General features: G+C 71.0%; 52 protein-coding genes and 2 pseudogenes (1 of these 54 cut by a window edge). 24 read left to right on the forward strand and 30 right to left on the reverse strand.

The annotated features are described in order from the left end of the window. A pseudogene (locus AB0368_RS27820) lies at nucleotides 1-199 on the forward strand (transposase); the annotation flags it as partial. Between the two features lie 36 nt (nucleotides 200-235). On the opposite strand, the gene AB0368_RS27825 reads toward AB0368_RS27820, so the two are convergent. Continuing rightward, nucleotides 236-697, reverse strand: coding sequence for a gamma-glutamylcyclotransferase (locus AB0368_RS27825; protein ID WP_366156935.1), 462 nt, complete (start codon nucleotides 695-697; stop codon nucleotides 236-238). Between the two features lie 105 nt (nucleotides 698-802). Between AB0368_RS27825 and AB0368_RS27830 the strand changes: the two genes are divergently transcribed. Continuing rightward, nucleotides 803-2,203: an NAD(P)H-quinone dehydrogenase gene (locus tag AB0368_RS27830; RefSeq protein WP_366156936.1), complete on the forward strand. Its 1,401-nt coding sequence runs from the start codon at nucleotides 803-805 to the stop codon at nucleotides 2,201-2,203. Here AB0368_RS27830 and AB0368_RS27835 read toward each other — a convergent pair. The 3 genes from AB0368_RS27835 to AB0368_RS27845 all read right to left on the reverse strand — a co-directional run bounded on the left by AB0368_RS27835 (nucleotide 2,197) and on the right by AB0368_RS27845 (nucleotide 6,025). After that, on the reverse strand, nucleotides 2,197-2,973 hold the full coding sequence (locus tag AB0368_RS27835) for a DedA family protein (RefSeq protein WP_366156937.1): 777 nt from the start codon (nucleotides 2,971-2,973) through the stop codon (nucleotides 2,197-2,199). The two genes, AB0368_RS27830 and AB0368_RS27835, sit on opposite strands and share 7 nt — an antisense overlap. A 407-nt stretch (nucleotides 2,974-3,380) precedes the next feature. Beyond that, nucleotides 3,381-4,202, reverse strand: coding sequence for a glycoside hydrolase family 16 protein (locus AB0368_RS27840; protein WP_366156938.1), 822 nt, complete (start codon nucleotides 4,200-4,202; stop codon nucleotides 3,381-3,383). A gap of 71 nt (nucleotides 4,203-4,273) precedes the next feature. Continuing rightward, nucleotides 4,274-6,025, reverse strand: a complete 1,752-nt coding sequence (locus AB0368_RS27845; protein WP_366156939.1) for a biotin carboxylase N-terminal domain-containing protein — start codon at nucleotides 6,023-6,025, stop codon at nucleotides 4,274-4,276. A gap of 65 nt (nucleotides 6,026-6,090) precedes the next feature. Between AB0368_RS27845 and AB0368_RS27850 the strand changes: the two genes are divergently transcribed. From AB0368_RS27850 to AB0368_RS27860, 3 genes are all read left to right on the forward strand, one after another. Continuing rightward, the gene (locus tag AB0368_RS27850) at nucleotides 6,091-6,660 is read left to right on the forward strand and encodes a PadR family transcriptional regulator (RefSeq protein WP_366156940.1); all 570 of its coding nucleotides are present in this window, start codon (nucleotides 6,091-6,093) and stop codon (nucleotides 6,658-6,660) included. A gap of 80 nt (nucleotides 6,661-6,740) precedes the next feature. Then, complete coding sequence (locus tag AB0368_RS27855) at nucleotides 6,741-7,691, forward strand: ATP-binding cassette domain-containing protein (protein ID WP_366156941.1); 951 nt, start codon at nucleotides 6,741-6,743, stop codon at nucleotides 7,689-7,691. A 3-nt stretch (nucleotides 7,692-7,694) separates the two neighbouring features. After that, on the forward strand, nucleotides 7,695-8,450 hold the full coding sequence (locus AB0368_RS27860; RefSeq protein WP_366156942.1) for an ABC transporter permease: 756 nt from the start codon (nucleotides 7,695-7,697) through the stop codon (nucleotides 8,448-8,450). 153 nt (nucleotides 8,451-8,603) lie between these two features. Here AB0368_RS27860 and AB0368_RS27865 read toward each other — a convergent pair whose 3' ends face one another. From AB0368_RS27865 to AB0368_RS27885, 5 genes are all read right to left on the reverse strand, one after another. Next, a complete protein-coding gene (locus tag AB0368_RS27865; RefSeq protein WP_366156943.1) occupies nucleotides 8,604-9,224 on the reverse strand; it encodes a Maf family protein in 621 nt (206 codons plus the stop codon). 57 nt (nucleotides 9,225-9,281) lie between these two features. After that, nucleotides 9,282-10,409 carry a type VII secretion-associated serine protease mycosin gene (gene mycP, locus AB0368_RS27870; RefSeq protein WP_366156944.1) on the reverse strand — a complete coding sequence of 376 codons (1,128 nt, stop codon included), beginning with the start codon at nucleotides 10,407-10,409 and terminating at the stop codon, nucleotides 9,282-9,284. Beyond that, nucleotides 10,406-11,815, reverse strand: a complete 1,410-nt coding sequence (locus AB0368_RS27875) for a hypothetical protein (RefSeq protein WP_366156945.1) — start codon at nucleotides 11,813-11,815, stop codon at nucleotides 10,406-10,408. The genes mycP and AB0368_RS27875 overlap by 4 nt, the downstream gene beginning before the upstream one ends. Continuing rightward, nucleotides 11,815-12,219 (reverse strand): hypothetical protein, encoded by a 405-nt coding sequence (locus tag AB0368_RS27880; protein ID WP_366156946.1) that lies wholly within the window; start codon nucleotides 12,217-12,219, stop codon nucleotides 11,815-11,817. The genes AB0368_RS27875 and AB0368_RS27880 overlap by 1 nt, the downstream gene beginning before the upstream one ends. A 129-nt stretch (nucleotides 12,220-12,348) precedes the next feature. Continuing rightward, nucleotides 12,349-12,546, reverse strand: a complete 198-nt coding sequence (locus AB0368_RS27885; protein WP_366156947.1) for an acyl-CoA carboxylase subunit epsilon — start codon at nucleotides 12,544-12,546, stop codon at nucleotides 12,349-12,351. 101 nt (nucleotides 12,547-12,647) lie between these two features. On the opposite strand from AB0368_RS27885, the pseudogene AB0368_RS27890 reads away from it, so the two are divergent. After that, nucleotides 12,648-13,916, forward strand: a pseudogene (locus tag AB0368_RS27890) (protein kinase); the annotation flags it as partial. Nucleotides 13,917-14,851: 935 nt separating this feature from the next. Here the strand turns inward: AB0368_RS27890 and AB0368_RS27895 are convergent. Continuing rightward, nucleotides 14,852-15,787: a pentapeptide repeat-containing protein gene (locus tag AB0368_RS27895; protein ID WP_366157149.1), complete on the reverse strand. Its 936-nt coding sequence runs from the start codon at nucleotides 15,785-15,787 to the stop codon at nucleotides 14,852-14,854. A 916-nt stretch (nucleotides 15,788-16,703) separates the two neighbouring features. On the opposite strand from AB0368_RS27895, the gene AB0368_RS27900 reads away from it, so the two are divergent. From AB0368_RS27900 to AB0368_RS27910, 3 genes are all read left to right on the forward strand, one after another. Beyond that, nucleotides 16,704-16,916 (forward strand): hypothetical protein, encoded by a 213-nt coding sequence (locus AB0368_RS27900; protein WP_366156948.1) that lies wholly within the window; start codon nucleotides 16,704-16,706, stop codon nucleotides 16,914-16,916. Between the two features lie 73 nt (nucleotides 16,917-16,989). Further along, on the forward strand, nucleotides 16,990-17,730 hold the full coding sequence (locus AB0368_RS27905; RefSeq protein ID WP_366156949.1) for a M50 family metallopeptidase: 741 nt from the start codon (nucleotides 16,990-16,992) through the stop codon (nucleotides 17,728-17,730). Between the two features lie 157 nt (nucleotides 17,731-17,887). Next, a complete protein-coding gene (locus AB0368_RS27910) occupies nucleotides 17,888-18,538 on the forward strand; it encodes a M50 family metallopeptidase (RefSeq protein ID WP_366156950.1) in 651 nt (216 codons plus the stop codon). Here the strand turns inward: AB0368_RS27910 and AB0368_RS27915 are convergent. Further along, nucleotides 18,535-20,118, reverse strand: coding sequence for an acyl-CoA carboxylase subunit beta (locus AB0368_RS27915; RefSeq protein WP_366156951.1), 1,584 nt, complete (start codon nucleotides 20,116-20,118; stop codon nucleotides 18,535-18,537). The two genes, AB0368_RS27910 and AB0368_RS27915, sit on opposite strands and share 4 nt — an antisense overlap. 762 nt (nucleotides 20,119-20,880) lie before the next feature. Here AB0368_RS27915 and AB0368_RS27920 point away from each other — a divergent pair. From AB0368_RS27920 to AB0368_RS27930, 3 genes are read left to right on the forward strand one after another with little or no spacing between them, the layout of a single operon-like run. After that, nucleotides 20,881-22,659, forward strand: coding sequence for a hypothetical protein (locus AB0368_RS27920; RefSeq protein ID WP_366156952.1), 1,779 nt, complete (start codon nucleotides 20,881-20,883; stop codon nucleotides 22,657-22,659). Nucleotides 22,660-22,706: 47 nt separating this feature from the next. Further along, nucleotides 22,707-23,630 carry a biotin--[acetyl-CoA-carboxylase] ligase gene (locus tag AB0368_RS27925; RefSeq protein WP_366156953.1) on the forward strand — a complete coding sequence of 308 codons (924 nt, stop codon included), beginning with the start codon at nucleotides 22,707-22,709 and terminating at the stop codon, nucleotides 23,628-23,630. Between the two features lie 4 nt (nucleotides 23,631-23,634). Beyond that, nucleotides 23,635-24,243: a PH domain-containing protein gene (locus AB0368_RS27930; RefSeq protein ID WP_366156954.1), complete on the forward strand. Its 609-nt coding sequence runs from the start codon at nucleotides 23,635-23,637 to the stop codon at nucleotides 24,241-24,243. Here AB0368_RS27930 and AB0368_RS27935 read toward each other — a convergent pair. The 3 genes from AB0368_RS27935 to AB0368_RS27945 form a co-directional block, all read right to left on the reverse strand. Beyond that, nucleotides 24,170-24,733 carry a GtrA family protein gene (locus AB0368_RS27935; RefSeq protein WP_366156955.1) on the reverse strand — a complete coding sequence of 188 codons (564 nt, stop codon included), beginning with the start codon at nucleotides 24,731-24,733 and terminating at the stop codon, nucleotides 24,170-24,172. The two genes, AB0368_RS27930 and AB0368_RS27935, sit on opposite strands and share 74 nt — an antisense overlap. Nucleotides 24,734-24,794: 61 nt before the next feature. Continuing rightward, nucleotides 24,795-25,388 (reverse strand): GtrA family protein, encoded by a 594-nt coding sequence (locus AB0368_RS27940; protein ID WP_366156956.1) that lies wholly within the window; start codon nucleotides 25,386-25,388, stop codon nucleotides 24,795-24,797. 25 nt (nucleotides 25,389-25,413) lie between these two features. Next, on the reverse strand, nucleotides 25,414-26,178 hold the full coding sequence (locus AB0368_RS27945) for a sigma-70 family RNA polymerase sigma factor (RefSeq protein ID WP_366156957.1): 765 nt from the start codon (nucleotides 26,176-26,178) through the stop codon (nucleotides 25,414-25,416). A gap of 301 nt (nucleotides 26,179-26,479) precedes the next feature. Between AB0368_RS27945 and AB0368_RS27950 the strand changes: the two genes are divergently transcribed. The 4 genes from AB0368_RS27950 to AB0368_RS27965 are packed head-to-tail and all read left to right on the forward strand — an operon-like array spanning nucleotide 26,480 to nucleotide 31,106. Beyond that, nucleotides 26,480-28,285, forward strand: a complete 1,806-nt coding sequence (locus AB0368_RS27950; RefSeq protein WP_366156958.1) for a phosphoenolpyruvate carboxykinase (GTP) — start codon at nucleotides 26,480-26,482, stop codon at nucleotides 28,283-28,285. A 55-nt stretch (nucleotides 28,286-28,340) separates the two neighbouring features. Continuing rightward, nucleotides 28,341-29,189: a hypothetical protein gene (locus AB0368_RS27955; protein ID WP_366156959.1), complete on the forward strand. Its 849-nt coding sequence runs from the start codon at nucleotides 28,341-28,343 to the stop codon at nucleotides 29,187-29,189. Beyond that, a complete protein-coding gene (locus AB0368_RS27960) occupies nucleotides 29,186-30,304 on the forward strand; it encodes a geranylgeranyl reductase family protein (protein WP_366156960.1) in 1,119 nt (372 codons plus the stop codon). Before AB0368_RS27955 ends, AB0368_RS27960 begins: the two co-directional genes overlap by 4 nt. Nucleotides 30,305-30,335: 31 nt before the next feature. After that, nucleotides 30,336-31,106, forward strand: a complete 771-nt coding sequence (locus AB0368_RS27965; protein ID WP_366156961.1) for an isoprenyl transferase — start codon at nucleotides 30,336-30,338, stop codon at nucleotides 31,104-31,106. A gap of 14 nt (nucleotides 31,107-31,120) precedes the next feature. On the opposite strand, the gene otsB is transcribed toward AB0368_RS27965, so the two are convergent. Beyond that, entirely contained in the window at nucleotides 31,121-31,975 is an 855-nt protein-coding gene (gene otsB / locus AB0368_RS27970; protein ID WP_366156962.1) for a trehalose-phosphatase, read from the reverse strand. Nucleotides 31,976-32,205: 230 nt separating this feature from the next. Here otsB and AB0368_RS27975 point away from each other — a divergent pair, with 230 nt between their 5' ends. The 4 genes from AB0368_RS27975 to AB0368_RS27990 all read left to right on the forward strand — a co-directional run bounded on the left by AB0368_RS27975 (nucleotide 32,206) and on the right by AB0368_RS27990 (nucleotide 36,312). Further along, nucleotides 32,206-33,615: a PhoH family protein gene (locus tag AB0368_RS27975; RefSeq protein WP_366156963.1), complete on the forward strand. Its 1,410-nt coding sequence runs from the start codon at nucleotides 32,206-32,208 to the stop codon at nucleotides 33,613-33,615. Between the two features lie 386 nt (nucleotides 33,616-34,001). Continuing rightward, on the forward strand, nucleotides 34,002-34,709 hold the full coding sequence (locus AB0368_RS27980; protein WP_366156964.1) for a lytic transglycosylase domain-containing protein: 708 nt from the start codon (nucleotides 34,002-34,004) through the stop codon (nucleotides 34,707-34,709). A gap of 74 nt (nucleotides 34,710-34,783) precedes the next feature. Further along, nucleotides 34,784-35,590 (forward strand): serine protease, encoded by an 807-nt coding sequence (locus tag AB0368_RS27985; protein WP_366156965.1) that lies wholly within the window; start codon nucleotides 34,784-34,786, stop codon nucleotides 35,588-35,590. A gap of 59 nt (nucleotides 35,591-35,649) precedes the next feature. Next, nucleotides 35,650-36,312: a rhomboid family intramembrane serine protease gene (locus tag AB0368_RS27990; protein WP_366156966.1), complete on the forward strand. Its 663-nt coding sequence runs from the start codon at nucleotides 35,650-35,652 to the stop codon at nucleotides 36,310-36,312. Nucleotides 36,313-36,316: 4 nt separating this feature from the next. On the opposite strand, the gene AB0368_RS27995 is transcribed toward AB0368_RS27990, so the two are convergent. Both AB0368_RS27995 and glpX read right to left on the reverse strand, forming a co-directional pair. After that, complete coding sequence (locus tag AB0368_RS27995; RefSeq protein ID WP_366156967.1) at nucleotides 36,317-37,282, reverse strand: DMT family transporter; 966 nt, start codon at nucleotides 37,280-37,282, stop codon at nucleotides 36,317-36,319. After that, nucleotides 37,279-38,304, reverse strand: coding sequence for a class II fructose-bisphosphatase (glpX, locus tag AB0368_RS28000; RefSeq protein ID WP_366156968.1), 1,026 nt, complete (start codon nucleotides 38,302-38,304; stop codon nucleotides 37,279-37,281). The genes AB0368_RS27995 and glpX overlap by 4 nt, the downstream gene beginning before the upstream one ends. Nucleotides 38,305-38,405: 101 nt before the next feature. Here glpX and AB0368_RS28005 point away from each other — a divergent pair, with 101 nt between their 5' ends. Further along, nucleotides 38,406-38,945 carry a DUF4245 domain-containing protein gene (locus tag AB0368_RS28005; RefSeq protein WP_366156969.1) on the forward strand — a complete coding sequence of 180 codons (540 nt, stop codon included), beginning with the start codon at nucleotides 38,406-38,408 and terminating at the stop codon, nucleotides 38,943-38,945. 26 nt (nucleotides 38,946-38,971) lie between these two features. On the opposite strand, the gene AB0368_RS28010 is transcribed toward AB0368_RS28005, so the two are convergent. Genes AB0368_RS28010 through AB0368_RS28025 form a run of 4 tightly spaced genes read right to left on the reverse strand, consistent with a single transcriptional unit; the run spans nucleotide 38,972 to nucleotide 41,450 of the window. Then, a complete protein-coding gene (locus AB0368_RS28010) occupies nucleotides 38,972-39,172 on the reverse strand; it encodes an exodeoxyribonuclease VII small subunit (RefSeq protein ID WP_366156970.1) in 201 nt (66 codons plus the stop codon). Beyond that, nucleotides 39,169-40,395 (reverse strand): exodeoxyribonuclease VII large subunit, encoded by a 1,227-nt coding sequence (gene xseA / locus AB0368_RS28015; protein WP_366156971.1) that lies wholly within the window; start codon nucleotides 40,393-40,395, stop codon nucleotides 39,169-39,171. Before xseA ends, AB0368_RS28010 begins: the two co-directional genes overlap by 4 nt. A gap of 10 nt (nucleotides 40,396-40,405) precedes the next feature. Then, nucleotides 40,406-40,921 carry a hypothetical protein gene (locus AB0368_RS28020; protein WP_366156972.1) on the reverse strand — a complete coding sequence of 172 codons (516 nt, stop codon included), beginning with the start codon at nucleotides 40,919-40,921 and terminating at the stop codon, nucleotides 40,406-40,408. 28 nt (nucleotides 40,922-40,949) lie between these two features. Next, nucleotides 40,950-41,450: a hypothetical protein gene (locus tag AB0368_RS28025; RefSeq protein ID WP_366156973.1), complete on the reverse strand. Its 501-nt coding sequence runs from the start codon at nucleotides 41,448-41,450 to the stop codon at nucleotides 40,950-40,952. 109 nt (nucleotides 41,451-41,559) lie between these two features. Here AB0368_RS28025 and AB0368_RS28030 point away from each other — a divergent pair, with 109 nt between their 5' ends. Continuing rightward, nucleotides 41,560-42,543, forward strand: a complete 984-nt coding sequence (locus tag AB0368_RS28030) for a 4-hydroxy-3-methylbut-2-enyl diphosphate reductase (RefSeq protein ID WP_366156974.1) — start codon at nucleotides 41,560-41,562, stop codon at nucleotides 42,541-42,543. Here AB0368_RS28030 and AB0368_RS28035 read toward each other — a convergent pair. Next, nucleotides 42,540-43,346 (reverse strand): hypothetical protein, encoded by an 807-nt coding sequence (locus tag AB0368_RS28035; RefSeq protein WP_366156975.1) that lies wholly within the window; start codon nucleotides 43,344-43,346, stop codon nucleotides 42,540-42,542. The genes AB0368_RS28030 and AB0368_RS28035 overlap by 4 nt on opposite strands. A gap of 54 nt (nucleotides 43,347-43,400) precedes the next feature. On the opposite strand from AB0368_RS28035, the gene AB0368_RS28040 reads away from it, so the two are divergent. Then, a complete protein-coding gene (locus AB0368_RS28040) occupies nucleotides 43,401-44,561 on the forward strand; it encodes a DNA recombination protein RmuC (RefSeq protein ID WP_366156976.1) in 1,161 nt (386 codons plus the stop codon). Here the strand turns inward: AB0368_RS28040 and AB0368_RS28045 are convergent. The 8 genes from AB0368_RS28045 to AB0368_RS28080 form a co-directional block, all read right to left on the reverse strand. Further along, the gene (locus AB0368_RS28045) at nucleotides 44,558-45,097 is read right to left on the reverse strand and encodes a hypothetical protein (RefSeq protein WP_366156977.1); all 540 of its coding nucleotides are present in this window, start codon (nucleotides 45,095-45,097) and stop codon (nucleotides 44,558-44,560) included. The genes AB0368_RS28040 and AB0368_RS28045 overlap by 4 nt on opposite strands. A 10-nt stretch (nucleotides 45,098-45,107) precedes the next feature. Continuing rightward, nucleotides 45,108-46,265, reverse strand: a complete 1,158-nt coding sequence (locus AB0368_RS28050) for an FIST N-terminal domain-containing protein (RefSeq protein WP_366156978.1) — start codon at nucleotides 46,263-46,265, stop codon at nucleotides 45,108-45,110. A gap of 16 nt (nucleotides 46,266-46,281) precedes the next feature. Then, nucleotides 46,282-46,476, reverse strand: coding sequence for a hypothetical protein (locus AB0368_RS28055; RefSeq protein WP_366156979.1), 195 nt, complete (start codon nucleotides 46,474-46,476; stop codon nucleotides 46,282-46,284). Nucleotides 46,477-46,603: 127 nt separating this feature from the next. Next, entirely contained in the window at nucleotides 46,604-49,135 is a 2,532-nt protein-coding gene (gene valS, locus AB0368_RS28060) for a valine--tRNA ligase (RefSeq protein WP_366156980.1), read from the reverse strand. A 9-nt stretch (nucleotides 49,136-49,144) separates the two neighbouring features. After that, nucleotides 49,145-52,036 carry a caspase family protein gene (locus AB0368_RS28065; protein WP_366156981.1) on the reverse strand — a complete coding sequence of 964 codons (2,892 nt, stop codon included), beginning with the start codon at nucleotides 52,034-52,036 and terminating at the stop codon, nucleotides 49,145-49,147. A gap of 15 nt (nucleotides 52,037-52,051) precedes the next feature. After that, a complete protein-coding gene (locus AB0368_RS28070) occupies nucleotides 52,052-53,677 on the reverse strand; it encodes an ABC transporter substrate-binding protein (protein WP_366156982.1) in 1,626 nt (541 codons plus the stop codon). A gap of 100 nt (nucleotides 53,678-53,777) precedes the next feature. Further along, complete coding sequence (locus AB0368_RS28075) at nucleotides 53,778-54,269, reverse strand: methylated-DNA--[protein]-cysteine S-methyltransferase (protein WP_366156983.1); 492 nt, start codon at nucleotides 54,267-54,269, stop codon at nucleotides 53,778-53,780. Next, entirely contained in the window at nucleotides 54,266-55,687 is a 1,422-nt protein-coding gene (locus AB0368_RS28080) for an AlkA N-terminal domain-containing protein (RefSeq protein ID WP_366156984.1), read from the reverse strand. The genes AB0368_RS28075 and AB0368_RS28080 overlap by 4 nt, the downstream gene beginning before the upstream one ends. A gap of 78 nt (nucleotides 55,688-55,765) precedes the next feature. Between AB0368_RS28080 and AB0368_RS28085 the strand changes: the two genes are divergently transcribed. Next, nucleotides 55,766-56,170 carry the 5' portion of a hypothetical protein gene (locus AB0368_RS28085; protein ID WP_366156985.1) on the forward strand. The gene runs 234 nt beyond the window's last position, so the window shows 405 of its 639 coding nt (coding positions 1-405); its start codon is at nucleotides 55,766-55,768; its stop codon lies off the right edge, out of view.

A 56,170-nucleotide genomic window follows, 5' to 3' on the forward strand; every position in this document is an offset into this window, starting at 1 on the left:
CCTGGCCGACACCATCATCGATCTGGTCGGTGTCATCGGCGCCGACGTCCTGACCCACCTGCTACCCGAACGCCGCCTACGCACCAAAACCCGCATGATCAAACGCTCGAACAGCAAATACCAAGCCCGCGGCCCCAACATCGACCGGCGCAGCTACCAAGCCACCACCAGCATCGACATCGTCATCCCCGACCCTTGACGACCACACCAACCGCCTAACTGAACGGCGTTGGATCTAGATCTCCGGCGACGACGTGCGGGTGGGCCGCTTGCGCAGGTCGTTGACGTAGTCGTCGGGCGCGCCGGCCTTCTCAGCAGCGTTGGCGATCTCCGAGAGATACCACGCCGTCGGCATGCCGCCCTCGTAGCCGTCGAAGACGTAGACCCACGCGCTGATGTCGCCCTCGAGCGTCGAGACCCGCACCGTGAGCTTCTGGTACGCCCCAGCGGTCACGCCCTCGAGCTCGTCGAGCTGGGCGGCGTCCCAGGCGTGCACGTCGTAGAGGGAGACGAAGACGCGGTCGCCGGGGGACTCGACGATCGTGGTGACCGCGCCCTCCCAGCCCATGTCGCCCTCGCCGGCGAAGGTCAGGCGCCAGCCCTCGACCCACCCGACACCCACCATCGGGGAGTGCGGACAATAGGCCCGCATCCGGGCCGGATCGAGGTTGGAGCCGTACGCGGCGTAATGACCCACGGCGATGACGATAGCCCGGCAGGCCGTTGGGGGAGAATACGAGACGTGCGTGTCGGCACATCTCAGTCACGTAAGTGACGAAACGTAACAATGGAGGTTGAGCGCGTGAGTCGGATCGTGATCATCGGCGGTGGGCCCGGCGGGTACGAGGCGGCGTTGGTCGCCGCTCAGCTCGACGCGGACGTCACCCTCGTCGAGGCCGACGGCGCCGGCGGCGCGTGCGTGCTCTCGGACTGCGTACCGTCCAAGACCTTCATCGCCAGCTCCGAGGTGGTGACGGGCTACCGCCACAACGAGCGGTTCGGGGTCCGGTCGGCGGGGCTCGAGGGCGTCACGGTCGACGCCAAGGCCGTCAACGAGCGGGTCAAGAAGCTGGCGCTGGCCCAGTCCGGCGACATCCAGGCCAAGCTGGTCAAGGCCGGCGTGGACGTGGTGCAGGGCCGGGCCCGGCTGGGCGAGGACACGCTCGGCCACACCCACCAGGTGATCGTCACCCCGCACGGCCGATCCCCGTACGCGGTGGACGCCGCGACCGTGCTGATCGCCACCGGCGCCACCCCGCGCGTGCTGCCCACCGCCCGGCCCGACGGCGAGCGCATCCTCGACTGGCGTCAGGTGTACGACCTCGCCGAGCTCCCCGAGCACCTGATCGTCATCGGCTCCGGCGTGACGGGTGCCGAGTTCGCCAGCGCGTACCTGGCGATGGGGATCCGCGTGACGCTGGTCTCCAGCCGCGAGCGGGTCATGCCGCACGAGGACGCCGACGCCGCGATGGCGATCGAGCGTGTCTTCCGGGAACGCGGCATGACCATCCTCAACCAGTCACGCGCCGACTCGGTGGTCAACAAGGGCGACGGCGTCGAGGTCACCCTGGCCGACGGGCGAGTGGTGAACGGCTCGCACGCCCTGATGGCCGTCGGCGCCGTGCCGAACACCGCCGATCTCGGCCTTCGCGAGTACGGCGTGGACGTCGCCCAGGGCGGCTACGTCACCGTGGACCGGGTCTCGCGGACGAACGTGCCCGGCATCTACGCCGCCGGCGACTGCACCGGGGTCCTGCCGCTTGCCAGCGTCGCCGCCATGCAGGGCCGCATCGCGATCTGGCACGCCATGGGCGAGGCCGTCGCGCCGCTGCGCCTGCGTACGGTCTCCGCCAACGTCTTCACCGACCCGGAGCTGGCCACCGTCGGCGTCTCGCAGAACGACGTGGACCTCGGCAAGGTCCCGGCCCGCCAGGTGATGCTGCCGCTGACCGGCAACGCCCGCGCCAAGATGGCGGGGCTGCGCGACGGCTTCGTGAAGCTCTTCTGCCGCCCGGCGACCGGCCAGATCGTCGGCGGGGTCGTGGTGGCGCCGAAGGCCAGCGAGCTGATCCTGCCGATCACCATGGCGATCGAGAACAACCTCACGGTCGACCAGTTGGCCCACACGATCACGATCTACCCGTCGCTGTCCGGCTCGATTGCCGAGGCCGCCCGTCAGCTGATGCTGCACGACCTTCAGTAGCGGGTCGCCCGCTCCGGGGCCTCGGCCGGCCCCTCTTCCTCGGCATTCACTGCGTCCTCGGCCTTGACGTCGTCCTCGGCGTTCACTTGGTCCTGGGCCCGGCTGTCGTCCTCGGCTTGCTCTTCGGCGTCCTTGCGGCCGCCGAAGAGGGCCAGGATCCAGCCGGCCGTGCCGAAGATCGCCGCGGCGGTCGCGGCGATCGCGAACAGCCGCCACGCCGACTGGGTCACCGCGGTGCCGCCGACGTGACCGACCAGGCCGCCGTAGGTGGCCCAGGCCAGCGCGGCGCCGCCGTCGTAGAGCACGAAGAGTTTGATGGGGTAACCGGCGCGGCCGGCGTGGTAGCCGGCCGCCATCCGCCCGCCCGGCACGAAGCGGCAGAGCAGCAGCACCAGCGGGCCAGGTTTGCGCAGACCTCGAGTAAAACGCTCGGCGGCCTTCTTGGTGCGCGACCCGGCCTTGTCGCCGTTCTCGGATCGGGGCGCGAAACGGCTGCGCAGGGCGGAGAGGTGCTCGCCGACCCAGTTGCCGCCGACGTGACCGGCCGTCCGCCCGAGGACGAAGGCGATGGAGTCGCCGGCGAACATCCCCAGGGCGCCGACGACGATGACGAGCGCAAGGTTGAGATTGCCGTAGACGGTGAGCGCGCCAGAGGTGATCATGATGGCCTGGGTGGGCACCACGGGGACCATCGCGTCGACGGCGAGGAAACCGAAGAGAGCGAGATAAGCCCACGCCGGTGTCGCCATGATGGTCAACAGGTCGGTCATCGGCTAGGCCACCTCACGGCTCCAGGATCCACGGCATTGTCCGTGGGCGCACCTGAGAATGGGCTGAGTTCAGCATGCGCCCTGATCAGGCCCGGCTAACGGTGATGCCCGACACGGTACGTCCTCCGCGGCGTACGCGTGGTCCATAACGCGGGCGGTTTCCGCCATTCTCACCGGATTCGCGCCGTGATCGTCCGCTTCTGGTGCGGCGCGGGCGCGCGTACGTTGGTAGCAGTTCGGAATGCCGGGTCCCCCGTTCTCGGCGCCCGGACGACCGGCGCCCGCCCGGCCACGCCGGGTGCGCTGCGCCCGGGCCGTCGGTAGGTCCCGTACCGGCGGCCCGACCTTCGTTGCCGCCCGCGCTGCTCACGACATTGTGGAACAGCGGGCGCTCCCGGGCCGGCTCCTCAGAGGCTGAAGACCCGGACGTAGTCGACGCGCAGCCGGGCGGGGAACACGGTGCCGGCGTCCGGGCTGCCCGGCCACGAGCCACCCACCGCCAGGTCGAGCACCAGGAAGAACGGCTTGTTGAACGCCCAGGGGTCGGCCTGGGCCGCGGTGATGCGGGCGTATGCGAAGCCGTCGAGGAAGAACGAGACGTCGCCGGTCGTCCAGACCGCCGTGTACGTGTGGAAGTCCCAGCAGAGCGGGCTGCCGATGCTGAAGCTGCCCATCCGGGAGCCCACCCCGGCGTATCCGGGTCCGTGGAGGGAACCGTGCACGGTGTACGGCTCGGAGCCCAGGTTCTCCATGATGTCGATCTCGCCGCTGGCCGGCCAGCCGACGGCCTGCAGATCGGTGCCCAGCGCCCAGAACGCCGGCCAGAGGCCCTGCCCGCACGGTATCCGCATGCGGGTCTCGAGGACGCCGGTCTGGACCGCGAGCCTGCCCCAGGTGGTCAGGCGTGCGGAGGTGTACTGACACGGGCCGTACCAGCAGGCGTTGCCGCCGCTGTCGGCCAGTGCGGTGAAGACCAGGTTGCCTTCACCGTCCATGGCGGCGTTGGCGGTGCTGTCGGTGTCGTACTCGAGCTGGCCGTTACCCCAGCCGCTGCCGCCGATGTCGTAGGCCCACCGGCTTCCGTCGATGCCGGAGCCGGCGGCGCCGTTGAACTCGTCGGCGAACAGCAACGTGCCGGCCGACGCGTGCGGGGTCGGGGATGCGACGAAGAAGGCACCGGCCGTCACCAGCAGGACGACGGCGCGGATCAGCTTCCGGTTCTGCCTCATGGAAATCCTCCCGCGGCGGCCTGGCCGCCCTGAGGGCGACCGTACGGCCGCGGCCGGCGGGAGGACAGGAACTAGTCGTCGATCGTGCAGATCGTCGTGCCGGCGGTGATGGTGTTGCCCACCTCGGCGCTCAGGCCGTTGACCGTGCCGGCCTTGTGCGCCTGCAGCGGCTGCTCCATCTTCATCGCCTCGACGACCACGATCACGTCGCCCTCGGCCACGGTGTCACCGTTGGCGGCGGCGACCTTGACGATGGTGCCCTGCATCGGGGCCGTCAACGCGGCCGCGCCGCCGGGGGCTGCCGACGCCGTACGGGTGCCCTGGCGGCGGGGGGCGGTGGTGCGGTTGGGGGCGGGTGCGCCCGTATTCATATCGGCCGGAAGGCGCACCTCCAGGCGCTTGCCGCCCACCTCGACCACGACGGTGCGGCGCTCTTCGGCGTCGGGCGCCGCGGTGGCCGCGGCGGTGAAGGGCGGCACCCCGCCGGCCCACTCGGTCTCGATCCACCGGGTGTGCACGGTGAACGGCTCGGTGGTGAACGCGGGGTCGCGCACGATGAGGCGGTGGAACGGCAGGACGGTCGCCATGCCCTCGATGACGGTCTCGTCCAGCGCCCGGCGGGCCCGGTCGAGCGCCTCGGCGCGGGTCGCGCCGGTCACGATGATCTTCGCCAGCATGGAGTCGAAGTTGCCGCCGATGACGCTGCCGGCCTCGACGCCCGCGTCGACTCGCACGCCCGGGCCGGACGGCCAGGTGAGCGTGGTGACCGTGCCCGGCGCGGGCAGGAAGTTGCGGCCGGCGTCCTCGCCGTTGATGCGGAACTCGATGGAGTGGCCGCGCGGCTCGGGGTCGGCGGTCAGGGCCAGCGGCTCGCCGCGGGCGATGCGGAACTGCTCGCGGACCAGGTCGATGCCGGCGGTCTCCTCGCTGACCGGGTGCTCGACCTGCAGGCGGGTGTTGACCTCGAGGAACGAGATGGTCCCGTCCTGGCCGACCAGGTATTCGACGGTGCCGGCGCCGTGATAGCCGGCCTCCCGGCAGATCGCCTTGGCGCTGGTGTGGATGCGCTCGCGCTGCTCGGCGGTGAGGAACGGCGCCGGGGCCTCCTCGACCAGCTTCTGGTGGCGGCGCTGCAGTGAGCAGTCGCGGGTGCCGACGACGATGACGGTGCCGTGCGTGTCGGCCAGGACCTGGGCCTCGACGTGCCGCGGCCGGTCGAGGTAGCGCTCGACGAAGCACTCACCGCGGCCGAACGCCGCCACCGCCTCGCGGGTCGCCGACTCGAAGAGGGCCGGGATCTCCTCCAGCGTGCGGGCCACCTTCAGGCCGCGCCCGCCGCCGCCGAAGGCCGCCTTGATGGCGACCGGCAGCCCGTGTTCGCTCGCGAACGCGACGATCTCGTCGGCGCCGGCCACCGGCTCGGCCGTGCCCGGCACGAGCGGCGCGCCGGCCCGCTGCGCGATGTGCCGCGCGGTGACCTTGTCGCCGAGGTCGCGGATCGCCGCCGGCGTGGGTCCGATCCAGGTCAATCCCGCATCGAGTACGGCCTGAGCGAACTCGGCGTTCTCACTGAGGAAGCCGTAGCCGGGATGCACCGCGTCGGCACCGCAGCGAGCCGCGACGTCCAGAAGCTTGTCGATGCGCAGATAGGTGTCGGCCGCCGTCTCGCCGTCGAGGGCCCATGCCTCGTCGGCGAGCCGCGCGGGTGGCGCGTCCCGGTCGCTGTCGGCGTAGACGGCGACGCTGATCAGGCCCGCGTCGCTGCAGGCGCGGATGACACGGACGGCGATCTCGCCGCGATTAGCGATCAATACCTTGCGCACGGGCCTGAGCCTATCGTCCGGCCTCGACCGCGCGCTCAGTCAAGTTTGGTTATTACGCTGAGCGCATGTCCGCCACGCGCATGATGATCCTCGGCGTCGTCCAATGGATGCAGCCGGTCCACGGCTACGACGTCCGCCGCGAGCTGCTGAGCTGGAGCGCCGACAAGTGGGCGAACGTGCAGCCCGGCTCGATCTACCACGGCCTTCGCAAGCTCGCCGAGGAGGGACTGCTGCGCGAGGTGGCGACCGAGCAGGTGGGTGCGCGTCCCGCCCGCACGACGTACGAGATCACCGACAAGGGCACGGACGAGTTCCATGCGCTGCTCCGCACCAACTGGTGGAACGTCGCCGGCACGCCGGACCCGTTCATGGCGGCGTTCTCGTTCCTGCCGGCCATGCCGCGCGAGGAGGCCGTGGCCGCGCTCCGCAACCGCGCGATGCAGCTCTCGGCGGGCAACAAGCAGCTCTCGGCGGCGATGGGCTCGGACTGGGCGAAGCAGAAGCCGGTGTACGTGAGCTGGATGTGGGAGCTCGCCATGGACCGGGCGGAGGCCGAGATCCGCTGGTGCGAGCGGGTGGCGCGGCTCGTCGAGGCGGACACGCCGTACTTCCCGGCGCAGCTTCCGGCGCAGTAATCAAGTTTGACTAGTCAGGCTTGACGGTCCTACGCTGCCTCGGGCGGCGGGCACCTGCCCGCCCACGAGTGGGGGCCGAGATGATCGAAACGCGGGGACTGCGCAAGTCGTTCACGTCCCGCCAGGGCAAGGAGAAGAAAACGGTCGAAGCCGTCCGCGGCGTCGACCTGACCGTCGACGAGGGCGAGATCTTCGGCTTCCTGGGGCCGAACGGCGCGGGCAAGACCACGACGCTGCGCATGCTGGCGACCCTCATCGAACCCGACGGCGGCACCGCCGTCATCGCGGGCGCCGACCTGCTCAAGAACCCGGCCGAGGTGCGCCGCCGCATCGGCTACGTGGCCCAGGGCGGAGCGACCTGGGACGACTCCACGGCCCGCGAGGAACTCGTCCTCCAGGCGCGCCTCTACGGCATCTCCAAGCAGGAGGCGCTGGCCCGATCCGAAGGCGTGCTCAAGGGCTTCCAGCTTTCCGAGTACGCGGACCGCAAGTGCAAGACGTACTCGGGAGGCCAGCGGCGCCGGGTCGACATCGCGCTCGGCATCATCCACGACCCCAAGGTGGTCTTCCTCGACGAACCCACCACCGGCCTCGACCCGCAGAGCCGGGCCCACATGTGGGACGAGATCCGCCGGCTGCGCGCCGACGGCATCACCATCTTCATCACCACGCACTACCTGGACGAGGCGGACGCGCTCTGCGACCGCATCTCCATCATGGACAACGGCGAGATCGTCGCCTCCGGCACGCCGGCGGCCCTGAAACGGGAGATCTCCGGAGATGTCGTACGGGTCGGAGTAGCCTCCCCGGCCCTGGCGGCCGAGGCACTGGGCTCGGCCGAGTTCGTCAACAAACTCGAGACCCACGACGACAGCGTCCGCCTCTACGTGGACGAAGGCGCCTCGGCCATCCCCCTGGTGCTGCGAGCCCTGGACGCCGCCGAGGTGCAACTGGGCACGATCGAGCTGCACCGCCCCAGCCTCGACGACGTCTTCCTGACCAAGACCGGCCGCTCCCTGAGGGAGGACTGAACGATGAAGCTGCTGCGCGACACCTGGCTGATCTTCCAGCGGCAGGCCTTGCTGCTGCTGAGAAACCCGGTCTGGATCCTGGTCGGCGTCTTCCAGCCGGTGATGTACCTGTTGCTGTTCGCCCCGCTGCTGAAGCCGGCCCTGGGGGTGCGGACGAACGCGGAGGCGTACGAGATCTTCGTGCCCGGCCTGCTGGTCCTGCTGGCCATCTTCGGCGGGCTCTTCCAAGGATTCGGGCTGATCGCCGAGCTGCGCGCGGGCGTGATCGAACGCTCCCGGGTCACCCCGGTGAGCCGCCTCGCCCTGCTGCTGGGCCGGTCCCTGCGCGACACGGTGTCCCTGCTGGCGCAGGCGGTCATCATCACGTTGTTGGCGCTGGTGTTCGACCTGCGAGTGTTCCTCGGGAACCTGCTCCTGGCGTACCTGATGCTGGCCCTGATCTCGCTGATGACGTCGGCGGTGTCGTACGGGGTGGCGTTGGCGGTCAAGAGCGAGGACGCGCTGGCGCCGTTGATGAACACGGTGGCTCAGCCGGTGCTGTTGCTGTCGGGGATTCTGCTGCCGTTGACGTTCGCGCCGGGGTGGCTGCAGGGGATCGCGGACTGGAACCCGTTCTCTTGGGCGGTGGACGGGACGCGGGCCCTGTTCCGGGGGGATCTGGGGGCTCCGGCGGTGTGGCAAGGGTTGCTGATCATGGCTGTGCTGGCGGTGGCTGCGGTTGCCTGGGCGGCGCGGTCGTTTGCTCGTAGCGTTCGGTAATTGGGGTGGCCGTCGCGCTCGCTTCTTGCGTGGCGCGGCGGCCGTTTCTTCCCAGGCTGGCGTCCTCCTAGGTCTTCTCTTCCCAGGCTGGCGCCGTCCCAGGTCGGGCCTTATCCCTGAGCTGGCGCCTTCTTCCTGGGCCTGGTCTTCTTCCTAGGCCGGGGTCTTCTTCCACAGCTCGGGGACGCTGACGCCGAAGGTCTGGAGCAGGCGCCGGAACAGTGGAAGCGAAAGCCCCACGACGTTGCCGTGGTCGCCCTCGATCCGCTCGACGAAAGCCCCACCGAGCCCGTCGATCGTGAAAGCCCCGGCGACGTGAAGAGGTTCGCCGGTGGCGACGTACGCCTCGACCTCGGCATCGCTCAGATCAGCGAAGTGCACGACGGTGGCGCCGACTTCTTCCGCCTGCTTGCCGCTGAGATCGGTCAGGTGGTGCCCGGTGTGCAGTACGCCGGACCGTCCCCGCATCGCCACCCACCGGCGGACGGCATCAGCGGCGTTGGCGGGCTTGCCGAGAATCTGACCGTCGAAGGCGAGGACGGAGTCGCATCCGAGGACGAGGACATCAGGATCCGGGGGCAGAGTGGAAGCGACGGCCCTCGCCTTCATCCTCGCCAGGGCCAGGCACAGCTCGGATGCATCGGTCGAGTCGACAACGGACTCGTCGACACCGCTGACCTGGACCGAGGGGTCGAATCCGGCAGTTCGTAGGAGAGCCAGCCGCGCAGGGCTGGCAGAGGCGAGCACTAACCGGTAACCGTCGTCATTCCGCACGGAGGCCTACGCTACAAGCTGCTTGGTCGGCGTTAACTGTCCGGCTCGCGGTGCGGGTCAGGTGGAGCGGGCAGACGACCGCCGCCGTACCCAGATGACGCCGGCGAGACCAGCAAGCAGGACGAGGACCACGGCGCCGATGATCAGGGGCGTTTTGTCGCTGGCGGGGTCGGTGTGGGGGGAGGCCTGGGCGGGCTGGGTGGGGGCCGCGGCGGGGGCGGAGGCGGTAGGGGCGGAACTGCTCTGCTGTCCGGACGCGGGAACATCCGTGCCGTTCAGGGCGGCGACGATGTTGACGATGCCGTGCCCGTACTCGTCATCGACCCCCGGCGCACCCTTGTCAGTCGCGGTGGTCTCGAGCCGCTGAACCGTCTCTTCGGCGCTCATGTCTGGGTACTTGCTACGCAGTAGAGCCGCAGCACCCGAAATCATCGCCGACGCGTCCGATGTGCCTTTCTGCTTGATCGCGTATTCGTTCTGGTTTGTGGTCGTGGTGATGTCCTCGCCGGGCGCGGCCAAGTCGATTGCCGGTCCCGCGACCGAGATGTCTGCTTTGCTTCCGGATCTATTGATCGCCGCCGCGGCCACCACGCTTTCCAGCACCGCAGGTGCCGTAACTCCGGCATCGCGTGGACTGTTGCCCGCCGCAGCGACGACAACGACGTCAGCGTCGGACGCGGCACGCACCGCAGCGATAGTCGCCGGGTCGAGTCCTCCGCTGACCGAGATATTAATTACGTCAGCTCCGTGGGCTATGGCGTACTTGATCGCAGGACCAATCTCAGCATTCCGTCCCCCCTTGCCCAAGACGCGGATAGGTAGGATCTTTGCGTCCGGGGCTATGCCCAGAACGCCGTTTCCATTCGAGCCGTGTGCTGCGATGATCCCTGCCATGCTGGTTCCGTGTCCGTTGACGTCGTTCTGCCCCGTACCGCCTCGCTTAACGAAGTCCATTCCATTGAGGACGCTTCCGGACAGATCTCGGTGCTTGCTGACGCCGGAGTCGATGACTGCGACAATGACGCCTTTGCCCGTGCTCAGGCGATGCGCCTCGGCAATCTTCAAATATTTGAGATGCCATTGACTATCGCGGATGTCGTCGGCATGTGCGGGCGAGCCAAGAAAACAAGTGCCGGTGAAAGCGAGCGCTGCTGCCACTGTGCCGGCCGCAAGTTTTCGGATCATCTGTGGTAACCGATAGCAGGCCCGGGGTCGATGGGAGATGCCTCGGGCGGTGGCATCAGTACTGGGTCGACGCCTTCATCGGTGACCCACGGGTTGTCGGGATCCCAATGCCTTTCCCCGCTGCCATCGTCACGTTGGTCGCGTGCGCGTGGAGGGGCCGCCAAGGCGTTCGTGCTCTGTGGGTGTAGTGCGGTTCGGGGCGGGGAGCCACGTCCTGTCCGAGAGCCGTTCGGTTCGATAACGCCCCCAACAGGATTCACTCTGGCTGGGCCACCTGGGCGAGATCTGGGCGCAGTCGAGGGCGTCTGCCCGATCAGATTGCCGGATGGACTCGAGCCGATCACGCCTCCCGGTGGATTCACCACTCGTCCGGTCGGTGCCGCCCCACTCGGCCGCATACTCGTCCCGTTAGGAAGGCGGCTGGTTCCTGGCGCGTAGGTAGCAGAAGGCAGCTTGCCGCCATTGTCAGGATTCAGGAGGCCGGGAATCAGTCCAGGCGGGCTCGGTGCAGGAGTTGGGCCCGGCGTGGGTGTTGACGGAAGAGCTGGTGGGCTCGCAGGTGGACTTATTGTGCCCGGTCCTGCACCACCGAGGATCGGGCCGCCGCCGATCTGCCCCGTCGGGTGTCCTCCGCCGGAGGTGGGGATGATCGGGGACGAGTGCAGTTGACTGCCTTGGGGTGTTGTGAAGTTGCTCGACGGAGTCGATGAACGTGTGGGGGCGACGCTCCCCCCTCCAGGCGGTGGAATTATGGGCGGAACGGCGAATCCGGATCCGTCGTCCCGATTTGTTCGCTCCTCCCCGCCGGAGCTGCCCAGGTCGTTGGGGTCGTACGGCTTGGGCTTCTGCAGGGCGCTCTGCCCGCTGATCACCGTGCTGCTCAGGTCGTACATGATGACCCGCGCCTGGTTGTTCAGCTGTTCCTGCTGCACCGAGGACACCGGCGGGAACGAGATCTTCGGTGGCTCGGTCGGGTCGACCGGTTGGGCGTCGATCTTTGCCTGCCACGCCAGGTTCGCCTTCTCGTTGGCCTCGTACTGGTCGACGATCGGCTTCAGCTTGTTGCGGGCCAGGCTCAGCGTCAGCGTCACCGTTGCGAAGGCCGTGTAGTTGGCCGAAGCCGCGTCGTGTGTCGCCTGGAGGCTGGTGATCAGGCTGTCGAGGCGCTCGATGTAGGCGGCTGCTGCTGGGCTCTTCGAGGGCGGCCACACCGATGCAAGGTTGTCGCGGTACATCCGGACCTGGCCTAGGTGGGTCAGGGTGAGGTCTGCGGTCTGCCTCCAGCCGGACACGACGTCGTAGTGCTTGTCGGTGTCCTGGTCGGCGATCGCCGACCACATGTAGCGGACGTCCTTCGAGTTCCAGTCGGTGCCGCCGTAGCCGCCGCCTCCGCCTGCGATGAGCATCAGTGGGTCTCCGTTTCGCCGCCGGGGCCCTGGGTCGTGGCGTCGGTGAAGGCCTTCTCGACGTCGGTCACCTTGGCGTGCGCGTACGCGTCGGTGCTGCGGTACTCCTCGCTGATCGACTGGGCCGCCGTCGCGAAGACGTGCGTACCGTCTCGGAAGTTGAAGGTGTTGGCGAAGGTCTGGTTCTGGACCTCGTTGTGCACCTTCAGGAAGCTCTGCAGCTCAGGCATGAGGGCGCTGGCCTTCGGCAGCTGGGTGAGCATCGCCGTCGTGACTCTCTGCAGGTTCGGGTCGTATCCGGCCTGGACCTCGTTGGCGAGGGTCTTGGCGAACTCCTCCATCGCCTGGATGTCGGTTTCGATCGAGGCGAAGCTCGTGATCGTGCTGTCCGGCAATTCGTGCACCGCTTGTGCCCTCCCCCGAGACTGCGAAATCTCCCCGCGAGACTAGTCGGTGACCGCCCGTGTTTCGACCCCGTACCCACAGCTGTGGACAGTGCCGTACACCCGACACGGGCTATCTCGGTGAACGGTTCAGCGGGGTAGTCCCGACTCCCGCCACGACCCTCTTCCCGGACTCGGGCGGGCGCTCCGGAGCCAGGCGTCCGTCGATGGTCTCGACTTGGCTGGATCCGTACCGATGGATGTGCTGATCAATGCTCCTACCAGGGCGGCCAGCTCTTCTGCGGTCGGTACGCCACGCACCACGCTGACCAGCGGTTCCTCATCCATTGATCAAGCGTACGGTCTACCCGCCGGTACTCGGTGACACGCGTCCCACACTCGGCTGATCGATTCGCTGCGGCTCGACATGACCGGGTATTTTCTGCGTGATGTCTACTTCCCCCCCGCTTGTTGTCGCTGACCGCTACCGGCTCGTCGCGCCGCTCGGTCAGGGCGGGATGGGTCGTGTCTGGCGGGCGACCGATGTCGTCCTGCATCGTGATGTCGCGATCAAGGAGCTCGTACCTCCTCCCGGGCTGACGCCGGACGAGCGTCAGGAGATGCGGGAACGGTCGCTGCGCGAGGCGCGGGCGATCGCCCGGCTCAACAACATCAATGTGGTGCGCGTCTTCGACGTGCTGCGGACCGACGCGGATCCGTGGATCGTCATGGAGTACGTGCCCTCGCGCTCCTTGCAGGACATTCTGGCCACCGACGGGCCTTTCAACCCGGTACGCGCCGCCGAGATCGGCCTCGGCGTCCTCGGTGCCCTGCGTGCCGCGCACCGTGCCGGGGTCGTGCACCGCGACGTCAAGCCCGGCAATGTGCTGATCGGCGAGGACGGCCGGGTCGTGCTCACCGACTTCGGCCTGGCCACTGTGCCCGGCGACCCGAACGTGACGCGCACCGGGCTGGTGCTGGGCTCACCCGCGTACATTGCTCCGGAGCGTGCTCGCGACGGCACTGCCGGTCCGGGCGCCGACCTGTGGTCGCTCGGAGCGACGCTCTATGCCGCGGTGGAGGGGGCGTCTCCGTTCGCGCGCCCGTCCGCCATCGCCACGCTGGCCGCGCTCGCGACCGAGAACCCGCCGCCGGCCCGCAACGCCGGTCCGCTCAAGCCGGTCCTCAACGGTCTGCTGCGCAAGGATCCCGCGCACCGCATCAACGCCGACGAGGCCGAGCGCCTGCTGCTGCGCGCCACCGGCCGGCGGTCGAAGCTGAGCTTCCCGATGAGCCCCACGATGCGCCGCCCCGGCGTCGGCCGCGAACGCCCGCCGGTCGTGCCTGGCGTGTCGGCCAGCGCGCCGGTCGTGCCGGGACCGCGCCCGCCCATCACGTCCGGTCGCCCGCCGATCACTCCGGGCCGCGCCGGCACCACACCGCCGGCGATCCCGGGCCGGGCCGCCGCCGCGACACCCCCGGTCACCCCTGGCCGCACGGGCGCCACATCGGGCCGGGCCAGCGCCACGCCGCCGATCACTCCAGGCCGCAGCGGCGCCACGCCGCCGGCTGCGACGGGCCGGAGCGGCGCCACGCCGCCGGTAGCTCCCGGGCACCCCGGTGTCACTCCGGCGGGCCGGTCGCCGGTGACGTCCGCCCGCGCGTCCGCCACGCCCCCGACGGCTCCGGCGCGGCCGCCGATCGATCCCGCAGCCCCGGAGCATCGTCCGCAGAGCGGCGCGCCGACCGGCCGGGCGCCCATCTTCACCCCGGGCAAGGCCACGGTGGGTCGCTCACCGCGCCCGGGGGACGCTCCGACGCGCATCGACCCGAAGAACCCCGCGATCGACCAGACCCAGGTGGGCCCGCCTGCGCCTTTTTCCCGTACGGGCACAGCAAAGCCGCCGCCCCCAGGACCGGAAGCAGGAGCGGAAGGGCCCCCTGCCCTGGACGCGACGATGCGCGGCGCGGGCTCCGCCCTGGGGTCGTTCACGGTCGAAGAGGTAGCCGCAGCCCGCCGGCACCGCGTCGTCCAGGCCCCCACCGCCATCACTCCACCGCAAGCCGCGCCGGCTCCAACAGCCCCACCGGCGCCCACAGTTGAGCGCGAGACGGAGAAGCCGGAGCCCACTCCGGCCGCAGCGGCGCGCACAGTTGAGCCCGAGACGGCGAAGTCGGAGCCCACCCCGGCCGCAGCGGCGCCCACAGTTGAGCCCGAGACGGCGAAGCCGGAGCCCACCCCCGCCGCAGCGGCGCCCACCGCTGAGCCCGAGACAGCGAAGCCGGAGCCCACCCCGGCCGCGCAGCCCTCAGCCGCCGCAAAGGCCGAGACGGCTCGGACCTCCGCCGAAGTCACCGAGATCGAGCCGGTCGCGCAGCCGAAGACCGGTTCGGCCGCCGCGGCGGAGTCGCCGGCCGCCAAGGCTGCGACCACCGTCGAGGAACCGGCCACCCAGGCCGGTGAGGCGCAAGCAGCTGCCGCTGACGGCGGAACCGCCGGTGACGAGGCGAAGCCCGGCGACGCAGAGGTCGCGGAGGCGAAGGCCGCGACGTCCTCGGAGCCCGGCAAGACCGGTCAAGTGGCCAAGCCCGCTGTGGGTGCTCGGGCCGGTGCCGGTTCGAGCAAGGCCGGCCGCAAGAAGGGTCGCGGTCGTCAAGCTGCCACCCCAGCTGCGAAAGCTGCAACCGCCGAAGCGGCGGCGACGTCTTCCGAGGCCAAGATTGAGGCGGCCGCGCCGGTTGCCAGTGTTGACAAGCGTGAGTCGGCCGCGAGGGTGCAGACGGACAACCAGGTCGACGTTGACAAACCGGTCGCCGACACGCCGGCCGGGAACGATCTGGCCTCGGACAAGTCGGCCTCGGACAAGTCGGCCTCGGACAAGTCGGCCGCCGATAAGGCGGCCTTTGGCGGGTCGGTCGTTGGCGGGTCGGCGGCTGATGAGCCGGCCGGGGACGAGCCGGTCGCGGAGGAATCGGTCACTGACACGTCGGCTGCGAGCGAGCCCGCCGCCGACTCGACCCCCGCAACCGCCGCAGCAGACGAACGGGCGCCGAGCAAGCAGGCAAAGAACGGCAGTGAAAGAGCCGCGCTGAGCAGCACCGATGCCGACGCGAAGCACGCCGACGCCGAAGGCACCGCCAAGACCAGCGATGTCGAGAGCAACGGCGCCAAGGACGGCGGTGCTAGGGACGGCAAGGTCAGCGGCAGCGAGGAGAGCTCAACCAAGGACAGCTCAACCCAGGACAGCTCGACCCAGGACAGCTCAACCAGGGACAGTCGCGCCGTGGGCAGTGCCAGCAAGGGCAGCGCGAGCAAGGACAGCGCGAGCAAGGGCAGCGCGAGCAAGGACAGTCGCACCGGGGAAAACGCCGGCAAGGACGGCGCGCCCAAGGACAGCCGCGGCGATAGCGGTGCGGTGAAGGGTGCTGCGAGCGGCGGCAGTACTGCCGGGGCGGCGGCGGGCGGCGACTCGGGTGCTGCGGCCAAGGATGACGCCACGGTTGTGGCGGAGCCGTACATGGCTCCTCGGCGGGCTCGCCGGCTTGCCGCTGCGCAGGCCGAGGATGCTCCGGTTCGTACCCGGGTCATCGGCGCGACCGGGTCGGGGGTGGGTGGTTCCTCCGGTCCCGTCACGCCTGTTTCCGGGGCGCCCGGGCTGGGGTCGGCTAATCGGCCTGCTTGGCAGCCGATGGACTTCCGGGCTCCGTCCGGTGGGCGGCGGGGGCTCACCGTTTTCGGGGTCACGCTCACCCGGCGGCAGACCGTTATCGGGTTTGCGTTGCTGGCCGCCGTACTGTTGCTTGTTGGGCTTTTGATTCCGCTTGCTTTCGCGGACGACGGGGATGGTCGGGCTGCTGACCGGGGCCGTCAGGCCGGGGTGGCGCCCACGGTGAGTGTCGCCCAGCCGCAGCAGTCGACGGCCGCCGCGCCGCCTCCCAAGCAGCAGCAGTCCAGTGCGGCTCCCAGTGCCCCGGCCAGTTCCGCTCCGGCCGATTCGGCGCTGCCGAAGGGCTGGCGCATGTACGGGAACCCGCGGACCGGTTTCTCCGTGCCGGTGCCCGACGCGGCTTCGGTCGATGCCTCGAATTCGGACGAGATTCAGTTCCGGTGGGGCAATCGGCTGCTGTTGCTCGCGCAGACCGACCAGCCCGCGGCCGATCCGATGGCCGACTGGAAGGACCAGGAGGCGTCGCGGTCCGGCGGCAAGTACCGGAATTATGAGCGCATCAGAATGGTGCCGGTCGACTATTTCCAGAAGGCCGTCGACTGGGAGTTTCTGTACACCACGTCGAGTGGGAATCGGCAGCATGCCGTGAAGCGGAACTTCCTTACCGGGCCGAAGCAGGCGTACAGCATCAACTGGTACACCTCGCCCGAGGACTGGGATGCGGCGAAGAAGGATTTGCAGGTCATTTACGACGGGTTCAAGCCGCTGTCGTGAGCTCCGTGCGTGAGGTGATCGATGAGTGGGTATCAACGTCGATCATCGAGCTGGAGGTGCACGATGTTCCGCCGACACGGCAGCAAGCCCACGATCGCGCTGTGGATGCTGGTCGCGGTCGCTGACGTCGCCATTCTCGCGGTGGCTGTCGGCCTCGTGACCATGCTCCTGGTGGCCGCCGGAGCGATGCTGGTGGCGGGCGGCGTCGCGAGTGCTCGGCGCCTGCAGCGGCGTACCGGCTCGCAGACCTCGGCCGTGCTGCGCCGCCGGGCCTGATCGCTGCCGACGGACGACACCTGCGGAGGAGCGCGGGGCGGGCAGGGGCGGTGATCGGCTACGCTGCCGGGCTGTGTCGATCGACTCGGTGACTGACCTCTGGGAGACGCTGTTCAGCGCTCAGCCGGACCCTCCTGGATTCCTCGTCCTGGTCACTGCGGTGATCGCCCTCCTCGTGGTGGCGTTCCGCCCGCTGTGGCGGATCGCCCGGAACGCGATCACCATCGCGCATGAGGGCGGACATGCCCTCGTCGCGCTGCTGACCGGCCGCAAGCTTCGTGGCATCCGGCTGGAGTTCGACACGTCCGGGCTGACGCTGTCGGCTGGGCGGCCTACCGGGCCCGGCATGATGTTCACGCTGCTCGCCGGGTATGTCGCGCCGTCGTTGATCGGGCTGGGCGGTGCCTGGCTGCTCGGTGGGAACCGGATCACGCTGCTGCTGTGGCTTGCGGTCCTGTTACTGCTGCTCATGCTGATCAACATCAGGAACGTCTTCGGCGCGGTCTCGGTGGTGGTTACCGGGGCGATCGTCTTCGCCGTTTCCTGGTACGCGTCACCGCAGGTCCAGGCGGCTTTCGCGTACGTGGGGGTGTGGTTCCTGCTCGTCGGGGGTGTGCGGCCGGTGTTCGAGCTGCAGAAGCTCCGCGGCCGGGGCCGGATGCCCGACTCCGACGCCGATCAGCTGGCCGGGCTCACCCACGTACCGGCGTTGTTCTGGGTCGGGGTCTTCCTCGCCGTCGACGTGGCCGCGCTGGTGATCGGCGGTTTCATGCTGGCGGGTCAGTGGCTGCCGGAGCTGAGCACCACGCCGTAGCCGCGGCGGCAGCCGGTTCGCGGGGGTCTCGGCCCCAGCCCTCCTGGCCGCGCGTGGCCGACTCGCGCGGGCTCGTCCCGGAGCCTTCCGCCCGCACATGTAGCCGATCGGTGACAGTGTGATGCGGGTCACGGCGGCGGTCGGTAGGTTCGGCGATATGGCTGCTGAGCTGGGCATGGCGTGGAGCACCGCGGTCGTGGCGTTCGTCGGTGCCGTGCCCCTGTGGCGCTACACGACCAACGCGATCACCATCGCTCACGAGGGCGGCCATGCGGTGTTCGGGTGGCTGTTCGGCTCGGCCGTCAAGCACGTCAAGATCTTCCACAACGGCGGCGGGGAGATGGTGGCCGGCACGGAGAACTGGCTGTCGAGATTCGTGTCGCTGGTCGCCGGCTATCTCGGCCCGTCGATTTTCGGCTTCGCCGGCGTCCAGCTGCTCGTGCACGACGCCGACCCGCGGTCCGTGCTGTTTCTCAGCCTGGTGTTCCTCGCCGGGGTGCTGATCATGGTGCGGAACCTCTTCGGCGTCTTCGTCATCCTCTTCGTCGGCGCGATCCTGTGGGTGGTCGCCATGCGCTCGGCGGGGGCGGTTCAGCTCGCTTTCGCGTACGTGTGGGTCTGGTTCCTGCTCATGGGCGGCGTGCGGCAGGTCCCAGAGCTCTTCTGGGCCATGCGGACGGACCCCGCCACCGATGCGGGCCTGCTGCAGAAGCACACCCTCATCGGTGACGTGGTCTGGCTCTTCGTCTTCTGGCTGGTGTCGCTCGGCGCCCTCGTCTACGGCGGGGCGCTTCTGATCCGCCACTAGAGCGGGATGTTGCCGTGCTTCTTCGGCGGGAGCGTCTCGCGCTTGGTGCGCAGCGTACGCAGGGCGCGCGTGACCTGGATCCGGGTCTGCGACGGGGCGATCACCGCGTCCACGTAGCCGCGTTCCGCCGCGATGTACGGGTTGGCCAGCGTGTCCTCGTACTCGGAGATCAGCTCGGCGCGCATCGCGGCGGGGTCTTCGGCGGCCGCCAGTTCGCCGCGGTAGAGGATGTTCACCGCGCCCTGGGCGCCCATCACCGCGATCTGCGCCGTGGGCCAGGCGAAGTTCATGTCGGCGCCGAGGTGCTTGGAGCCCATGACGTCGTACGCGCCGCCGTACGCCTTGCGGGTGATCACCGTGACCTTGGGGACGGTGGCTTCGGCGTACGCGTAGATGAGCTTGGCCCCCCGGCGGATGATGCCGTCCCACTCCTGGCCGGTGCCGGGCAGGAAGCCCGGCACGTCGACGAACGTGACCACCGGGATATTGAAGGCATCACAGGTACGGACGAAGCGGGCGGCCTTCTCCGACGCGGCGATGTCCAGGGTGCCGGCGAAATGCATGGGCTGGTTGGCGACGACGCCGACCGGGCGCCCCTCCACCCGGCCGAAGCCGACCACGATGTTCTGCGCGTACAGGGGCTGGACCTCGAGGAAGTCCTCGACGACAGCCTCGACCACGTGGTGGATGTCGTAGGGCTGGTTCGCCGAGTCCGGGATCAGCGTGTCGAGGGCCAGGTCGGCGTCGCCCGGCGTCAGATCCGCGGGGGCGTCGAAGGCGGTCGGCTCGTCCAGGTTGTTGCTCGGCAGGTACGACAGCAGCGCGCGCACGTAGTCCATCGCGTCGTCCTCGTCGGCCGCCAGGTAGTGCGCGTTGCCGCTGCGGGAGTTGTGCGTACGGGCGCCGCCCAGCTCCTCCATGCCGACGTCCTCGCCGGTCACCGTACGGATGACGTCCGGACCGGTGATGAACATGTGCGACGTCTGGTCGACCATGACGGTGAAGTCGGTGATCGCGGGGGAGTACACCGCGCCGCCCGCGCACGGGCCCATGATCAGGGAGATCTGCGGGATGACGCCGCTCGCGCGTACGTTGCGGAAGAAGATGTCGGCGTAGAGGCCGAGCGCGACCACGCCCTCCTGGATCCGCGCGCCGCCCGAGTCGTTGATGCCGATGATCGGGCAGCCGATCTTCATCGCCAGGTCCAGCACCTTGACGATCTTCTCGCCGAAGACTTCGCCCAGCGAGCCGCCGAAGACGGTGAAGTCCTGCGAGAAGACGCAGACCTGGCGCCCGCCGACGGTGCCGTGGCCGGTGACGACGCCGTCGCCGTACGGCCGGTTCTTGTCCAGCCCGAAGTTGGTCGAGCGGTGCCGGGCGAGCTCGTCCAGCTCCACGAACGAACCCTCGTCGAGCAGCATCTCGATGCGCTCCCGAGCGGTCTTCTTGCCGCGGGAATGCTGCTTCTCCACGGCCCGCGCCGAGCCGGCGTGCACCGCCTCGTCGGTCCGGCGCGCCAGGTCGGCGAGCTTGCCGGCCGTGGTGCGGATGTCGGACTCCACGTCCTGCTGGGTCGTCACTGTGCCTCCACTTGCCGCGCCCGTACGGCTGTTCGCCGCGCCGGGCCGCGTTGTCCCGCGCTCGCACGCTGTTTGCGCCGCCTGCGCTGCGCGACCTCGTGTCCGTGGCCGGCGTTGCCGCTGCCTGTGTGTGGCGCGTACGCGAACGCGTCCGCACCGCTGGAGATCGTATCGAGGAGGGCGGAGCGGTGCGCCCCGGCAGCGTCGAGCCGGGATCGTTTCGTTCCTAATGCACCATTCGTTACAACCCCCGTGACGACATGGATGACCCCCGTCGGCGTGGTGTTGATCGTCGGTGGCATCGCGACGCTGATTGTGTTCCGCAAGGCGCTCTTCGGCGGCAGCCGCGGAAACAACGGGGCTGCGCGAAACCGGGGTGCCGGGGGTGCTGCGGGTGCCGCCGGCGCCGGCGGGGCCGGCAGGCGTGGCAGTGGCCGGCGTTCGGACGGCTCCGGGCGGCGGCGTGGGCGATCGGCTTCGGTGGATCAGGACGGTGCCGGCACTGGGCTTCATTCGGCTGCGGTCGAGCGTGAGGGTGCCGGGGCCGGGCGTCGTTCGGCTGGGGCTGAGCGTGAGGGTGCCGGGGCCGGGCGTCGGTCCGCCGAGCCTGAGCGTGCCGGTCAGTCCGCCCAGGCGGAGCGCAAGGGTCGGCCCGCCGAGGCGGAGCGGGACGCCGTGCCGGTGCCGGAACCCCGTACCTCTCGCCGGTTCTGGCCGATGTCACCCACCACCGAGTCCCCGGCGAGCCCGCTGGAACCCGCGGTGGCCGAACCGTCCGGGACGGCACCGGATGCACTCGAGCCGCCGGCCGTCGTCCGTCTTGCCGCCGGGACCGCGGAGGAGGGGGCGATTGGTGAAGACGCGAACCGCACTCGCACCCGCCGCCGCACGACGTTCGGCCTTCGGCGGTCTCGCCAGGCCGTCGCGGAGGCGGAGAGCCCGGCCGACGCTCCCACCGCGGGACCCACGGACGTGCGGTTGGTGAGTTTGGGCGCTACCCCGGACCTGGACGTCACGCCCGATCTCGATAGGCAGGGCGACGGCGAGGACGTTGATCGCGACCTGGACGGCGACTCCGACGGCCGGGAGCGTTACGGTCTCGTCGCCCTCGGACTGGTTGGCGAGGACGGCTTCGGGCCGGTGGGCAGCGACGGCTTCGGGCCGGTCGGCGATGGCGATGTCGGACCGGCAGGGGAGGACGCTCGCGATTTGGCGGCCGCGGACGATTTCGGACGGGCAGAGGACGATTTCGGCTTGGCGGGCGCGGACGATCTCGCGCTGGCCGGTGCGGACGGTCTCGGCTCGGCGGGCGCAGGTGGTCTCGGCTTGGTGGGCTCGGACGGTCTCGGCTTGGCAGGCGCAGACGGTCTCGGATCGGCCGGCGAGGACGAAGAGTGGCTCGCCGGCGATGACTTGCGGCTTGCGGACATTCCGTTCGCCGCTGTCCCGGCGGGCCGGGAGCAGGCCGATCTCGAGGACCCGGAGCTCTCCGGCGACTTCGAGGCCGTGCAGGACACCGACGCCTCCGGCAGCTTCCCGGCCGCGCTGGATCCCTTCGCCGTCGGCGGCTACGACGTCGACCCCTTCGAGGCGGAGCCACCGTTCCGCCGCCGCCGGTCCGAGCGCCGCTACGGCGACCGGGTCGAGGGCTGGGTTCGCCCCCAGTACCGCGACGAGCCGGCTTCCGGTGACTACTGGACGCCGGTTCCCGATGCCGGATACGGCTGGCCGGTGCCGGTGGAACGGATCCCGGCCGTCCCGCCTTACCCGCCGGCCTCGGGCTTCGATCCGGCCCCGGCGGCGGAATCCGAGCTGACCGCCGTGGTCCCGCAGTGGCCGCCGGCGCGCCCGGACGACCGCATCGGAGTCCCGCGCGCGTGGTCCCGCGACGAGGCGCGTGGCGAGTTCGCCCCGCGGCGCCGGCGTCTGGACGAGGACACCGTCGTGGACTGGGCGGCGGATGACGAGAACAGCGTGCCCGAGGAGCGGAACGCGCCGTACCGCAGCCGCCGGGACCGCGACGCCGGCATCGCGCCCGCCGTCCCGAACCTTGACGAGCCCGGACGGGAGAGCAGCCCCGGGCCGGAAGGCGGGCTCGGACGCGAGACCAGGCCCCGCCAGGGAAGCGACCATGGCCGGGAGGTCGGGTCAGCGCATGAGGCTGGCGCAGCACATGAGGCTGGCGCAGGGCAGGAGGCCAGGGCACGGCAGGAGAGCGGATCAGGGCGGGAGTCCGGCTATGCAGGACGGCCGGAGAGCGCCGAAGGCCCGATCTGGACCGTCCCGGACCTGCCCGACGCCCCGCTGCCGGATCTCGCCTGGTCGCGCAGCACCGCGGACGAAGACTCTCGGCGCTTCCGGCGCTCCTCCATCCCCGTGCGCCGCCGTCGCAGCGGGGGCGCAGACGCCACGCAGCACCTTCCGGCGGTCGAAGCGTCGCCGCCCCGTCCCCGTCCCCGGCCGCGCCCCCGCCCCAGCGCAGGCCAGCCGGAGGCGCGCAGCACCGTCTACGTGAGCAAGCACGCCGCCGAGCCGAGCTGAGCGGCACGTCCAGCAGTCGGGTGCGATCCCGCGGCTAGGCTGAACCGATGGCCGCCTCGCCGTACACGAACCTCGACCGCCCGCCACTGTCGGCGCGTGCCCTGCAGCGGGCCCTCGTCGTCCCCGGCGGGATGTGGCACCAGGTCGACGTGGTCGCCGAGACCGGCTCCACCAACGCGGACGTCGCGCAGGCCGCCCGGGACGGTGCCGCCGAGGGCCTGGTCCTCGTCGCCGAGCAGCAGGTCGCCGGCCGGGGTCGCCGGGACCGGCAGTGGCTGTCGCCGCCGCGGGCCGGGCTCACGCTGAGCGTGCTGCTGCGTCCCGGGCTTGCCGACGCCGACCGGGGCTGGAACCCCGCGCCGCAGCGGGCGTGGGGCTGGCTGCCGTTGCTCGCCGGGGTCGCCCTGCTCGAGGCGGTCCAGCGCGTCGCCGAGGTCGACGCGGCCCTGAAGTGGCCCAACGATCTGCTCGTCACAGACGCCCCGGGCGACCCCGGTAAGGGAGGGGAGTCCGGCACGGCGAGGGAGTTTGGCACGGCGGGAGAGCCCGGCAAAGCGGCCGGCATCCTCGCCGAGGTCGCCGGCGACGCCGTCGTGGTGGGAATCGGCCTCAACGTCAGCACCCGAGCAGAGGAACTACCCGAGACCACCGGCCTTCCGCCAACCTCGCTCCGGATCGCCGGCGCCGAATCCACCGATCGCGATCCGATGCTGCGAGCGCTCCTGCGGGGCATCGCGCGATGGTACGGCGGTTGGCGAGAAACCGACGGTGACGCCGAGCTGTGCGGGCTGCTGGGGGCGTACCGGCGGGGGTGCGCCACGCTCGGGCGTGAGGTGCGGGTGCTGCTGCCCGAGGGCGGTGCGCTCACCGGCGAGGCGACCACCGTGGACGGTGACGGGCAGTTGGTGATCCGTACGGCGGACGGCACCGAGCGTCGTGTCTCCGCGGGTGACGTGCTGCACGTACGCTGAGCGCGTGGCTTTTCCGGACGACGTCCTGACCGACGAGGAGGAGGTCGTCCTCCACCTGCATCCGCACGCGAAGGCGGCCGTACGCCCGATTCTGGTCCTGCTGGTCGCCCTGGCCGCGGTGATCCTGGTGTGGGTGATGCTCCCGCCGACCACCGGGGGGCTCATCGGCGTCTGTGTGGTCGGCGCCGTGGCGCTGTTCTTCGGTGTGACCCGCGGGGTGTGGCTGCTGCTGGTCTGGCGCAGCACCCACTACGTCTTCACCGATGAGCGGATCCTGCTGCAGGACGGGGTCGTCGCCCGGGAGCGGCGGGATCTGCCGCTGAACCGGGTCAACGATCACCTCACCCACCAGTCGCTGGTCGAGCGGGTGCTGGGGTGCGGCACGCTCACCGTCGACTCGATCGGGGAGCAGTCCGCGGTCATGGCTTCGGTGCCGCATGTGCAGCAGGTGCAGACGACGCTTTACCAGCTCATCGAGACCGACCGGGAGCTACGGCCGGACGAGGATGACGAGGAGGAGCCGGAGCCGCCGCCCGTGGCTAGACAGCGCGGCGCTGGGCGTCGATCTCCTGGGCGATCTCGGCGTCCAAGCGGCCCTCCGCCTCGGCGCTGAGCTCGGCGAGCCCGGCGGCGACGTCCAGCTCGGCGATCGCCGCTTCGTGGCCGTCGACGGGCGGCTTCAGGAACACGAAGGTCCGGTACGCCCAGAAGCGGAAGATCGTCGCGACCACGATGCCGAGCAGCGTGACGCCCATGAACAGGACGGCGTCCTTCTCCTCGGTGAGGCCGAAGCCGTACTTGCCGATGGTCAGCGCGCCCGACTGGATCACCATGCCGGCGAGGTTGAAGCCGAAGAACAGGGTGTATTCGCGGCGCAGCGCTGTGCGGGTGTGGTGCCGGTAGGTCCAGTAGCGGTTGGCGATGTAGGCCAGCGTGGTCGTGACCACGGTGGCGACGACACTCGCCTTGACGGCACCGATGGGCAGCAGGGCCCAGGTGATCGCCATGTAGAGCAGAGTGTTCGCTGCGCCGATAACACCGAACGCCATGGCCTCGGGAGCCAGGTGGCGCAGACGTTCCGTCAGCGGGCGGGCTGAAGGCATTCGACAACCTTAAGGGGGGAGGGCGAGAGACGACGGACACAGCCGGGGGCTGAATCCCTCGTCACATCCGCGGGACGGCCCGCGGGGCCGTCGGCTCGGTGGACTGCGGTGCGGTCGTATCCGCCGGGGGAGCAGGGGCCTGCGGGGCTGCCGGGGGCGCCGGGTCCGGGACCGCGGCTTCGCCGAAGACGAAGCGACGGTACGACCAGAAGCGGAAGAGCGTGCCCACGGCGGTGCCGACCAGCTGGCCGGAGACGTTGTCCGCGAGCGGGCTCTGGAACTCGGGCCAGACGGAGCCGAGCCCGTAGTGACTGATCGCCAGGCACGCCAGCCCGATGCACAGGCCTACCCCGTTGAGCAGGAAGAACATCGTGTACTGGTGAGCCATGTTGCGGTGCTCGCGGTGCCGCCACGTCCAGAACCGGTTGCCGGCGAAGGCCACCGTGGTGGCTACGACGGTGGAGATCGTTTTGGCGAGCAGGGACTCCGCGCCGCTCTGCAGCAGCACGTTGAAGATGACGAAGTCGATGGCGAAGGCGATCCCGCCGACGGTGCCGAATTTGCCCAACTCGCGGACCACTGCCCCGAAGCGAGCCCGCAGGGCGGGCAGGAGATCGGCGGCAGGCACGGTCCCGAGAGTACCGGCGGACGTCACGCCACGCTGTCTTCGTGAGCGACTCTTAACGTTGCGGGCCTGCATGGTCCCGCTGTCGGTACGGACGGTAGTGGCCCTGGTTGATCTCGGTCACCTCGGCCAGCCGGGCACGACAGTCGCCGCACCAGGACAGATGGGTTCTCAGTCTCACAGCGTCCCGCGGCGCCAGCCTCCCGCGGACGTGGCCGCCCAGCCGGTCCCCGGCCCACCGGCACTCGGGCGGGTCGGCGACGGCGACGTGCTGCTGAAGGTAGAGGCGGCGCAGCCCCTCGCGCGCGCGGTGGGCGAGGACGGCGACCGCGTTCGGGGTCAGCCCGAGCTGCGGGGCGACCTCGGCCGGGCTGGCTCCCTCCACCTCGGTACGCCAGAGCACGTCCCGCCACCGGTCGGGCAGGGCCTGGAACGCCTGGGCGGCGAAGGTGCGCTCCATGCGGTCCAAAGCCGGGTCCAGGAACGGTTCGCCCTCGTCGTAGCGGGTCAGGTCGTCGGTGAACTCCAGCCGGCGGTCCCGGCGTGCCCGGTGGTAGCAGACGTGCCGGAGCGTGGTGTAGAGGTACGCACGGAAGGCCACGAGGGGCCCGCGGCCCGCCCGCAGGGTGGCGAAGACCTTGGCGAAGGTCTCGGCGACGAGGTCGTCGGCGTCGGCGTGGTCGGTGACGAGCCCGTGCGCGAGTGCCCGGGCGCCGGAGCGGTGGCGCTCGTACAGCACGCCGTAGGCACCGGTGTCTCCGGCCCGTACGGCCGCCATCAACTCCGTGTCGGCGTCAGCCTCGCCTGCCGGGATCGCCATTCCTGCCTCCAGAAGCCGGGACTGGGAGGAAAGCCCGATTCTGGACAAGCTTATGACTTTTGTCCTTTTTGTGAAAGCGGAGGGTGTCGAGCGGGCGCGAGAAAGCGCTCTCTGCGCACTCGTGCACCTTCCAGCGAAGGATCAATCGTGATCGCGCACAAACACTGAGGATTGTGCGGTTGTCCACAGGTTTCCCCGATGAACTGAACGTTCACTCGGCTTAGGCTGACGTGACTCCCGTGATGAGGGCCGGACCGCCGGCCTGGCTCGTCACAGGTCAGTGCCGACCGAAGGGATTCACATGTCTGTACCCCCCACCTCCCACGCCCGCCTGCTGGGCTGGGTCGAGGAGGTCGCCGCCCTCACCACTCCCGATCGGGTGGTGTGGTGCGACGGCTCCGACGAGGAGTGGATCCGGCTCACCGACTCGCTCGTCGACGCCGGCTCCCTCGTCCGCCTCGATCCCGAGCGCCGGCCGAACTCGTTCTGGGCGCGTACCGATCCCGGGGATGTCGCCCGGGTCGAGGAACGCACCTTCATCTGCTCCGCCGATCCGGCCGACGCCGGGCCCACCAACAACTGGATGGCGCCCGCCGAGATGAAGTCGACGATGACGGAGCTCTACCGCGGCTGCATGCGCGGCCGCACCATGTACGTCGTCCCGTTCTGCATGGGCCCGCTCGACGCGCCGAACCCGATGTTCGGGGTCGAGCTGACCGACAGCGCGTACGTCGTGGCGTCCATGAAGATCATGACCCGGATGGGCACCAAGGTGCTCGAGGCCATGGGCGACGAGGCCGACTTCGTGCCGGCCCTGCACTCGGTCGGTGCGCCGCTGGAGCCGGGGCAGGAGGACGTCGCCTGGCCGTGCAACGAGACCAAGTACATCTCGCACTTCCCGGAGACGCGCGAAATCTGGTCCTTCGGCTCGGGCTACGGCGGCAACTCCCTGCTCGGCAAGAAGTGCTTCGCCCTGCGGATCGCCAGCGTCGCCGCCCGCGACGAGGGCTGGCTCGCCGAGCACATGCTGATCATGAAGCTGACCTCGCCCGAGGGCCGGGTCCGCTACATCGCCGGCGCGTTCCCGTCGGCCTGCGGCAAGACCAACCTCGCCATGCTGGAGCCCACGCTCCCGGGCTGGAAGGTCGAGACCGTCGGCGACGACATCGCGTGGATGCGCTTCGGCGAGGACGGCCGCCTCTGGGCCACCAACCCCGAGTACGGCCTGTTCGGCGTCGCGCCCGGCACCGACCAGCACACCAACCCGAACGCCATGCGTACGCTGGCGCGCGGAAACTCGGTCTTCACCAACGTCGCGCTCACCGACGACGGGGACATCTGGTGGGAGGGCATGGGCGAGCCGCCCGCGCACCTCATCGACTGGAAGGGCAACGACTGGACGCCGGACTCCGAGGCGCCCTCGAGCCACCCGAACAGCCGGTTCTGCACGCCCATCAACCAGTGCCCGATCCTCGCGCCCGAGTACGACGACCCGCGCGGCGTACCGATCGATGCCATCCTCTTCGGCGGCCGCCGCAAGACGACAGTGCCGCTGGTGACCGAGGCCCGCGACTGGGTGCACGGCGTGTACTTCGGCGCGACCCTGTCGTCGGAGACCACCGCCGCGGCGGTCGGGCAGGTCGGCGTCGTGCGCCGGGACCCGATGGCGATGCTGCCGTTCATCGGCTACCACGCCGGCGACTACTTCAACCACTGGATCGAGATGGGCAAGGCCGCGTCCGGCGACGCGGAGAAGCTGCCGAAGGTCTTCTACGTCAACTGGTTCCGACGCGGCGACGACGGCCGGTTCCTGTGGCCCGGATTCGGCGAGAACTCCCGCGTGCTCAAGTGGATCGTCGAGCGCCTGGACGGCAAGGGTGACGCCGTCGAGACGGCGATCGGGCACGTACCGACCGCGGACGCCCTGGACCTGACCGGTCTGAAGATCGACCAGGCCGACGTCGAGGCCGTCCTCGCGGTGGACAAGGACGAGTGGCTGGCCGAGATCCCGCAGGTCGAGGAGTGGTTCGCCAAGTTCGGCGACAAGCTGCCGGCCGTGCTCTGGTCGGAGCTGGACGCGCTCAAGTCCCGCCTCAACGCCGCGTGACGCCCCGCGCCCGCCTCGCGTTCGAGGCGGGCGCGGCCTGGGTACCTTCGCATTCGTGACCATCGACTACGGCCCGCCGCGTGTGGTCCACGCCCTGCGCTGGCTGCTGGTCGCGACGGCGGCGGCCACCGCCGGGGTCGAGCTCCTCAATTACTGGTACGCGCCTGAGCACGGTTTCGGGCTCGCGGTCCGCACCGGCTGGGCGCTCCTGCGTACCGTCGGATGGTTGATCTTGATCTGGCACGTGCGCCGCGGTCGCGCCGCGGCCCGGCCCATCGGTCTGATCCTGGCCGTCACCACCGTCTTCGCGGTCGGGCGTCTCGTGGTGCCCCGCTCCGGCACCCCGCCCACCGCCGGCGTCATCGGCTTCGCGGTGCTCACCGCTCTCTGCGTCACCGTCGTGGTACTGCTCTACCGGCACCCGGCCGTGCAGGACCACCTGGTCCGCCATCCCAAGAAGGTGGTGTTCACCCGGGAGGGCATCGAGGTCCGCGAGGCCGTCCCGAAGCGCCCCCCGCTGGCCGCCTGGGCCATCACCGCCCGGGTCGCCGCGTTCACCTACAGCCCGCTGATGCTCGTGCCGGCCCTGATCTCGGTGGCGGAACTGCGCAGCCGGCCGGAGTGGATCCTCGCCGTCGGCTTCTGGTTCGTGGCCGGTTTCGGCGCGAGCTACGCGGTCCTGCTGAGTACCTTCTTCCTGCTGCGCGGCAAGCGCTGGGCGCCGAAGCTGCTGCTCTGGGTCACGCTCGGTGTGCTCGTGGTCGACCTGCCCCTCTGCTACCTGCTGCTCGGCGTGGACGGGCTGATCCGCGACGGCGCCCCACTGGTGGCCGCGGCCGTGCTCGTCTGCTACTCGCTGTGGCGGGTGGCGCGCACGCCCGCCCCGGCGACGGCCCCCGCGTGAGCTACGACGTCGCGATCGTCGGCGCCGGGCCGGCCGGAGCCGCCGCGGCCCTCGCCGCCCGCCGCGCCGGCGCCTCGGTCGTCCTGCTCGACCGGGCGGAGTTCCCCCGCGACAAGCCGTGCGGCGACGGCATCGCCGCCGAGGCGCTCGACGTTCTCGCGGACCTCGGCGTGACCGGCGCGGCGGACGGCTACCCGCCCGTCGAAAGCCTGCGGCTGGTGGCGCCGGGCGGCACCGAGGTCGCCAGGCCCCTGCCCCGGCCCGCGCACACCGTGCCCCGCAAGGTCTTCGACGCCCGCCTGGTCGAGGCGGCGGTCAGCGCCGGCGTCGAGCTGCGCCGCCACACGGTCCGCTCGATCCGATACGCCGCCGGCGGCGTGGTCCTCGACGACCGGGTGACGGCACGGGTGCTGGTCGGCGCGGACGGCGCGGGGTCGGTGGTGCGGCGGTCCCTCGGGCACCCGGTCAACCCCGACGGTCACCTGGCCATCGCCATCCGCGGGTACGCCCCGGCCCACGGCACCGAGCAGCTCATCCGGACGACGAGCGCGCGCTGGCCCGCGTACGCCTGGTCCTTCCCGCTGGGCGACGGCACCGCCAACGTCGGGTACGGCGAGGTGCTGCGCGGGACGCCGCTCACGAAGGCATACCTGGTGAACCGCCTGGCCGATCTCCTGCCCGGCACCGCGGCGACCGGCCTGCGCGCCCACCACCTGCCGTTGTCGACCCACCGCCCGGCGCCGGCCCGCGGCCCGGTGCTGCTCGCCGGCGACGCGTTGTCGCTGATCAACCCGTTCACCGGCGAGGGCATCTTCTACGCCGTGCTCTCCGGCGCGCTGGCCGGCGCGGCGGCCGCCGAAGGACCGGAGCGGGCGGGGCCGCGTTACACCCGCGCGCTGCGGGCTCGGCTAGGACGGCACCTGCGCCACTCCGGCTTCGCCACGCTGCTCACCCGCCGCCCCCGGGTGGTCGACGCCGCGGTACGGGCGGCACGCCGCGATCGGGCGGTTTTTGACCGCATGGTGGACCTGGGCCTCGGTGACGGGGTTTTCGACCTTCGCACGATCGGACGCATCGGGGCCGAGTTGGTCCGTTTCGCCGCGCCACCCCCTTGAGCCGGGGCCCGCTGTCGATAGGCTGGCGGTGATGAGTCTCCGGTCCCTGGTCTACTCGGTGTACGAGCGACGGCTCGCCGGCAAGCTGGCCGGCAAGCCGGTGCCGCAGCACGTCGGGGTCATGTGCGACGGCAACCGCCGCTGGGCCCGCGAGATGGGCTACGTCGACCCCAACGACGGCCACCGGGTCGGCGCGGTCCGCATCAAGGAGCTGCTCGGCTGGTGCGACCAGGCCGGCATCAAGCACGTCACCCTCTACCTGCTGGCGACCGACAACCTCCAGCGCCCCGCCGCCGAGCTGGACCCGCTCGTCAAAATCATCGAGGACCTCGCGACCGAACTCGCCGAGGACGGCAACCCGTGGCGCCTGCGCATCGTCGGCGCGCTCGACCTGCTGCCCGCGCCCACAGCGACGACCCTCAAGGCGGCCCAGGAGAAGACCCGCGAACGCTCCGGCGGCGTCGAGGTCAACATGGCCGTCGGGTACGGCGGCCGCCGCGAGATCACCGACGCGGTCCGGTCCCTGCTGCACGAGCACGCCGCGGCCGGGCGCACCATCGAGGAGCTCGCCGAGATCCTCGACGTGGAGCACATCGCCGAGCACCTTTACACGAAGGGGCAGCCGGATCCCGACCTGGTCATCCGTACCAGCGGGGAGCAGCGGTTGTCGGGCTTCCTGCTGTGGCAGTCGGCGCACTCGGAGTTCTACTTCCACGACGCGAACTGGCCGGATTTTCGCCGGACGGACTTCCTCCGGGCGCTGCGCTCGTATGCGGGCCGCCAGCGCCGCTACGGCGCCTGAGGCGACCCGGCGGCTCAGCGGCCGAAGACGGGCAGTGCCTCGGCGAGGAACCCGGCGACCGCCTCCGGTGACTCCAGCGTCAGGTCCGCCGCGCTGGACACGTCGGCGCCGGTCTCCGGGTTGGCGACCGCGACGCACATGCCGAAGAACTCCGGGTCCACCGCCTCGCGGGCGCGTAGCGCGTCGAAGGCCTTGATGTCGGACATGTCGTCCCCGAAATACCAGGCGCAGCCGGCGTTGAGGACGCCCTCGCTGATCACCATGCCCTTGTCCTGGTCGACCGGGGGCTTCAGCTCGACCACCATGCGGCCGCCCTGGATCCGCAGGCCCAGGCGTTCGGCCTGTTCGTGGCCCCAGCGCTCGACCTCGGGCGCGAGCTGCGGCGCCGTCCGGTAGTGCAGGGCGACGGACAGCCGCTTGTACTCGACCAGGATGGCGTCGGGGAGCTCGACCTTGGCGCGCTCGGCCAGGTCGGCCATCGCGGGCACCCAGGGGAGTGCGGCCGGCTCCGTCACGACGTCGCCGTCGTGCCAGACCTCGAGGCCGTACAGCCCGTAGAGGTCGACGTGCTCGAGCGACTCGAAGCGGGAGCGCAGGAAGCTCACCGGCCGGGCCGACACGATCGCCACCCGGGCCACCTTGGCGGCGAGCTGCTCGAGGACGCCGAGCACGGACGGGACCGGCTGCGAGGCGTCAGGGTCGTCCGTGACGGGCGACAGCACGCCGTCGAAGTCGAAGAAGAAGGTGGTTTCCTTGGCGCGGGAGGCGGTGAATCGCCAGGCCTCCGCGACGCTGAGAGGGTGCGTGGGGCGCGCGTTGCTAAGCGGTGTCTCAGGCACAAGTTCCAGCGTACCCGCCGTTCGGCTCATTGCGGTCCGGCGGAACGGCGCCGAATTGGCGTATCTCGCGGGTACTACCGCAGGTGGCTCTTGGCAGCTAGCGTTCTACGTATGGCACGGGGTTCTCCCGAGCCAGCCGGCCGGCCCGGACCTGCGACGGAGTACGCCACGGGGCCAGCATCCCGACCCCGTGCTAGAGACGGGCGCCGGACGTGGCGGACCGCGGGCGGACCGGGTTGCACGCCCGCTGGAGCAGGCCTGTGACATCTCGCCGTAATGACGCCGGGGCCCACACCGACCCGGCCGCCAAAGTCTCCAGCAGCGCCTCCACGGGACGCCGGTCGTCCCGGGATCGGCACGCAGACGCGGAGCCCGCCCCAGCCGGTCGGGTCTTCGTGCTGGACACCTCGGTCCTGCTGTCCGATCCGGCAGCGTTCCGCCGGTTCACCGACCACGAGGTGGTCATCCCCCTCGTGGTGATCTCCGAGCTGGAGGGCAAGCGGCACCATCCCGAGCTCGGCTGGTTCGCCCGCCAGTCGCTGCGCATGCTCGACGAGCTGCGGATCAAGCACGGGCGGCTGGACCACCCGGTGCTCTGCAACGACGAGGGCGGCACGCTGCGCGTGGAGCTCAACCACGCCGATCAGAGCGTGCTGCCGCAGGGCTTCCGCAACGACTCCAACGACACCCGGATCCTGTCCGTGGCACTGGGGCTCGCCGCCGAGGGCCGGGAAGTCACGCTGGTCAGCAAGGACATGCCGTTGCGGGTCAAGGCGGCGTCGGTGGGCCTCACCGCGGACGAGTACCGGCACGGCCAGGCCAGCGACCCGACCTGGACCGGTATGTCCGACCTGAAGCTGGACGAAGATGTCGTCAACCGCCTGTACGCCGGTGACGAGCTCGAGCTGGAGGAGACCGAGAACCTGCCGTGCCACACCGGTCTGGTGGTCCACTCGCCCCGCGGGTCGGCGCTGGCCCGGGTCAACCCGGACAAGACCGTGAAGCTGGTCCGCGGGGACCGGGAGGCGTTCGGCCTCCGGGGCCGCTCCGCGGAGCAGCGGGTGGCGCTGGACATCCTGCTGGACGAGTCGATCGGCATCGTGTCGCTCGGCGGGCGGGCCGGCACCGGCAAGTCGGCGCTGGCGCTGTGCGCCGGCCTCGAGGCGACGATGGAACGCAACCGCCACAAGAAGGTCGTGGTCTTCCGCCCCCTGTACGCCGTCGGTGGCCAGGAGCTGGGCTATCTGCCGGGCAGCGAGTCGGAGAAGATGTCGCCCTGGGCGCAGGCGGTGTTCGACACGCTGGGCGCGGTCGTGCACGCCAACGTCATGGAGGAGGTCATGGCCCGCGGGATGCTCGAGGTGCTGCCGCTGACCCACATCCGTGGCCGGAGCCTGCACGACTCGTTCGTGATCGTCGACGAGGCGCAGTCACTGGAACGCAACGTGCTGCTGACGGTGTTGTCCCGGATCGGTCAGGGCTCGCGGGTGGTGCTCACCCACGACGTCGCCCAGCGCGACAACCTGCGGGTGGGGCGCCACGACGGCGTGACGGCGGTGATCGAGGCACTGAAGGGCCACCCGATCTTCGCGCATGTCACCCTGACGAGATCCGAGCGGTCCCCGATCGCAGAGGTCGTCACCGATCTCCTGGAGGAGATTCCGCTCTGACGCTGCGTCATCGTGAGGCGGGAATCCGGCCGGATTCCCGCCTCACGGCGTGTTCGGGGTCAATTACAAAAAGTGACGTGCGTTATACCGTACGGGTGAGCGAATAGGACCTGGTATAGGCCGATTAAATCCTAAACGTACTGTGATTCATTTCACTGATGGGCGTTGCCGTTTCACATCCACTTCACCGTGCGCCATGGTGGCTGGCGAGCATCATGCGGGTGGCCACCCCGGTCGGACATCGATCGCCGGCCACCGAGCCGGGCGACGAACGCCGGCGCGCGCGGCCCGGAGGGGTCGTCGATGCTCGCGGTGCGAGGCGCCGCCGGTGGGACCGAGCCGGTGGATACGTTCCGCGTCATTGCCCCCTACGAAGGGAAATCTTCGTGAATCGGCTCTGGAGCCGGGTCGGAATCCGTGTGGCCTCGGTGGGTCTGCTCGTCGCAGGCGTGATCGGCGGGGTCTACCTCGGGAAGGACCAGGAAGTCCAGGCGCAGAGCGCCCAGGCTCAGATGGTGGTGCAGGCGGACACGGACGAGATGCAGCTCCTCAAGGAGCGGCACAACCAGCACGCCGCCGTCCGTGCGTACCAGCGCGAGGCGGAGGGCGAAGCCGCCTCGAAGGCCGCGATCGAGGCCAAGGCCGCCGCCGGCAAGGCGCGCACGCTCGAGAAGAAGGCCATCGAGAAGAAGAAGGCCGCGGAGAAGGCCGCAGCGGCCAAGAAAGCCGCGAAATCCGGCGACGGTGGCACGGTGCCCTACACCGGAGACATCCCGTCGTCCTGTGACGAGTACAGCGGCAACCGGGCCACCGGCTGCGCGCTGATGCTGGACGCCGGTTTCGAGATCGACCAGTTCCCCTGCCTGGACAAGCTGTGGAAGCGGGAGAGCGGCTGGAACCACCACGCCGAGAACTCCGGCTCCGGCGCGTACGGCATCCCGCAGGCCCTGCCCGGCAGCAAGATGGGCTCGGAAGGCGACGACTGGGAGGACAACCCCGCGACGCAGATCAAGTGGGGTCTCAAATACATCGAGGGCCGGTACAACTCCCCGTGCGGTGCGTGGTCGCACTCGGAGAACACGGGCTGGTACTAGACGACCTGACAAAAGGGGTACGCGCTTCGGCGCGTACCCCTTTTGCGTGTCGCGGTGAGTGATCAAATGTCCACATGGTCCGGAAAGTCGCCTCGCTGGTCGTCCTCGGTGTTCTCGCCTCCGTGCTGACCGCGGGTCAGATAGCCGCCCAGGCGGGGGACACCTCGCACGCCACGGGCGGCACACCGCCGGTCCGCGGGGTCGTCGGTGGAGACCTGGCGCCCGCCGGCCGGTTCCCGTGGATGGTGCGGCTCTCCATGGGCTGCGGCGGGGCCCTGACCGCACCACGGGTGGTGCTCACCGCCGGTCACTGCGTCAACGGCAGCGGGCCGGACGACAGCATCGGCGTCGTGGCCGGCGTGACCAATCTGAAGTCCGCCGACGCCGTCGAGGCGCGCTCGGTGGCCGTCGTACGCGCCGAGGGCTTCCACGGTGAGACCCGCGGCGAAGACTGGGCGCTGATCAAACTGGACCGTGCGCTGAATTTGCCTACCCTCGAGCTCGGCCACGGCGGCGCGGACGAGGCGGGACCGCTCACCGTGCTCGGCTGGGGCCAGACCAGCGAGCAGTCGCTGCGCCAGGAGAAGCGCCTGCGGTACGCGTCCGTGCCGGTGGTCTCCGACGGCGCCTGCGCGAAGGCGTACCGGAAGGTCGGCGTCGAGCTGGTGCAGGACGAGTCCATCTGCGCCGGCAAGAAGGGCGTCGACACCTGCCAGGGCGACTCCGGCGGTCCCATGGTGCGCCCGGCGGGCGACAAGTGGGTCCAGGTCGGCATCGTGAGCTGGGGACTCGGCTGTGCGCGCAAGGGCTTTCCGGGCGTGTACACGCAGATCTCGGCGTTCCGCGCCACCATCCGGAAGGCCACCCGCGAGCTCAGCTGACCGTGCCCGATCCGACACGGCGGGTTGGCACAGTGGCGGCCATCGGTAACCATCGGGGAATGGGCTATCCGGGTGCACACGACGACGCGGCGGCGAAGGTCGGCACCGAAGCGTTCTTCGCCTCCATCGGCCGTGCCTTCGTGGCGATGTGCGCGGTCATCCCGCTGCTCTTCCTCATCGAGGCGATCGACCAGGGCGTCGGTGCCGGCTCCCTCGACGTGGCGGCCGGCATCATCCCCCGGCGGCTCGACGGCCTCGACGGCGTCCTCTTCAGCCCGTTCCTGCACGCCGGCTGGGACCACCTGTACGGCAACAGCGTGCCGCTCATCCTGGTCGGCACGTTCGCGCTGGCCGGAGGCACCCGCCGGTTCCTCTGGTCGACCCTGGTGATCGTCCTGGTCAGCGGCTTCGGTGTCTGGCTCATCGGCGACCCGAGCAGCGTCGTCGTGGGGGCGAGCGGGGTGGTCTTCGGCTACCTGGGACTGCTCTTCGCCCGCGGCTTCGTCGAGCGCAGCTGGTGGAACCTGGGCGTGGCGGCGTTCATCGGGCTGCTGTACTGGTACCAGATCTACAACATCCTCCCCACCGACCAGCCGGTCTCCTGGCAGGGGCACCTGCTCGGCCTGCTGGGTGGGGTAATCGCCGCGATCGCCTTCCGCCGTCGCCGGCCGAAGCCGGTGGCCGTCTCCTACGATCCCGGCGTGACGCTGACCGACATCTGAGGCGTCACGACCGCCGGGCCGGTACCACCGCCACGCCCACCGCCAGCAGCGTCAGGGCGGCACCCAGGACCGTGTTCCAGCCGGGTGTACCGGCGCCGGCCGGGAGCAGGGCGTCGATCAGTAGGGCGCCGGTGACCTGGCCCGCGATCATGCCGAGTCCCAGCAGGAGTACGCCGATGGTGCGCACCACCGCCGCGCCGACCGCAATGAAGACGATGCCCAGCGTGCCACCGACGTACAGCCACCAGGGGCCGGCGGGGAGGTGGGACGGGACGCCGCGCAGCAGGGCCGATGCGGCGAAGGCCAGGAGCAGGACGGCCGTACCCGTGACGAAGTTGACCAGGCCGGCCACCATGGCGCTGCCCGAGACCACCCGGACGTGGCCGTTGATCGCCTGCTGCCAGGCGATCCCGAGGCCCGCGAGCAGCGGGAGGACGGCCAGGGCGAGGGCGCTGGGGTGACCGATGCGGTCGCCCACGGCGATCAGCACCGCGCACACCGTGAGGATCGCCCCCGCCAGGCGGGGAACGGTCACCGGCTGCGGGCCGGCCGGGCCCGCGCCGGCCCGGTCCACCATCAGGCTGCTCGAGGACTGGCCCGCGACGACGGCCACGATGAACACGGCGACCCCGAGCGTGGGCACGGTCAGGCCTTGGGTGGCGACCAGGAAACCGCCGCACATGCCGCCGATGCACTGCCACGGGCGGATCCGGCGGTCGCGCAGGCCGTCGCGCAGGTGTCGCAGGCCGGCCCGGCCCGCCGGCAGCAACGGTACGAGCACCGTCAGCAGCAGCAGGCCGGAGCCGAAGGAGATCAGTGCGGCGCCGATCGGGTCGTCGAGGCGTACGGAAAGCTCGCCGTTGATCCTCGACTGGACAGCCAGCGCGACGCCCGACGTCACCGCGAGCACGACGCCGACCAGGCGCCGACCGGCGGTAACCGCCGGCGGCAACGGGGCCGTCCGGGTCACTCGCGCACCGTGGGTAGGTGACCGTCGAAGTCGACCGACGAGTAGAGCTTCAGCTTCTCCAGCCGGTGGTACGAGTCGATGACCCGGATCGTGCCGCTCTTGGAGCGCATCACGATCGACTGGGTGTGCGCCCCGCCGGCGCGGTAGCGCACGCCCTTGAGCAGGTCACCCGAGGTCACGCCGGTGGCCACGAAGAAGCAGTTGTCACCGGTCACGAGGTCGTCGGTGGTCAGTACCCGGTCGAGGTCGTGGCCGCCCGCGATTGCCTTCTCCCGCTCCGAGTCGTCCAGCGGCCACAGCTTGGCCTGGATCTCGCCGCCGAGGCACTTGAGCGCGCACGCCGCGGTGATGCCCTCCGGGGTGCCGCCGATGCCCATCAGCACGTCGACGTCGGACTCCGTACGCGCCGCGGAGATGGCGCCCGCGATGTCGCCGTCCGAGATGAACTTGATGTTGGCGCCGGCCGCGCGTACCTCCTCGACCAGCTTCTGGTGCCGCGGCCGGTCCAGGATGCAGACGGTGACGTCGGAGACGGACGAGTGTTTCGCCTTGGCGATGCGACGCAGGTTCTCGGTCGCGCCCGCATTGATGTCGATCACGTCGGCGCAGTCCGGGCCGACCGCGATCTTCTCCATGTAGAAGACGGCGCTCGGGTCGAACATCGCGCCGCGCTCGGCGACCGCGAGCACGGCGACCGCGCCCGGCATGCCCTTGCTCATCAGCGTGGTGCCGTCGACGGGGTCGACCGCGACGTCGACCTCGGGTCCGGTGCCGTCGCCGACCTGCTCTCCGTTGAAGAGCATGGGCGCCTCGTCCTTCTCGCCCTCGCCGATCACCACGACGCCGCGCATCTGGATCGAGTTGATGAGCTTGCGCATGGCGTCCACGGCCGCGCCGTCGCCACCGTTCTTGTCGCCGCGGCCGACCCAGCGGCCGGCCGCCATCGCGGCGGCTTCGGTGACACGGACGAGGTCGAGGGCGATGTTGCGGTCGAGATCCTGGGGATTGGCGGCAACTGGCATGACGGGGCCTCCTCGCGACGGTGCGGGGTGTGGTCGTCACCGATCCTCACATGCCGACCTGCGCCAAGTCGCGTCAGCGCGACATGGTTAACAATGGTGGGGTGTCCAGCCCCGAGACCCCCACCGTCGGCGAGCGTGCCCAGCGCCGGCCGCGGGACATGGCGTTGTCGCTCGCCGTCCTGCTCGTCCCGATCGCGTTGCTGCTGCTCTTCTACCGGCTTGTGCTCGACGGGGACAAACCGGTCGCCGTGGATCCGGAGCCGACGCTCCAGGAGGCCCGCTCGGCGGCGGCCTTCGAGGTCGCCGCGCCGCAGGGGCTCGGCGCGGACTGGCACGTGCAGAGCGCGACGTTCAAGCGCGAGTCCGGCGGCGCCACCCTGCGCCTGGGTTACGCCGATCCGGACGCCAAGCCGCTTCAGCTGATCGAGAGCAGCCTCGCGACCGCCACCCTGATCCCGGCCGAGCTCGGCAAGGACCCGGAGGCGGTGGGCACGTTCCGGGCCGGGGCCCGCACCTGGCAACGGTACGACGGGCGCCCGGGCGAGGACGCGCTGGTGCTCCTCGAAAAGGGCCGGACGATCATCGTGGTGGGCCCGGCGGAGGAACAGACCCTGGAGACGCTGGCCTCGTCGCTGCCGTGACGGGGCAGCGCGGCGGGTGAGACGCCCTATTCCGAGCGGGCCGCCCGGGACGCCTCGATGCGCTCCCGGGCGCCGTCCAGCCAGCGCTGGCAGACGTCGGCGAGCTTCTCCCCGCGCTCCCACAGCGCGAGTGACTCCTCCAGCGAGGCGCCGCCTTGCTCCAGCTTCTCGACGACCGTCGCCAGCTCGCCGCGGGCCTGCTCGTAGCTGAGGTTCTCGTCGGTCATGGGGTGCTCTCCTGTACCTCCGTGCGCAGCTCGCCGTCGGCCAGCCGTACGCGTAGAACATCTCCGGTCGCGACCTCGCCCGCCGCCTGGACCACGTGGCCGTCGGCGCGCTGCACGATCGCGTACCCGCGCTCCAGGGTGGCGGCGGGCGACAGGGCCCGCAGCCGGGCGAGGGTGTGGCGCAGCTCGTCGTCGGCGCGGCGGAGCCGGTGCTCCAGGCTGCGGGTGGCCCGGTCGCGCAGTCCGGCGATTTCGGCCGCCCGCTGCTCGACGAGGGTCTCGGGGCGGGCCAGCGACGGCCGCGACCGGAAGGCCTCCAGCCGGTGCGTCTCGCGGTCGATCAGGGTCAGTACGGCCCGGTCCAGGCGGCGCCGCGCCTGCTCGACGATCAGGCGTTCCTCGGCCAGGTCCGGCACGATCCGCTTGGCCGCGTCGGTGGGCGTGGAGGCTCGCAGGTCGGCGACGTAGTCCAGCAGCGGCGCGTCGGTCTCGTGGCCGATCGCGCTGACCACCGGCGTACGGCAGCCGAAGACGGCCCGGCACAGTGCCTCGTCGGAGAAGGGCAACAGGTCCTCGACGCTGCCGCCGCCGCGCGCGATGACGATCACGTCGATGGTGTCGTCGTTCTCCATCACCTTGAGCGCGTCGATGATCTGCGGCACCGCGGTCGGGCCCTGCACGGGCACGTTGATCACCCGGAAGTCGACCCCCGGCCAGCGCCGCCGGGTGTTCATCAGCACGTCCCGCTCGGCGGCCGACGCGCGCCCGGTGATCAGGCCGATGCGCTGCGGCAGGAACGGCAGCCGGCGCTTGCGCTCGCGGGCGAACAGCCCCTCGGCGGCGAGCAGCTTCTTGAGCCGTTCCAGCCGGGCCAGCAGCTCGCCGAGGCCGACCTGGCGGATCTCGTCGGCGCGCAGGCTCAGCGAGCCCCGGGCGGGATAGAACTCGGGCTTGGCGTGCAGGGTGACCCGGGCGCCCTCGGCCAGCTCGGGGGCGCCGGCGTCGAGCACGTCGCGGTGCGCGGTCACGGTGAGGCTGAGGTCGGCCGAGGGATCGCGCAGGGTCAGGAAGACCACCGCGGCGCCGGGGCGGCGGCTGATCTGGGCGACCTGCCCGTCGACCCAGACCCAGCCCAGCTTGGCCACCCACGCGCCGAGCTTCTGGCTGACGACGCGCACCGGCCAGGGCTCGTCCGCGCTCGACTTGGGTTCCGGCTGGGTCACCCGGCCTAGCCTACGGGCGGTCCGCGCCGCCGATCCCGCGTGGGCGCCCGCCGCGGCCCGCGAGCCGGCGGGCAAGCTCCACGACCAGCAGCGCGAGCAGGCCGGCGTACCCCCAGAACATCAGGTCGGCGACGAGGCGGCCGCCGTCGACCTGCCAGCCCTGCCCGGCGTCGCGGGCCAGGACGGCGAACGGATAGCCGTGCCGTTCCGCGAGGGAGCCCAGGCAGCAGGCCGTGTCGCTGGTGAGCAGCGTACTGATCGACATCCCCGCGACCAGCACGCCGGCCGCCGCCAGATAGCCGGCCGGTCCGGGCCGGCCGGGGACCGCCGCCAGCGAGATCAGCACCGCCCCACCCGCCACCAGCATGCCGTTGAACAGCAGGTACGCGGCTTCCGGCCGGTCGCCCATCTCGACGACGAGGTTCAGCAGGCCGATGACGATGGAGAACCAGCCGACGATCAGGCGCAGCCCCGTACCGACGGAGTCCCAGACGCCGGGGGTGCCGACGGTGCCGGCGGTGCTCATGGCTCGAGTATTCCGCCGGGTACGCCGGCTACGTGCGGAAACGCACCTTGTTGACGAGTGCGGCCACCACCAGGCCCAGCAGGCCCCAGAAGACGAGATTCGCCACCAGGTTCACCGCGTCGACCTGCCAGGTGGCCTGCTCCGCCATCGCCCGGGCGGTCTGCGGATCGTCCGCCACCGCGCCCCGCGCGAGCCACTCGTACGGCCAGCCGCGGGCCGCCACGTACCCGAACATCCCGCCGATCTGGCTCCGCTCGGTGAGCAACCCGGCCAGGGCGCCGACCGTGGCCGTGGCAGCAGCCGTGAGCACCGTGAGCCGGGCGGGGAGCGGAAGCCGGTGCGGCATGAGCAGCACCAGCCCGCCGGCCGCCAGCACCGTCCCGACCGCCATGTCGCGGAACGGTCCCGGCCCGTGCATGTTCAGCAGGATCCAGGTCAGCCCGAGGACCAGCGCGAGGGCGCCGGCGAGGCCCCTGAGCGCGGAAAAGATGGTCCGGCTGGTACCGGTGGCCACATCCGTGTCGTTCACGAGGCCGAGTATGCCTCGCCGGGCGCGATCCGGCCCTGGATCTTCCAGCGGGCCTGTGGTGCGCATCGCACGACGGGAGTTACCTGGCCGGGCCACGTACCATTGCCGGGTGACCTCCGAAGCTGGTGCCCCAGTCCGCAAGCGTGTGCTCCTCGCCAAGCCGCGGGGATACTGCGCCGGGGTCGACCGCGCGGTGCAGACCGTGGAGGAGGCGCTCAAGCTCTACGGCGCCCCGGTGTACGTCCGCAAGCAGATCGTGCACAACAAGCACGTCGTCACCACGCTCGAGGCCCGCGGCGCGATCTTCGTCGAGGAGAACGAGGAGGTCCCGGAGGGCTCGACCGTCGTCTTCTCGGCGCACGGCGTGGCCCCCGAGGTGCACGAGCAGGCCCGCGAGCGCAACCTCAAGGCGATCGACGCGACCTGCCCGCTGGTGACGAAGGTGCACCACGAGGCGAAGCGGTTCGCCGCCGAGGACTACGACATCCTGCTCATCGGCCACGAGGGCCACGAGGAGGTCATCGGCACCTCCGGCGAGGCGCCGGCGCACATCCAGCTGGTCGACGGCCCGGACGACGTCGAGAACGTGGTGGTCCGCGACCCGTCGAAGGTGGTCTGGCTGTCCCAGACGACGCTGTCGGTCGACGAGACCATGGAGACCGTGGCCCGGCTCAAGACCCGCTTGCCGCTGCTGCAGTCGCCGCCGAGCGACGACATCTGCTACGCGACCTCCAACCGCCAGCACGTGGTGAAGGAGATCGCGCCGGAGTGCGACGTGGTCATCGTGGTCGGGTCGGCGAATTCCTCTAATTCGGTACGCCTGGTCGAGGTGGCCCTCGGTGCCGGCGCGAAGGCCGGCCACCTGGTCGACTTCGCGTCGGAGATCCGCGACGAATGGCTGGAGGGCGCGGCCACGGTGGGCGTGAGCTCGGGGGCCAGCGTCCCGGAGGAGCTGGTCATGGAGGTGCTGACGCATCTGGCCCAGCGCGGGTTCGGCGAGGTGACCGAGTACACGACGGCCGAGGAACGGCTCACCTTCTCGCTGCCGCAGGAGCTGCGCCGCGACATGAAGGCCGCGGCCGCCCGCTCCTAGAAGTCGCCGCCGAAGTCGCCCCCGCCGAAATCTCCGCCGCCGAGGTCGCCGCCACCCCAGTCGCCGCCCCCGCCGAGGTCGCTGCCGGCCTGATCGCCGCCGAAGTCGCCCGCCTGATCCCCGCCGCCCTGGTCGCCGTCGCCGAAGTCCTGGGCGGCGTCCTGGAAACCGTCCTGGTAGCCGTCGCCGTAGCCCATGTCGCCGAAGCTGGGAGAGAACAGCGCGTCGAAGATGAGCATGCCGCCGAGCACCCCGGCGCCCGCACCGAGCGCGGTCTTCCACACCGGCGTCGAATACCACCCGGCCGGCACCGGACGTCCCTGGACCCGGCCGCCGGGGTAGTAGTACGGGGTCTCCGCACCCGGCTGCGGTCCGGCCCGGTACTGGTGACCCTGGACGGTGACCTCGCGCTCGCGGGTCAGCCGGCCGGCGCCCTGGGAACCGGTCAGCGGCGGAAGCTCCGGGCCCGGATCGATGCCCATGGCCGTACGGGCGGCGCGCACGTAGGCGAGCCCTTCCAGCGCGGACTCCCGGGCGAGCTCGAACTGCCGGACCGTCTTCGCCTGCTGCAGCTGGCCGCCCGAGGCGTTGTAGCGCTCGCTCGCGTCGGCCAGCGCCTGCCGGGCCGCCGGGTCGTCGGCGTGCAGGTTCATCACCTGGCCGCCGAGCCGCTCGTACCAGCGCTGCGCCTCGGCCCGGGCGTCGTCGAGCTGCCGCTGCTCGCGGGCCACGCTGCCGCGGCGCCAGGCCAGCACCACCGCCACGACGATCAGCACCAGGATCAGCAGCAGAAGCACCTTCATGTCACCGACGGTACCCGCGCCGACTACGTCGTACCCCTCTGGCAAGCTCGCAGGGTGAGCTTCTCGACGCTGGCCGTGGTGATCATCTGCCTGGCGACCGGGGCCGCGCTCGGCTGGCTGGCCGCGCGGCTGCGGGCCGCGGCCGACATCGCCCGGCTGGAGGCGACCGTGCAGGCCCGGCAGGACGGGGAGGAGCGCCTCGAGCAGTCGATGCGGTCGCTCAGCTACGAGTCCACCGCCCAGTCGCAGGAGGCGGTCGCCCGCGCGGTGGCGCCCCTGCACGAGACGCTGCGCCGCTACGAGCAGCGGGTCACCGAGCTCGAGCGCGACCGGGTCGACGCCTATGCGGAGCTGCGCGAGCAGGTGCGGGCCATGGGCCTGGTCTCCGGCGAGCTGCGTACCGAGACCAAACAGCTGGTCGCCGCGCTGCGCGCCCCGCAGGTCCGGGGCCGCTGGGGCGAGCATCAGCTGCGCCGCATCGTCGAGGCGGCCGGGCTGCTCGAGCACTGCGACTTCGCCGAGCAGGTCACGTCCAGCACGGACCACCAGGGTGTACGCCCCGACCTGGTGGTGCGGCTGCACGGCGGCCGATCTGTGGTGGTGGACGCGAAGGCGCCGTTCGACGCGTATCTGTCGGCGATGGAGGCGCGCGACGAGCGCACCCGCGACGGCCACCTCGACCAGCACGCCCGGGTGCTGCGCGGGCACGTGGACGCCCTGGCCGGCAAGGCGTACTGGACGGCTTTCGACCAGAGCCCGGACTTCGTCGTGCTGTTCGTGCCGGCCGACCCGTTCCTCGACGCCGCCCTGCAGCGCGACGCGACGCTGATGGAGCACGCCTTCACCCGCAACGTCGTGCTGGCCACCCCGGCGACGCTGGTGGCGCTGCTGCGTACGGTCGCCTACTCGTGGCGGCAGGAGGCGCTGGCCCGCAACGCCCTGGCGGTGCACGCCCTGGCCCGCGAGCTGTACGGCCGCCTCGCCACCCTCGGCGACCACGTCGGCAAGCTCGGCGCGTCGCTGGGCGGGGCGGTGACGGCGTACAACCGCGCGGTCGGCTCGCTGGAGTCGCGGGTGCTGGTCAGTGCCCGCAAGCTCGCCGAGATGGGCGTGTCCGACGAGGAGCTCGCAGTGCCGGCGCAGGTCGAGCTGACGCCGCGCCAGCCGCAGGCTCCGGAACTGGTCGACGATGCCGGCTCGACACTGTGGAGCTAGCGAAGGTGGCGGTCCAGTTCGCGGCGTAGCGCCCGCGGGCCGGGCCAGACCTGCGTCAGGTCGGCGGTGAAGGCGGGAAGCCCGTCCTCCTCGTCGTGCAGCGCCGGCCAGCCCTCGTCGCCCTCGGCGACCGGGTGCACCCGGTCCAGGTCGACCGGGGTCACATCCAGGACGGTCCGCAGGCCGCTGCGGCGCACCGCCACGTGCTCGATGTCCGGCCACGCCAGCAGCACCGGGTCGCTGCCCTCGGCGGCGAGCTCCAGGCCCGCGGAGGAGGCCCGGACCCAGGTCCGCAGCGCCGACCGCGACGACAGGGCGTAACCGCCGGCCACGAGCGTCGCGATCACCGCGCCCTGGGCCACGGTCGACCACCAGGGGTCGTCCGGCGCCCCCAGCAGGAGCGCGACCAGCGGCGACACGGCCACGTACGCGATGAGCAGCACCGCGAACAGGACCCCGAACGTCCGCCACGGCGAGGACCGGAACAGCACGGCGTCGGCGGCGGGCGCCTCGACCTCCTCGGGCGGGATCGACATGCCCCCGCCCTCAGGAGCTGGTCGACCGGCCGAACACCACGCCGGTGAGCGTGTAGTTCATGTTGCCCAGCCAGCTCTCGCCGTACGTGTGGAAGCCGGCGGCCGGTACGGTGCCGAGGCTGGTGATGAACTGCTCCTCCAGCTGCTGGGCGCCGATCTGGAGTTTGCGGTACACGCAGTTGAACAGCACGGCGCCGGAGGCCTGGCCGCCGACCTGGTCCACCGCTTCGCGCAGCGCCGCGGTCGTGTCGCGGACCAGGTCGGTGTGCTTCATGAGCTCCACGTCCATGCCCTCGAGGATCTCGCAGGCGAACTTGAGCCCGTTGTTCTCCACGACCTCCTGGGCGCACCGGATCCAGGGGCTGCCGTCGATCATCAGGCCGAGGGGGTTCGCCGCGAACCGGCCGAAGTCCAGCTCGTCGATGCCCGCGCCGATCGCCTCGGCGAAGACCTCGGCCGCCGGGCGCCCGTCCATCTCCCAGACGATGCGGCGCTCGTTGTCGGCCTTCGTGATGGCGAACGTCCGGCCCGCGGGTTCGAAGCTGGACGTCTTGACGATCGTGTACGGCACGGACAGCTCCAGGACCAGCAGAGCGACGCCGTTGGTCGACATGGTGGTGCCGCTGAACACCTGGGTCTCGACGAACTTCAGGTCGTCGGCCGCGGTGCCGCCGACGAACGACAGCAGCGGCGCCGCGTCGCCGAGCGCCTCGTTGACCCGTTCCTCGACGGCATGCGTACCGTCGATGAGCACGAGCCCGACGTACCGCTCCGGGTCGAGGTCGCGCAGGGAGGACCCCAGCTTCTCCTCGAGGACGCCGACGCCGGCCCGGATCCCCGCCTTGGGGTCGCCGTTCAGTTCCGCGACGGTCGCCGCAGCGCGGCGCACCACGGACGCGGGCAGCGCCACCGCGGACAGCCCGCCGTCGCTCAAGGCGTCCTGATGGAACTCTCCCGCGGTGGTGCATCCGATGGACGGCACCCCGGGGAACCGCTCGGCGAGCTGTGCGGCGATCGCCGCGCCGTCGTGGGTGGGTGCGGCGAAGAACGCCACGGCCGCCGCGTCGATGTCGCCCAGTTGGTCGATCACGTCCCGGACAGCCGTGGCGGTGTCGGTCGCGGCGGAGTGGCCGCTGCGTGCCTCGCTCGCCAATGCCATGTCGGTCATCGGATACCTTCCCGGCCTAGAAGCTGTAACCCATGTCGGCGAGCGCCGCCCGGACCTTCGTCACGGCACCGGCGTCCGAGTTCTGTGCCGGTTTCGGCTCCCGGAGGCTCACGCCGGTCCGCAGCAGGACCCGGGTCGACACGGCCATGAAGCTGGCCGTGTTGTTCAGCTGGCGCTCGAGACCGGCCGCCAGCGCACTGATCGTCGTCATCCGCGCTGCCCCGGCGAGCGCAGTGGAAATTGCAGCAGGCGCATGATGCCCAGCGTGCCACCACGGGGGAGGCCGCCAGGCCGGAACGGCGATAGTGACCGTCCCGGCCGGTCTCGAGCCGCGGCTGTCAGAACGCGCAGGCTATGACGAGCTCCGGCGTGCGGTCCGGGAGCTTGTCGAGCTTGCCGATCCGGCCCGCCGCCTTCAGGTCGCCCTCGACGAGCGCCAGCCGGTCGAGCAGCGCCGCCGGTCCGAGGGCTTCCGCGAGCGGCACCTCCGCCTTCATCGACAGCTTGCGGTCCGACTTCGCGCGCCGGACTTGCCGCAGGGCCTCGCCGGCGAGGTCGAGCAGGCCCGCATCACCGTCGGGCGCCACCCGCAGCAGCTCGTACTTCGTCGGCCAGGTCGCCCGGTGCACCGAGCCGTAGCGCCACCACGACCAGATCTCCTCCGTCGCGTACGGCAGGAACGGCGCGAACAACCGCAGCAGCACCGACAGCCCCGCCGCGAGCGCGGCCCGTGCCGAGTCGCCGTCCGGTCCCGCGGCGTACGCGCGGTCCTTGACGAGCTCGATGTAGTCGTCGCAGAACGTCCAGAAGTACGCCTCAGTGGTGCTGAGCGCGGTCGTGTGGTCGTACGCGTCGAAGGCCGCCGTCGCCTGCTCGACCACCGTGGCGAGCCGGGCGAGCGCGGCCCGGTCGAGGTCCGCGGTGACCGGCTGCCGCAGCGCGTCCGCGGCGCCGAGCCCCAGCGCGAACCGCGAGGCGTTGAGCAGCTTGGTCGCCAGCCGCCGCCCGACCTTGATCTGCGCCGGGTCGAAGGCCAGGTCCGCGCCGGGCCGCCCGTTCGCCGCCCAGTAGCGGACCGCGTCGGAGCCGTACTGCTCGAGCAGGCCCATGGGGGTGACGACGTTGCCCACGGATTTCGACATCTTCTTGCGGTCCGGGTCGAGGATCCAGCCGGAGAGCACGGCCGTGTGCCAGGGCAGCCCGCCGTGACCCAGGTGGGACCGCGCGATCGTGTAGAAGAGCCAGGTGCGGATGATGTCGTGGGCCTGGGGCCGGAGGTCCATCGGGAAGACCTTCGCGAACAACTCCTCGTCGGTGCCCCAGCCGCCGGCGATCTGCGGCGTCAGCGACGAGGTGGCCCACGTGTCCATGACGTCGGGATCGGCCGTGAATCCGCCCGGGACGTCGCGCCGGGACTCGTCGAAGCCCGGCGGACACTCCGAGGATGGGTCGACCGGCAACGCCGAAACGTCCGGTATGAGAAGCTGGCCGTGGTCCGGCTCGCCAGCGTCGTCGAGCCGGTACCACACCGGGATCGGCACGCCGAAGAACCGCTGGCGGCTGATCAGCCAGTCGCCGGTGAGCCCGGTGACCCAGTGCTCGTAGCGGTGCCGCATGTGCTCCGGCGTCCAGCGCAGCTCGCGGCCCCGCGCCAGGAGCGTCTCCCGCAGGTCGGTGTCGCGGCCGCCGTTGCGGATGAACCACTGCCGGCTGGTGACGATCTCCAGCGGCGAGTCGCCCCGCTCGTAGAACTTGACCGGGTGGGTGACCGGCCGGGGCTCGCCCAGCAGGTCCCCGGTCTCGCCCAGGATGCGGACGATCTCCCGCCGGGCGGCGTTGACCGTCAGACCGGCGAACTGAACGTACGCCGCCTCAGGGACACCGGCCGGCCGGTCCGGCAGAAACCGCCCGTCGCGGCCCAGCACGACGCGCGTCTCGAGCTTCAGGTCACGCCACCAGATGACGTCGGTCAGGTCGCCGAAGGTGCAGACCATCGCCACGCCGGTGCCCTTGTCCGGGTCGGCGAGATGGTGGCCGTGCACCGGAACCTCGACGTCGAAGAACGGCGTACGGACCGTCGTACCCGCCAGCGGGTGGTTCGGGGGACAGACCAGCGCGACGCACGCGGGAAGCAGTTCCGGCCGGGTCGTGTCGACCTCGACCGGCCCGTCCGGGCCGTGGAAGCGCAGCCGGTGGTATGCGCCGGGCCGCTCCCGGTCCTCGATCTCGGCCTGCGCGACGGCCGTGCGGAACCCGACGTCCCACAGCGTCGGCGCCTCCGACGTGTACGCCTCCCCGCGCGCGAGGTTGTCCAGGAACGCCCGTTGGGAGACGGCCCGCGACTTCGCCCCGATGGTCGTGTACGTCATCGACCAATCGACGGACAGCCCCAGCCGCCGCCACACCGCCTCGAACGCCTTCTCGTCCTCGGCCGTCAGCCGGTCGCACAGCTCGACGAAGGTACGCCGCGACACCGCGACAGCAGGCTTGGGCGGGGACGCGGGAGGTTGCCACTGCGGGTCGTACGGCAGCGACGGATCGCAGTAGACGCCGTGGACGTTCTGGACCCGCCGCTCGGTGGGCAGCCCGTTGTCGTCCCACCCGATCGGATAGAAGACGGTCTTGCCGCGCATCCGCTGGAACCGCGCGACGGTGTCAGTGTGGGTGAACGAGAAGACGTGCCCCATGTGCAGCTCGCCCGATACGGTCAGCGGAGGCGTGTCGATCGCGAATACGTCGGCGCGCTCCTTCGAGCGGTCGAACGCATACGTGCCCTCCTCCTGCCAGCGGCGCGCCCACTTGCCCTCGAGCCCGTCCAGCGACGGTCGCTCGGGCAGACCGGCGCGCGCGGTCCTTCCCGTATCAGTCATGCGGCGATGCTACGACTCGGGTCGTGCTCCAGCAGCCGGGTTTCGACTCTCGGAGCGAAGCCGCGCGCACAATGTGTCGAACTCGGCGACGGCCTGCTGGATCCGCACCAGGAGGCCGTACAGGGCGGCGTTGCGGATGTCGAGGCTCTGCACCCGTTCGCCGGCCTGCAGCCGGATCGTGAACCGCTCGTCCCGTAGGACCGTCACCGCGCCGAAGCGGCGGTACGGAATGGAGACGAGGTGACCGCTGCGCAGCCGGCAGGCGAGCATGGTGTCGGTGAAGACGACGACGGTGCTGCGGCCGATGCCGTTGCCGGTCACCGCATGACGCACGACGGTCCGCGGATCCAGGCGCGCGCGGTCGCACATCTGCGCGGCGGTCCATCTCGGCGGCTCGCCACCCATGAGCAGCTCGCCGACAACGAGGTCGGCCGGTTCGACAGCGGCGTGCGGAGCCAGTCCGAGAAGAGCGTTCGCCCGCGGTCGCAGACCCGCCTCGCCGACTATCACCGCCAACGCGCATGCCTGGCTGAGGGGAAGCTGCGTGCGCAGTGTCGCCGACAACTGGTCGGCCTCACGGTGGCGGCCGGCGGTCTCGAGCAGAACCACCAGCTCCAGCTGCGTGGCGGCGATGGCGGGAGTCAGGCCCGGGGCGACGTCGAGGACGCGGGCGATGTCGTGGGCCGGCCGCCGCGCGAGCGCCTCGTACAACTGCTTCCGGGATGCCGGCTCGGCCAGGCCGAGCAAGCTTTCGACGCAGGCGGCGGCTTCACCGTACGCACCGGAGAAAGCGGCGTCGATCAGCGTGGGCGGGATCGGCAGCGAGCTCTGCAGATCACGTACGACGGGGCCGGGAAGTCCGTGCAGGGCCAGCGCGATCGCCGGTTCTCGTAACGCCTCCGGGTCCACGTCCGGCGGCAGCGTCCCCAGTGCCCAGATCATCGCTTCGGCCGGCAGTCGTGCGGCGAGTTCGACGATCTGGGTGGCCGAGCGTTGCGCGAGGACCGGGCGGGCGTGGCGGCGCAACTCCTCCGGGAGCGCCGCGAGGACGTCCACCGACAGGCTGCGCTCGAGCACGAGGTGGGCGTACGAGTCGTTCCCGGTTGCGGCGAATCCCGCCACGACGGCGATGACGTCCGCCGGTGGCCGGGCCGCCGCGTGCTCCAGCAGGCTGCGCGCCTCCATCGGCAGGCCGGCGTCGTGCAGGGCGATGACCGTACGAACGGTGCTGCCCGGCGGTCGTCGCTCGAGCTCCATGAGCATCAGCCGGCGGACCGCGGCCTGGTGCGGCAGCGTGTAGAGCTGCAGCGTCGCCTCGAGCAGGTCGCGGTCGTCGAGATGCTCCAGGCGCTCGGCGGCGTCGGCCGGGGCTTGCGCGGTCCACAGCGCCACGAGCAGGGTCACCCGCTCGCGGCGGGTGTGGTGCCGGGCCGCCATCAGGCCGACGAGGTCGCGGGCCTGGCGTTCGCGTCCGGCCCGGTGCATCGCGGCCGCCAGCCGCGCCGCCACGGCCACGGGTCGCGCCGCGACGAGTGCGGGCACTCCCTCGTACAGCGAGAAGGCGGCCTGTTCCTGGCCCGCGTCCCGCAGGGCGTCGGCGAACTCCACCGTCTGCGCGGCCGGGAGCCGCGCGCCGAGCCCGGCCAGGACGGCACCCACCCGGTCGTGCAGGCCGGCGGTGAGCAGCGCGACGAGCAGGGCGATCAGCGGCCGGGGCCGGTCCATCCGGGCCTCGACCGCCGCGTCGAGCAGCACGTCGAGGGCATCGGCGTGGTCGCTCTCGAGCAGCTGCGCGGCAAGCGTGGTGACGCGGTCCGCCGGTTGCTCGGCGCAGGCGGCCAGCAGGTGGCCGACCTGGTCGCGCTGGCCGGTCTCGCGGAGGATGTCGATGAGCGTGACCAGGGATGCCGGTCTGCGCTGTGCGGCCGCCGCCAGCACGGCCCGGGCCTGCGCGGTGGCGCCGGCCCGGGTGACCTCGTCGACGACTGCGGCCACGCCCTGCTCGGTCCGGGTCGAGCCGACCGTCTTCAGCAGCCGCTGGGCGGCGGCGCCGTCCCGGCTGCTCAGCTCGGCGAGCAGCACCCGCAGCCGGGCCGGCGGAAGATGCAGCAGGCGTTGCTCGTCGTCGCTCAGCGAGACGTCGTCGACGGTGTCCGGTCGGCCGCGGTCGTCGAGGCGGACGTTGCGCACGAGCGCGATCCGGCCGCCGCCGTTGCTGGACCGCTGCTGCGGTGTCGGCCGTCCCGCCGCCTCCAGCGCGTTCCTGATCCGGGGATAGAGCGTGTTGAAGTCGAGAACGTCCGGGCCGTCCGGCACGCCGCTGCGGACCGCCCGTACGAAGGCGCCGGTGAACGCGGTGAGCCGCTCGGTCGGCGGCGCGAGCGCCACGGCTGTCTCCGCCGCGGCGGTCATGAGGTAGGTGCCCTCGATGCGGACCCGGTCCCCGATCTCGTTGACGGCGCCCATGTTGGGCACCATCGCCATGCCGGCGTAGCAGCAGTCGAGGAGCACGACCTTGGCCGTCGGCCCCGGGTGGTCCGTCACGATGCGGCGGATGTCGTCGAAGCGCACCGCGTGCCACCACCGTTCCAGCCCCGCGTCCTCCAGCGCTAGATAGAGGTCGTAGGCGTCCGGGCGCAGCACGCCGTGGCCGGCGAAGTAGAACACCAGCGCGTCCGAGGCCTCCTCGGCGGCCGCGGCGAGCGCGTCGAGCACCACGGCCGGGTGCTCCGGGTCGAGCAGCCGTACGCAGTTCTCCTCGGGCAAACCCCAGAACTGCTCGTCGGTGAAGAGGTTCCCGACCTCCTCGACGTTCGCCGCGACCGTGGGGAGCTGGGCGAGGTGCCGGTACCGCGAGGAGCCCACGATGACCGCGCGCGACTTGGCCGGGTCAGGCAGCATGGGCCTGGTCCGTCCTCACGTGCCGTTGGGTATGAGCGGCGTCGTCCAGGAGTACCCGGTCGGCCAGTCCGCCGCCGCCTTCCCGAGGCGGATCACCGGTACGGGCTTGCCGACCGGCCACAGGTCGTTGTTCGGCTGCTCCTGGAAGTACATCGGGCCCGACGCCGCGGGTATGCGGTCGCTGCTCGAGCCGAAGAGGGCGTTGCGGACGTCCTCCGCCGTCGGCGTCTCGGAGATCGCCGGAGCGCTGCCCCTGGTGGCGTTGCGCTGGGATTTCGCCGCCGCGTCGCGCCGGGCGGCCCACACGGCGGCCACGACCGCGTCCCGGTGCATGATCGCGTAACCGCTGGCCAGATCCTCCTCGGTGAAGCCGAGACCGGCCGGTTCCGGGGAGGTGAACAGCCGGTGGAAGGCGGGATAGAACGCAGGCGTCCCGGGGCCGTCCGAACCCCAGGTGACCGGATCGGTGGAGGACGCGTCCAGCACGCCGACGCGGGCGCCGTCGAGTTGCCCCAGGGCGATGGTCAGGCCCGTGGCCCCGGTGGCGATCATGAGCGGGCGTACCTTCTTCTGGCACTGGCCTCTCGTGCCGAGGGCGTCGACGAAGGCCGGCAGGTCGCGGTCCCGTCCGCTGTAGAAGACGACGTCGGGGTCGACCGAGCAGATGTTGCGCACGATGTCCGAGAACAGCTGAGGCGTGCCGGGCGTGGGCGGCTTGCTGCCGTTGAACGCGTGGTTGTGGTCGTTGAGGTGGTAGGTGGTGCCGAAGGCGGCGATGAAGTTGTCCCTGAGCTTCTGCACGTAGTTGTCGTCGGGACTGCGGTCCCAGACCAGGTAGCCGTCCCGGGCGTCCGGCAGCCGGCCCAGGTAGGCGGCCAGTGAGGCGGTGTACTGCTGGTTCGGCGGCGAGATCTTGAACAGCCACGGCGCGACCATGTCGTCGGCGGTGATGACCGCGCCGACGGCCGGGATCCGCAGGGCGCTGAGCCGGTCGCCCGCCATCCGGGTCTGGGGCACGCTGATGCTCATCCCGGTCACCGCGACCAGCGGATGCGGACCCTCCTTGAGCTTGCCCAGCTCCTCGACCACCGGCGACCAGGCGCCCTGATCGGTGCCCTCGTTTGCCAGCACCAGCTGGAACAGCGGCGTGGGGTCGCCCAGCTCCGAGGCCTTGCCGGCGTTCGCCTGACGCTGGGCGGCGTACGCGCCCTGCAGCGAGTGCAGGATCTCGACGTCGGCCAGCGCGCTGCCGGTCGCCGCGGTCATGGGCATGAACACCGCGATCCGCACGTACGGCTTGCCGCCCGGTGCGCTCGACTGGTCGCGTACCCGGACGTTCTCCGCGACGATCCTCGAGATGACGCCGTTGACCGCCGGGTCGCTCGATCCGAAGGAGTGGTCCCGTTCGACGATCCAGCCGACGCACTCCGCGCCCACCGAGGTCAACGAGAAGCCGTCCCCGGCCGAGGCCTCCAGCCCCGGGCAGGGCGGGACCGCGTCCGTGCGAACGGGTTCGTCCCGGTGCAGGACCGCGTACCCACCGGCCGCCGCGGCGATGACCAGCAGGCCTGTCGCGACATAGGTGAGCACCCGCCGCCCTTTCGGGGTGGAAGGCGGATCCTCCACGGTGATGACGTCCAATGTCGCTCCTCGGCAACCCGGCGATCGGCACCAGAGTCAAGCAGCGATTTGCGGTGTCACGTCGCACAGGTCGGCTTCGTGACACCGCAAGGATGAATCGCTACCGCTCGTGCGCCAGCAGCCAGGTCTTGACCCCGAGACCCCACCGGTAGCCCCGAAGAGTCCCGTCCGTTCCCAGCACCCGATGGCACGGCACGAACAGCGCCGCGGGGTTGCGCGCGCAGGCCGTCGCCGCCGCGCGGATCGCCGCCGGGCGGCCCGCCAGCTCCGCGAAGCCCGTGTACGTCACCGGCGCCCCCGGCTTGATCTCCCGCATGATCCGCCACGCGTGCGCCATGAACGGCCCGCCGGTGTGCTGCTCGACCACCACCGCGTCGATCGCCGTCAGATCGCCGTCGAGATAGGACCGCACCGCGTCCCCCACCGCACCCGGCGACGTTGCGGGCCGCGTCTCCTCCCGCAATTTCCCGTGTACGAGGGGAAGCAGCTCACCCACCTCAGCGGTGAAGCCGGACGCCCGTACCGCCCCGGCGTCGCTGACGACGTAGGTGAACGGGCCGGCCGGGGTGTCGAGGGTCGTGAACCACATCATGATGATCTCCAGAGTCGCATCAGGGCATAGGAGCGCCAGGGCCGCCAGCGTTCGGCGTACGCCTCCAGCGCCTGGGGGGTGTGCGGCAGGCCGAGCGCCCGCGCGCCGCGCAGGACCGCCACGTCGGTGGGCAGGAGGACGTCGGGGTCGCCGATCGCGCGCATCGCCACGTATCCGGCGGTCCACGCGCCGACGCCGGGCAGCTCGAGCAGCCGGGCGACCGACTCCTCCCGATCGGCGCCGGGCTCGAGGTCGAGCTTGCCGTCGGCGACCGCCTCGGCCAGCGCCCGGATGGTGGCCCGCCGGGCGGCCGGCATCCGGAACGCCTCGTCGGGCAGGGCGGCGACAGCGTCGGCAGTGGGGAACCCGCGCAGCTCCTGCGCCGGATCCGGGTCGGCGGCGAGCAGACGGCTCAGCGTGGTTCGGGCGCCGGAGACCGAGACCTGCTGGCCGACGATCGCGCGTACCGCCATCTCGAAGCCGTCGACCGCGCGCGGTACCCGTACCCCCGGCTCGGTCTTGATCTGCGCGGTGAGCGCGGGATCGGCACCCAGCGTGCCGTCGACGGCGACCGGATCCGCGTCGAGGTCGAACAGCCGCCGGCAGCGCGCCACCGCGGGCGCCAGGTCCCGGACGTCGCCGAGCCGCAGCGTCGCGGAGACGAAGCGGTCGGCCGGGGTCAGCGCGACGGTCGCGCTGCCGTGCGGCAGATTCAACCCCCGGCGGTACGTCGATCCGTCCCGCTCCTCGACGCCCGGAAGGGCCCGGGCGTCCAGGAAGTCCAGCAGCGCCCCGTCGTGCAGCGGCGCCCGGTACGCCAGCCGCAGCGAGATCGTCCCCGCCTCGACGTGCCGCGCCGGCCGGCGGTCCCGCAGACCGCTGGGCGAACGCGCGTACACCTCCTGGATGGTGTCGTTGAACTGCCGCACACTGCCGAAACCCGAGGCGAACGCGATCTCGGCGAGACCGAGGCCGGTCGTCTCGATGAGGATCCGCGCGGTCTGCGCCCGCTGGGCCCGGGCGAGTGCGAGCGGCCCGGCACCCAGCTCGGCGGTGAGCATGCGATGCAGGTGACGCTCGGTGTAGCCCAGCCGCGCGGCGAGCCCTGGCACGCCCTCGCGGTCGACGACCCCGTCGCCGATGAGCCGCATGGCCCGGCCAACCACGTCGGCGCGGACGTCCCACTCCGGCGAGCCGGGAGCGGCGTCGGGCCGGCACCGGCGGCAGGCCCGGAAGCCGCGGCGCTGGGCGGCCGCCGCGCTCGGGAAGAACGTGACGTTCTCCCGCTTGGGCGTGACGGCCGGGCAGGACGGGCGGCAGTAGATCCCGGTGGTCCGCACGGCCGTGTAGAACCAGCCGTCGAAGCGCTGGTCACGGCTGTCGACGGCCCGGTAGCACCGCTCGAAGTCCAGTTCCATGCCGACGAGTCTGCCCCCGTCGCCAGCCCCGTGGCTGGCGGGATTCGGACATGAGCGTCGGCCCTCTATGCTGCCGCCATGAAGCTGTCCATCGGGGCACCCCCGGCCGCCAAGGCGTTCGGCATCATCTTCGGCCTGGTGTTCGCCGCTGCCGGGGCCGCGTTCGCGCTCCTGCCGCTCGCCTTCGGCCGCGACGACTCGTGCCCGTCGGCCGACGAGGTGTCCGGCATCCCGCCGTCGATGCTGCCGCCCGAGATCCGTGACTGCATGTCCGACGGCGGCTGGCTCTCCTTCGACGACGGCTTCGGCCCGATGCGCCTGCTCGGCCTCGTCGGCGTGCCGGTAATCCTGCTCGGCCTGTACATCGCGCTCAAGTCCTGGCGTACGGCCGCCTGGCTCGACGGCACGACGGTGTCCGTGCGAGGCGCCCTGCGTACCAAGAAGGTGGACCTGGCCAGGGCGGACGTCTCGGGCGGCTCCTAC

This window comes from Actinoplanes sp. NPDC051475, from assembly GCF_040689425.1.
In the GTDB taxonomy this organism is placed as follows: Bacteria; Actinomycetota; Actinomycetes; order Mycobacteriales; family Micromonosporaceae; genus Actinoplanes.

Coding starts and splice junctions, on each gene's coding strand:
- AB0368_RS27835 (WP_366156937.1), bottom strand. CDS start 2,973: ATGACCGACCTGTTGACCATCATGGCGACACCGGCGTGGGCTTATCTC.
- AB0368_RS27840 (WP_366156938.1), bottom strand. CDS start 4,202: ATGAGGCAGAACCGGAAGCTGATCCGCGCCGTCGTCCTGCTGGTGACG.
- AB0368_RS27850 (WP_366156940.1), top strand. CDS start 6,091: ATGTCCGCCACGCGCATGATGATCCTCGGCGTCGTCCAATGGATGCAG.
- AB0368_RS27855 (WP_366156941.1), top strand. CDS start 6,741: ATGATCGAAACGCGGGGACTGCGCAAGTCGTTCACGTCCCGCCAGGGC.
- AB0368_RS27860 (WP_366156942.1), top strand. CDS start 7,695: ATGAAGCTGCTGCGCGACACCTGGCTGATCTTCCAGCGGCAGGCCTTG.
- mycP (WP_366156944.1), bottom strand. CDS start 10,409: ATGATCCGAAAACTTGCGGCCGGCACAGTGGCAGCAGCGCTCGCTTTC.
- AB0368_RS27875 (WP_366156945.1), bottom strand. CDS start 11,815: ATGCTCATCGCAGGCGGAGGCGGCGGCTACGGCGGCACCGACTGGAAC.
- AB0368_RS27885 (WP_366156947.1), bottom strand. CDS start 12,546: ATGGATGAGGAACCGCTGGTCAGCGTGGTGCGTGGCGTACCGACCGCA.
- AB0368_RS27895 (WP_366157149.1), bottom strand. CDS start 15,787: ATGACCCGGGTACGAACCGGAGCATCCTCGGCCTGCGCAGCGGCAAGC.
- AB0368_RS27900 (WP_366156948.1), top strand. CDS start 16,704: ATGTTCCGCCGACACGGCAGCAAGCCCACGATCGCGCTGTGGATGCTG.
- AB0368_RS27910 (WP_366156950.1), top strand. CDS start 17,888: ATGGCTGCTGAGCTGGGCATGGCGTGGAGCACCGCGGTCGTGGCGTTC.
- AB0368_RS27925 (WP_366156953.1), top strand. CDS start 22,707: ATGGCCGCCTCGCCGTACACGAACCTCGACCGCCCGCCACTGTCGGCG.
- AB0368_RS27935 (WP_366156955.1), bottom strand. CDS start 24,733: ATGCCTTCAGCCCGCCCGCTGACGGAACGTCTGCGCCACCTGGCTCCC.
- AB0368_RS27945 (WP_366156957.1), bottom strand. CDS start 26,178: ATGGCGATCCCGGCAGGCGAGGCTGACGCCGACACGGAGTTGATGGCG.
- AB0368_RS27950 (WP_366156958.1), top strand. CDS start 26,480: ATGTCTGTACCCCCCACCTCCCACGCCCGCCTGCTGGGCTGGGTCGAG.
- AB0368_RS27965 (WP_366156961.1), top strand. CDS start 30,336: ATGAGTCTCCGGTCCCTGGTCTACTCGGTGTACGAGCGACGGCTCGCC.
- otsB (WP_366156962.1), bottom strand. CDS start 31,975: ATGAGCCGAACGGCGGGTACGCTGGAACTTGTGCCTGAGACACCGCTT.
- AB0368_RS27985 (WP_366156965.1), top strand. CDS start 34,784: ATGGTCCGGAAAGTCGCCTCGCTGGTCGTCCTCGGTGTTCTCGCCTCC.
- AB0368_RS27990 (WP_366156966.1), top strand. CDS start 35,650: ATGGGCTATCCGGGTGCACACGACGACGCGGCGGCGAAGGTCGGCACC.
- glpX (WP_366156968.1), bottom strand. CDS start 38,304: ATGCCAGTTGCCGCCAATCCCCAGGATCTCGACCGCAACATCGCCCTC.
- AB0368_RS28010 (WP_366156970.1), bottom strand. CDS start 39,172: ATGACCGACGAGAACCTCAGCTACGAGCAGGCCCGCGGCGAGCTGGCG.
- AB0368_RS28020 (WP_366156972.1), bottom strand. CDS start 40,921: ATGAGCACCGCCGGCACCGTCGGCACCCCCGGCGTCTGGGACTCCGTC.
- AB0368_RS28035 (WP_366156975.1), bottom strand. CDS start 43,346: ATGAAGGTGCTTCTGCTGCTGATCCTGGTGCTGATCGTCGTGGCGGTG.
- AB0368_RS28045 (WP_366156977.1), bottom strand. CDS start 45,097: ATGTCGATCCCGCCCGAGGAGGTCGAGGCGCCCGCCGCCGACGCCGTG.
- AB0368_RS28050 (WP_366156978.1), bottom strand. CDS start 46,265: ATGACCGACATGGCATTGGCGAGCGAGGCACGCAGCGGCCACTCCGCC.
- AB0368_RS28055 (WP_366156979.1), bottom strand. CDS start 46,476: ATGACGACGATCAGTGCGCTGGCGGCCGGTCTCGAGCGCCAGCTGAAC.
- valS (WP_366156980.1), bottom strand. CDS start 49,135: ATGACTGATACGGGAAGGACCGCGCGCGCCGGTCTGCCCGAGCGACCG.
- AB0368_RS28065 (WP_366156981.1), bottom strand. CDS start 52,036: ATGCTGCCTGACCCGGCCAAGTCGCGCGCGGTCATCGTGGGCTCCTCG.
- AB0368_RS28075 (WP_366156983.1), bottom strand. CDS start 54,269: ATGATGTGGTTCACGACCCTCGACACCCCGGCCGGCCCGTTCACCTAC.
- AB0368_RS28080 (WP_366156984.1), bottom strand. CDS start 55,687: ATGGAACTGGACTTCGAGCGGTGCTACCGGGCCGTCGACAGCCGTGAC.